A 55,897-nucleotide genomic window follows, 5' to 3' on the forward strand; every position below is an offset into this window, starting at 1 on the left:
ACTGCGACGAGGTCGGGGCGGGTGTCTCGGTCCCAGTCGGTTATGGCGAAGTCGAACGAGGCGTCTGTTTCGTGGAGTGCTGTGCCGGTCTGGAGGGTGAAGCGTTGGAAGTTGCTGGCGCCGGAGAGGATATGGACTTCGGTGCTGTTGGTGCCGGTTCTGTTTTTCTTTACTGCGACGAGGTCGGGGCGGGTGTCTCGGTCCCAGTCGGTTATGGCGAAGTCGAACGAGGCGTCTGTTTCGTGGAGTGCTGTGCCGGTCTGGAGGATGTAGCGTTGGAAGTTGCTGGCGCCGGAGAGGATATGGACTTCGGTGCTGTTGGTGCCCGTTCTGCTCTTCTTCACCGCGACCAGGTCCGGGCGGCCGTCCCGGTCCCAGTCGGTCGTCGCGGTGGCGAAGGTGTCGTCCGTCTCGTGGAGCGCCGTACCGGTTTGCAGGATGAAGTTGCCGAACGCGGGCGCGGTGGCCTGCCGGGTACCGGTCGATGCGTGCTCGTCGCCCGCCGCCACGGCGGCGCCGGGAGCGGCGAGTATCACGCCCAGAACCACGGGGGCGAACGCGGCAATGGCCTTCACGGTGCGCACAGGAATGCCTCCCTGACACTTTCTCCCGAGAAGATCTCGCGAGCTCGCCTGATACTAGAGGCCGGTCTTCACCAACAGAGTTGAAAAGCCGGTCGGTAGGCCGGAAAGGGCGGCTGAAGGACTCATTCCGTAGGCCGCGGATGGTGATCGCCATTGCGCCGCCATCCGCCGTTCGTACTGCTGAAATCGATCGTCGGAGTTCGGAATTTCAAGCCGAGCGCCCGACGGGCCGGGGCGGTCCCTGCCCGCGCCCGGCGGAGGCGTGGCTAGATGCCGAACGGGGCGGCGTAGTGGATGGTGCCGCTCGGCAGGGGGCGGTCGTCGAGGCCGAGGACCATCATGGCCTCGTCCGGGACCTCGATGGTGGGCCGGATCCCGAACCCGGAGGCGGGAGAGAAGCCGAATCGCGGGTAGTAGGCGGGGTGCCCCAGCACGGTGACGATGTGCTCCCCCTTGTCCCTGGCGGCAGCGAGCGCGGCGCGGACGGCAGCCGAACCGGCGCCGGTCTTCTGGTACTCGGGCAGCACGGCGACGGGGGCCAGGCACAGAGCCGGGGTGTCGTCGATGTGGCAGCGCGTCAGCAGCGCGTGGCCGGCAAGGGTGCCCTCCGGGGTCTGGGCGACCACGGACAGACCGGGGATCCACGCGGCGTCGGCGCGCAGGGCGTCGACGAGGTCGGCTTCCAGCGGGGTGTCGAACGCGGCCAGATTGATCTCGCGGATCATCGGAATGTCGGCGTCGGTCTCGGCGCGGCTGATCCAGTCGGTATGCGTGTCCATAAGAGGATGAGTCTCCATTTCATGCGCCTTGTTGTCGATTGATTTCCACACCCCGGCGCCGGGCCCGGCGGAACACCAGCCGAGGCCCTGCCCTAGCGCAGGATCCCCTCCAGGAAGTCGCTGCTGAGCCGGGCGACCACCGTGATGTCGAGCTGGTACATGACGTACCGGCCACGGCGGCGCGTGACGATCAGGCCGGCCTTCTTCAGCACCGCCAGATGACGCGAGACCTCGGGCGCGCTGATGCCGAGGATGACGGCCAGCTCACCCGTCGTGTGCGGGGCCCGGGCCGTGTTGCGGCACAACTGCATCCGTACGGGGTGGGCCAGGGCCTCGAGCCGCAGCTTGAGCAGCTCCACCGAGGCGGGCGCCGGAAGTTCGGGGCCGCCGACGGGGTAATGGACGACCGGACGCCACCCCGGCCGGTGCAGGATCATCAGATGCGGCCAGCCGAAGTGTGACGGCACGAAGGTGAGGCCCGCCCCCACGTCGGGATCCGTCGCCGTCGCCTGCCCCTCCGACAGCTTGTCGGCACGGATCCGCGTGCCGCCGTCCTCCAGGGCCAGGGCGGGCGAAACCGCGGTCAGCGCGTGACCGAGCCCCTTGCGCCGCAGCAGCTGCGTCTTGTGCCGGGCGTCGGCGGCCAGCTTGCCCTGCACCCGGCGCCAGGTGTCCGCGAAGAAGGCGGCGTCGCAGTCCTCGACGAGACGGCGCACCCACACCCGTACCGAATCGGGGTCCTTGAGCAGCCGCGCGGTGAACTCCAACTGCTGCGGGCCGCGGGCCGTGGCCAGTTCCAGCGCCCGTGCGCGGGCCGCGGGATCGCTGAGCGGTGACGTACCGCCCGTGTTGTACGAGTCGAGGCTGCAGAACTCCAGGGCCGTCGAGACGAACTGCTCGTCGTCCAGCAGGTCCAGCAGGTCCAGCTCCTCGGCGAGCGTCGCCCGGGTCCTGCCGTCACCGCCGCGCACCCCGGCGAACGGCATGAAGAGGTCGGAGAACGTATTGCGCCAGAGGAAGTCGGCTTCGCAGAGACGACCCGCGAGATCCGGCTGGAGCGATGCCGCCGTGGCCGTGGCCCAGCCTGCCAGCCCCGGGTGGTGCCCGGGCTCGGACAGGGTGTGCAGGGCGAGGCTCAGCTCGGCGAGCGGGGACAACTCGAAGACGATGTCCGCGGTCGCCAGACCCGCGATGTCGATGAAGACGCTCATACCCACCATGGTGCCTGCCGCCGTGCCGGACCCACGACGCGCGGCCGGGCCGGCCGCGGTGCCGCCCCGGTTTGCGGGTAGGAGTGCCGAAGACGCACGCGACCGGCCTTTTCGACAATGGTGAGGAGATGACGGATGACCGTCGCGAAAACGAGTGTCCTGGTCCTGGACTGCGCGGAGCCCGAGGCGTTGGCGGAGTTCTACGCCACGCTGCTCGACGCGCGGACGCAGCCGGGAGCCGACCCCGACTTCATCGAGGTCGTCGGCCTCGACGGCGCGCACCTGGCGATCCGAAGGGATCACGGTCTGGCGCCGCCCAGTTGGCCGCGACCGGACGACTCCCAGCAGGCGCACCTCCGCCTTCTCGTCGCCCGGCACGACATGGACGAGGCGGAGCGCGAAGCCATCGGACTCGGTGCCCGGCCGCTGGACACCAAGGACAACGGCGGCCCTGGCGATGTGCGGATCTACTCCGACCCCGCCGGGCACCCGTTCTCCCTGGCCGTACGCCGCGACCGGCCCCGGTGCTGAGCCGCGCGGTCGCATAGGGTGCCGGGCATGGTGCCTCTGATCCTCTTCTGCGGTGATCCGCTCGACCCCCGGCGGGTGGACCCGCACTTCGCCGACGAGGCCCGGGCCGCTCGGCGGCTGGGGCTGCGGGTGGCCCTGCTGGATCACGACGCGCTGGTCGCCGGGGACGCGCGGCGTGCCGTGGCGCGTGTGCCGCGCGGAGGCGGAGCGGCGTGGTACCGGGGCTGGATGGTGCCGGCCGCTCGATGGGCCGACCTCGCGCGCTCACTCTCCGCACGTGGCGTCACCACCCTGACGTCGGCTGCGGACTACCGGCGGGCTCACGAGCTGCCTGGCTGGTACGACACCTTCGCCGCGGTCACCCCACGCAGTGTCTGGCTGCCGGCGCCGCACGGACGGGCGCCCGCCGAGCCGGAGCTGGCGGACTGCGCCACGGCGCTGGGCCACGGCCCGGCGATCGTCAAAGACTTCGTGAAGTCACGCAAACACGACTGGCACGAGGCGTGTTACATCCCGGACCTCACCGACACCGCCCGGCTCGCCGCGGTGGTCACCCGGTTCGTTGAGCTGCAGGAGGAGTTCCTCGCGGGCGGTGTGGTGCTCCGGGCCTTCGAGCGCTTCTCGGACGCGGGCGAGGCCCGCGTGTGGTGGGTGGACGGCGTCCCCGCCCTCACGACGGCCCACCCCGACAGCCCGGGCCTGCTGCCCGAGCCGGACCTCGGCGCGGTGGCGCCGCTCGTCGCGGCCTTGGGCTGTCGGTTCGTCACCACCGATCTCGCACTGCGGGAGGACGGGGTGTGGCGGGTGGTGGAGGTGGGGGACGGGCAGGTCAGCGACCGCCCGCGGGGGACGGACCCGACGCCCCTGCTGCGTGCCCTGGCCGGAGTCCTCGACCGAGATCCGGCGCAAGGCGGCCGCGGGCTCGCCGGTCAGGAGTCGAGCACCTCGGTGTTCTGACAGGCGGTCAGGCGCCATTGCCCGTCCTCCTTGGCCATGACGTACAGCGGGCTCCCCTCGTTCCCGATCGGCTGACCGTCGCCTGTCAGGTAGCGCTGACGCACCTTGACGGCGGCCACGTCCGGGCGGATGAACAGCACGTGCACCACCTCGTAGGTGGTGCACGAGTCCGTCATCGCTCCGGGGAGCACCTGGTGGGTGAAGGCCGCGATCTCCTCCCGGCCGGTGAGGCGCCGGCCCTGGTCCGTCGTCCAGATCGCGTCCGGCCGGAACAGGGCGGCGAACTCGTCGGGAAGTCCGTCCCGCTGGGACTGCTCGATGGCGGCGACCACCTGCTTGATCGCCTCGATCTCGGTCCCGCGCGACGGCTCTGTTGCGTTCATGGAGATCATGACGGGATCTCAAGTCGACGTTCTGTCAAGCCACTTCGATGGGCGATGCTTCCCCCGGGCGTGGCCGTGGCGTCCGGCGCACCCAGGGCCTCGCGAGGCAGCTCACCGAGCGGGGTATCCGCGCCAAGGTCCTCAACGCCACCGGTGGCATTCCCCTGCCGTGACGGCAGGGCGCGTCGGCGAGGAGCCACACGAAGAGCGGGTGGCCGGACGAGTCGTCCGGCCACCCGCTTCGTTCCGCGTCCGCGCGGGGTGGGATGTTCATCCACCGCGGCTACCAGCGGTACCAACGGCCGCTCCGGCGGCCGCCACCACCGGCGGTCGGCCGGATGACGAAGCCGAGCAGCCATACGGCGAGCACGATGAGGGCGACCCACCACAGGGCCTTGAGCGCGAAACCCGCACCGAAGAGGAGCAGGGCGAGCAGGAGAACTGCGAGCAGGGGAACCATTGTCATCAACCTCCGAACAGCCGTTTGCCCTGAACGGGCCTCGGTATGCGTGCGGCTCCCGGCCGACGGCCGGAGCCGTCAGGAGGCCGCACCGCCCCTGGCGGGGCCATCGCGTGTGTGGTGGGATGCGAACCGCCGCCCAGAAGCCTGTTCGAGGGAGACGTGACATGGAACGCCCATCCGAGGCCCTGGAACATCGGACGGTCCGTCTGGTCCGCTGGCGTACGGGCGACGCGGAGTGGGCGTTCGACCTGGTCACGCAAGCCCTGGACCATCTTCGTCCGTACATGCCCTGGGCCGACGGCTACAGCGCCGAGCAGAATCTCGCGTTCCTTCGCTCGTGCGAGCAGGACTGGGACGCCGGTACCTCCTTTCAGTACTCCGTGCACCACCAGGGGCGCCCCGTCGGGTCGTGCGGACTCCTCCGACGCCCCGAAACCGAAACGGGAGTCATGGAGATCGGCTATTGGCTTCACCCGGATCACACCGGGAAGGGCCTGGCGACCGACTCCGCCCGCCTCCTCGTCACGGCCGCGTTCGCACTGTCCGACGTCGGCGCCGTGGAGATCGTGCACGACGAGGGGAATCACGCGAGCGGAGCCGTGCCCCGCCGGCTGAACTTCACGCGAATCGGCACGCGAAGATCCCTGCCGCCACTGCCGCCCGCCGATTCCGGCACCGAAGTGATCTGGAGCCTGACGCGGCAGCAGGCTGCGGGCTGAACCGGGTCAGTCGTGCGGGCGCCGCGCGTGCCGCCCGTGCCCCGGCTGGAACATCGACTGCAGCCGCCCGAACAGCCCCTTGTCGGAGCGGCTGCTGTCCGTCTCCCGGACCGGGCCCCCGCTGTGGGGCGGGACGGCGGGGAGTGAGGGCTCGGTCCGGGCGACCGCCGGGGGCTTTTCCAGCTCCCGGCCCGTGGCGCCGGGCGCTGCCGGGCCCGGCAGCGGGCCCAGCAGCGCCCACCCGTATGCCGTGCGAGGCGTCCCTTGCGGGGGAGCCGGTGTGGTGGCCGGAGGCGAGGGCCATACGTTCGGCCACGGCACGTCTGGCTTGCCGAGGCCGTACGGATGGGCGTATTCGAGCGAGTCCACGGGTGAGGAGGCATAGCCGGTGAAGTCGCCGTAGCCGCCGTAGCCGTCGGGATCGTAGGTGACGGTGGAGTCGTATGCCGCGGGGTCGCCCATGGGCCGGAGGTGGCCGGCGGCCGAGGCGACGGTGGCCTCGGCCTCCTTGAGGGTGGCGAGGGCGTGTGCCTGGGAGGTCTCCACCCGGGCGGTCGTGAGCTCGCTCTGCAGCGAGGTGACATGGTCCTGCAGCCGCCGCAGCTGGTCGACGTTGGCATGGAGGTCGGTCCGCAGGCGCTCGGCTTCCCGCTGCGCGGTGGACTCGTGCAGTCTGACGCGCTTCAGCTCGACCTGGAGCCGCTCGGCGTCGCCCTTCCGCCGGAGGGCGAGGGCCGTGCCGCGGGCCGCCTGCTGCCCGGTCTCCCGCAATTCCCTCCGCAGTGCCCGCACTTCGTCCTCGAGCGAGCTCGTGTACGCGTGGCGGGCGGCACGCTCGTCCTCCGCCAGGTACTCCTCGTACCGGGCGGGATCACCGTCACGGAGGGCGGCGAAGTAGGAGCACATCAGGGCCTGTCGGTCCCCAGGGGGGAGGTCCCGGCCGTCCGGCATCAGAGCGAGCAGCTGATCGATCTGATGCCGGTCGGGCACCCGCGCACCCCGGGCGACGGCAGCCAGCGCGGCCGGCGAGACCGTATCGGCCGGTGCGGTGGGGAAGCGCAGCCGCAGCGCGCGGCTGACGGCGTCGAGGTCGGACCCCAGCCGGTCGATGACCAAGTCGCGCACCGTCGAGGCGAATGCCTGTACGGACTTGGGGAGGGGGCGGCGCTTCTCCTGATCCGCCTGCGTCCACAGGGCCTTGATCTCCGACCAGACCTCGCCCTCCGGCCGCTTCCTTCCGGTGCTCATCCGCAGCAACTGCAGGACGACGGCGTGCAGGGTGTCAGATCCTGTCAGACTCCGGCCGGTCAGGATCTCCCCGACCGTGGTGTGCGAGGCGGTCGCGGGCAGGGAGTTGTCCTGATTGATGGCCTGGGAGATCTTGCGGTACGAAGGGGCGCCCGCGGCCTCGCGCAAGGCGCACATCGCGTCGCGTAGACGGAGCAGAGCGCCGTCCGGCCCCCGCCCACCCCGCATCTGTGCGGGCATAGCCGAGGCTCCCTGCTGTCAGATCGTGTCAGAGGAAGCCGATCGTCCCATATCCCGGTGTACCGCCGGGGATTATCTGACAACTCTCTTCACGGCAGATGCGTCAGCCCTGCCGAGCCGAGGTGTCGACTGGAGGGGCCGACGGTGATCGCCGCCGGTTTCGTTACGACCGGGCCGCCGCATACCAGCGGGCAGCAGGACCGGCGGCCCGGTCCCCACCCCGATGAGGGGCGTCATGAACCACCTTAAAGAGCACGACTTCCGCGACCGCCTTCATGGCCAAAGCCGCCACCGTGCGGCGCCGGTGCGCTACCGTGCCCGCCACGCGGTCATCGCGCTGACCTTCCTCGCAGCGGCCCTTCCCGCCGTCCCCGCCGCCCAGGCCGCCGCCCAGGCGTCCCGCGCGGCGGCCGCCGCGCCGGCGCAGCCCACAGCCCGTCCGCCCGCCCGGCCCGACGGTCTGTCCAGGGAAGAGCTGTGGCGCGCCGGCCTGCCCCCGTTCCTCGCTTCCCTGGGGTCGGGCACCGTTCTCGCCGTCACCGGCTGGGGCATCAAGCGGATCACCTCCCGTCGATCCGCCCCGTAGCGGGCGGATCGGCTCCCGTGCCCGGGAGCGGCGTCCGGGACGAGCCGCGACGCACCGCCGGGGAGCCCACGTCGGACTCCCCGGCGGTGCGCCGAACGCGGGAACCCCGGGCCGTGGTCGTCACACCCGCTGCTTGCTCGCGACGGCTTCCGCCGGGGTGGCGCGCGGTGGTCGGACGGACACCGCGAGCACGGGGACGATCGCGAGCGCGAGGACGGCTCCTCCCGCAGCCAGCGCCGGGAATCCGCTTGCCGCCACGACCAGGCCCGAAGCCATCCCGCCGGTGGCACCGGCCATGGCGATGCCCACGTCGACCGTGCCTTGTGTCGCGGCACGCCGGGCGAGCGGAACCGCGTCCGTGACGATGGCGGTGCCGCTGATCAACCCGAAGTTCCACCCCAGGCCCAGAAGGACGAGGGCCGCGGCGAGGGCGGCCACGGAGTGCGGCGGTGCCACGGCGGCGAGGATTCCGGCCGTGAGGAGGGTCAGACCGGACGCGGCGGCGACCCACAGCCGGCCGAGGCGGTCGACGAGCATGCCCGTGAGGGGGGAGGGCATGAACATCGCCGCCACATGGAGGGCGATGACGATCCCGGCCGCCTGTGTGCCGTGCCCGTGGGCCCGCATGTGGACGGGCGTCATCGTCATGATCGCGATCATCACGAGCTGGGTGACGACCATGACCGCCGCGCCCGTGGCCACGGCGCGGGTGTCCGTCCGGGCGGTGGGGTCCTCCCCCTTGCGGCCGGGGTCGCCCGGCGCCCTGCCGGCCGCCGCGAGGTCGCGGGCCAGCAGCAACGGGTCGGGGCGCAGGCAGGTGCCCAGGACGGAGGCGGCCGCCGTGAAGGCGACGACGGCCAGCATGAAGGGGCCGGCGAGGCGGGGGATGCCCCATGCCTCGGCGACCTCTCCCGTGGCGCTCACCAGGAGGGGGCCGACGACCGCGCCGAGCGTGGTGGCGAAGAGCACGGTGCTCACCGCGCGGCCCCGGCGCGAGGGCGAGGCGAGGTCCGCCCCCGCGTACCGGGCCAGCAGATTGGTTGCCGTGCCCGCCCCGTAGACGAAGAGGGAGAGGAAGAGCAGGTACACACTGTCGACGGCGGCCGCGATGACGACGCCGAGACTGCCGAGCGCGCCGACGCCGTAGCCCAGGGCGAGCCCCGGCCGCCGTCCCCAGCGCTGGCAGAGGCGCCCGACCCCCATGGCGCCGAGCGCGGCCCCGGCGGTGAACAGGGCGCTGGGCACCCCGGCGAGGCCGGTGGAGTCGAGCATCTCCTCGGCCAGTAGCGCGCCGACGGTGATGCCGGCGGCGAGCCCCGCGCCACTGAGGATCTGGGAGACGACCAGGACGGTCAGGACCCGCCGCTGCTGGGGGACCTCCGGTTCGCCGTGCGGGGCCGGTATGCCGGACCGAGCGCTCATGATGTCTTTCCCCGTCCCGCGCAGTGAGAAGTCGTCCCGGACAGCACGCCGGGTGGTGGTGCGGGCGCCGTGGTCCCGTCGGTGGTGCGCGCGCAGGCGGCGCGCGTGTCAGGCCGCTCCCAGCGGCTCGAGTGCCGCGATCTCCTCCAGCGGCATGTCCAACTGCTGGTGCAGGAAGCGCACGATCGTCCAGTGCGGCAGAGCGCCCTCGTCGAAGGGGCCGAACTCCCGGCAGTACAGCGGGATCCAGCGCAGAGCTTCCTCGATCGCCTGCTCACGGCCGGGCTCCCGCTGGTAGTCCTCGTAGCCGATGCTCCGGTGGTGGATGAAGAACCGGCCGGGCAACCTCTCCTCGCACAGCTCACGGTACTCGCGCGTCTGCAGGATGAGGTAGTGCCATATCTCGTCGATGTCCTGCTCGACGGGCAGGAAGAGGCCGCCGAGCTGCTCGCGATGGAGTGAGATGAGGTAGAGGTACCGCAGGCACTCGATGACCTGGCGTTCTACGTGGTCCGGAGCCGCTTCGGTCTTGTCGGTGAAGTACTTCACCACCTCGTCGTGAAGTCGGCTGCCGAGGAGGGCCTTGAGGTCCTCGGCGGAAACAGTCGGCTGTGGGGTGGTCACACCATTCTCCCGTCCGGGTGGATCAGAGGTCGTTCACGAGCCAGGCGTACTTGCCGGACTTGCCGATGGCAATGTGCGCGCGGTGCTCGATACGGCACCGGCGACCGGTCAGTTCACCGACACCGTGCTCCAGCGCGGCGGCCTCGGCCGGCTCGAGTGGTCCGCCGTGGAAGGTCGTGTACCGCAGCACGGCCTCCGCGTCACCGGCGGGCCGGAGCTGGTGGAGGAAGACGTGGGACGACGCGCCGCCGACGCAGTCGTCGAGATCTCCCTGCGCGACCGGGCCGTGCGGTGCCGGGAGCAGTTCCTTCTCCCGGCCGCAGAACCGGGAGATCCTGGCCGGGTCCGGTGTGCCGTCCAGGGTGCGTACGCAGTCTCCCGAGCGGTAACGGATCAGCGGCATGTGGGGATTGCGCACACTCGTCACGATGAGATTGAAGAGTTGACTGCCCGGGGCCACCGGAATCAATTCCACATTCATCTGGTCGAGATACGGCCAGTACCGGCCGTCGCGGTCGCTGTAGTAGAGGTAGCCCAGTTCCGTGCTGCCGAACAGGTCGATGATCGGGCACGTGAAGTGCCGCTGGAGGAACCGGCGGACATTCACCGGGGTGTATTCGTAGGCGTGGATGATGCTGGCGGGCTGCGGAAATTGGTCCCACAGGCCCCACTCGTTCACCTTCTGTACGAGGTGCGCCAGGTGGTAGCCGGAGCAGTCGAGGTGGTACCACCCCTGCGGATGTGCCTGCCGCGCCGTCCGGATCTCGGCGAGCATGCGCTCGACCTCGTCGCGCTCCCACAACGCCGGGTCGAGCCGCAGGTTGAGATAGAGAGTGCGGGCGTCCAGCCGCCGTTCCTCGAGGGCGGGTACGGGGTCCGGATCGGCTCCGCGCTTCTTCGCGTTGACCCGTGCGACGTGCTCCGTCGCCAATACCGTGGTGAGGGAGACGCGTTGGCACCCCTGGTCCCAGGTGTGGGCGATGTCGGGATGCTCGCTCCACAGCCGGTAATAGGAGTTGAGCAGGAAGTACGGGGGGCGGATGATCTGCATGCGGGCGTGATTGGTGCCCGTGGAGAGCACGAACTCCGCCTCACCGGCCGCGAGTGCCTCCGCGAGCCGGGGCGTCATCCAGTTGTCCGGGAAATCTCGCGCTATCTCGGGTTTTTCGAGTACAGGGAAGTGTCCCTGCTCGATGGACCTTCGGTAGATCGGTATGTCCCTGATCCGATCGACGACGTCGGCTGTCGGCTGACCGTTCATTCTCACCCTCGGGGTCTGCTCGGAGAACGGGAGCCCCGCGTGAAGCGCCCGGGGCCGTGCGCCGGGGGAGCGGGCCGCGGACGCGCCGAAGCGGCCGGGCCCGTTCCCCCGGGTTCAGCGGACGGGTCGTCAGGAGATGCAACCGGCCTTGGGAGCCGCGCTGATGCAGCCGGACTTGGCCACGCTGATACAACCGTCCTTCGCGGCGTCGCGCGCCGAGTTGGCGGCGACCCAACCCTTCCAGACGTTGTCCTGAGCCATCTTCTTGATGAGCTTGTCCATCTCGACCTCCGAAAACGGTGACGTATGCGACGGGTGACCTGCTCTTTTGTCGCTCCGTCAGACCGTAAAGGAATTCCCAAGAGAGTGTCAACGTTGGGCAAGGTGATGATCGCCAGGATGTTGGCCGGTCGGTGAGTTGACACTCGGGTGTCGCTCAACTCGGCGGAGGAGGAGCGGTGGGCCCCGGGTGTTCGGCGACCGCGGCGAGCCGGGCGCGGAGCCGTGGTGACGCCATGGGGCGGGTGGCCGTGAGGCGGGGGCGTGGCGTGGCGGCGGTGGGGTGAGACGTCCTGGCGATGGCGTGAAGCGGCCCTGGGGGCGTACGCCCCCAGGACGCGCTGCCGACTACGCATCCACCAACCAGTTAAGCGCATTATTGAGCTGCCTAGGCCTGCCGAGCTAAGGTAACGTACAGGCAAAAGACGGCGTGGCCGCAGCGCGGGATCGTACATGTGACCGCCGGTTCCCTTGCTGCGGTGTGGCATTCATGACGCGTGGTCAACGAAACACGTTCTCGGGGGAGTTCGTGTTCACGGGGCAACACGTGTTCAAAGAACAACAGCGAATTTCAACCGGGTGGGGATGCCGGGACCATCGGGCCGCCTCCGGACCGCACGCTCTTCCAGCGCGCCACCCCTGCGGTGGAAACCTGTGCGGCGCTGAAGTCACAGCAGGGAATACCGGTCGAGTTCGGCACAGCACCCCTGAGTCGGCCTGCCCCGGTAAGCCCTCACACGCGAAGTACTCCAATGCTGACCTTGAACACACCGTGCCTGAATGCCTCAGGCGCAGGAGGCGGGCCAACATGAAGTCCCTGATAGCCAACGCGCGATCGTTCGCGACGCACGTGACCGGGTGTGCAGAGGAATTCCGTGCCCTGGAGGCCGGACAGCATCCGGAAGCTCTGTTCATCACCTGCTCCGACTCGCGTGTGGTGCCCTCACTGATCACCGGTGCGCGCCCCGGTGAGCTGTTCGAGCTGCGGACCGCGGGCAACATCGTGCCGGAGTACTGCAGTGACCACCCCGCGGGCGAGACGGCCACCATCGAATACGCGGTGCGCGTGCTGGCCGTCCGCACCCTCATCGTGTGCGGACACTCCCACTGCGGCGCGGTCGGAGCCCTCGTGCGCGGCGACGACCTGTCCGGCGCGCCGGCGGTGCGGGGCTGGCTGGAGCGCGGCGCGTCCGCCGAGCTGAAGGCATTCGCCGACGACCGTGACGACCCGGTCGTCGCCGCCGCCGTGCAGCGCCATGCCCTCGCCCAGCTCGACCGGCTGCGCGCCTACCCCTGCGTCGCCGAGCGGCTGTCCGACGGCCGGATGACGCTGCACGCCTGGTACTACGAAGTCCACACCGGGTCCGTCCTCGCCCACCGCGCCACGGACGGCGAAGCAGCGTTCCTGCCCCTGTGACCTGCGGCTCCTCGCACGCGGTCACACCAGCTCGTCCTTCCCCACCTCACGTGAGGAACCCATGCTCTCCATACCCGCCCCCGTGTCCCTGCGACGGGACTTCACCGCCTCCCTCGTCGTCTTCCTCGTCGCCCTGCCCCTGTGCGTCGGCATTGCCGTCGCCTCGGGCGTGCCCGCCGAACTCGGCCTGATCACCGGCATCGTCGGCGGCCTCGTCGTGGGAGTACTGCCGGGCAGCTCCCTCCAGGTCAGCGGTCCGGCGGCCGGGTTGACCGTCCTCGTCTACGAAGCGGTCCAGGCCCACGGGCTTGCCACCCTCGGCGTCATCGTCCTGGTCGCCGGCGTCACCCAACTCGTCCTCGGTTTCATGAAATTCGGGCGTTGGTTCCGTGCCATCTCGGTCGCCGTCGTCCAAGGGATGCTCGCGGGCATCGGACTCGTTCTGATCTTCGGCCAGTGTTATGCCATGGCCGATCTCAAGGCGCCCAGCGCCGGGATCGACAAGATCGCCGGGCTGCCGGCACTGGCCGCCGACGTCGCCGCGGACCAGCAGTCACTGACCGCGCTCGCCATCGGATCCGGCACCGTGGCCGTCCTCGTCCTCTGGAAGCGCCTGCCGGACCGGATCTCCGGGGCGCTCCCGGCGCCCCTGGCCGCCGTCGCCCTCGCCACCGCCGCGACCGCGGCCTTCTCCCTGCCCATCGCCAAAGTCGAGGTCCAGGGCCTGCTCGAATCGATCCAGCCACCCGCTCTGGACGACTTCACCGGCCTCGGCGAGATCACCCTGCTCGGCACCGTCCTCGCCTTCACCCTCATCGCCTCCGCCGAAAGCCTCTTCAGCGCGGCAGCGGTCGACCGCATGCACGACGGCCCGCGCACCGACTACGACAAGGAACTCATGGCCCAAGGCGCCGGGAACGCCGTATGCGGCTTCCTCGGCGCGCTGCCCATGACCGCGGTCATCGTCCGCAGCGCGGCCAACGTCCAGGCCGGCGCCCGCACCAAAGCCTCCCGAGTCCTGCACGGTGTGTGGCTCCTGCTGTTCGCCGCCCTGCTCCCCGCGGCCCTCGGCGTCATCCCCGTCGCCGCCCTCGCCGCTGTTCTGGTGCACGCCGGCTGCAAACTCGTCCCCGTCCGGGAACTCCTCCCGCTGTGGCGCGAACACCGCGGTGAAGCGGTGGTGCTGGGCGTCACCGCGCTCGCCATCGTCACCACCAACCTGTTCGAGGGCGTCCTGGTCGGCCTGCTGCTGGCCGTCGCCAAGACCGCGTGGGCGATCTCCCACGTCCACATGAACGTCAAGCAGGCCGGCACCGGTCCCATCCACGTGAGCCTGACCGGCAATGCCACCTTCCTGCGCCTGCCACTCATCCTCGACACCCTCGAAGCACTGCCCAAGGACCGGCCCATCGAACTGGACCTGTCCGGGCTCCGCCACCTCGACCACGCCTGCCAGACGGCCCTCACCAACTGGGCCGACCGGCACAACGAAGAAGGCACCGAGCCGGTACGGATGAGCGGCCGCAACCACGGCCACGGGTAGCCGCCCGCCCGATCGGGTCTCCACGGATCGCGGCGCGCCCGGCGTTCACCACGGGCGCGCCCGATCCTGCGGCAGGCTAGAAGTTCCGCCAGCGCACCATCGCCAAGGAGAACAGCCCGAACAGCGCCAGCCCCACCGCGACCACAGCCAGCAGCCACGGGCCGGCCGGGGTGTCGGCGAAGGTGCGAAGCGTGTCGTCCAGCCCCTTGGCGTGATCCGGGTCGTACGTGACCGCCGCCCGGATGGCGAATCCGCCCGCCGCCGCGAAGACGAGCCCCCGGCTGACCCCGCCCCCGACGCCGAGGACATCGACGGTCCTGCGCGTGGCCGGGGACATCTGCGCCGGCTTCAGATGCCGGCGGTACGCGCGCGTGGCCGCCCTGACCGTGATCCAGACCCCCGCCGCCGCCACCCCGGCCCCCGCCGCGGCCACCAGCGCCTGGCCGCCCGGCCAGTCCAGCACGCGGGCCGTCGCGTCCCGCGATTGCTCGTCGGTCGAGCCGGCACCGCTGCTCCGCTCACCGGCCGCGAAGGCGATCACCGAGCCGGCGACGGCGGAGTAGAACACGAACCGCACGGCCGACAGCAGCCGCTTACGGGCCTTCGAGTCGTCAGGGCCGGCCCCGCCGAAGACCGCCTCCGACAACCGCCACAAGGCCATGCCGATCAATCCGATGCCCACCGCCCAGACCAGCACCCGGCCGAAGGGCCGCTCGGCCAGCTCCTGCACCGCTCCACCGCGGTCGGCCTGCTCACTGCCGTCGATGAGGGCGATGCGCAGCGCGAGTGCGGCGATGAGGAGGTAGAGCACCCCCCGCGCCGCCAGCCCCGCACGCGCCGCCGCGGCCACTCCCGTCCCGTGCGCCGCTCGTGCTTCGCTGCGGTCCGGCCACCATCTCATTGTGTCGCCTTTCGCGTCAGGCCCCGCCCACACGGCTCAAGGGATGAACCGTCTGCCCCGCGGCACCCGGGTGGAAACGACTGCGGGCCCTGGGCGGCCCGCGACGCAGAGGACGTCGTCCCGCTGCCCTACGTCCTACCGGTCGAGGACACGGTTGCGGACTTCACCGCGGCTGTTCGCGGGATCGGATCAGCGACCACGCCGACGGTATTCACGGACCAGCACACCCACCGCGGCGGGTACGGAAGGCCGCGCCGCGTCGCGCAGGACGCCCGTGCCCTTGGCCGCGGCCGCGTCAGCGGTGAGTACCTCCAGCGCGATGACCGCCCGGGTGAACGCGCGATGGGCGGGCGGCGCGAGGTCGGGCAGCCGTCGGCTGGTGAGCAGGTCCCGGCGGGCCTGCGCCAAGAGGGCCTCGATCAGGGCGCGAACCTCCGGGGATTCCCGACCCTGCTCGAGGTCGGCCCGGGAGACGCCGTGGTGCGCCAGCGCGTCGTCCGGGAGGGTGAGTCTGCCGTCCCGCAGGTCCTCGGCGAGATCGTTGACGAAGTCGAGTCGCTGGCTGCCGTCGATGTACGCACGGCACAGCCCGTGGCTCAGATCGGCGTCGGCGTCCGGCGACAGGAGCAGGCAGGCGATGAGCATGAACGCGGGCAGCGAGTACGCGTCGACGTACCGCTGGTAGTCCGCCTCGTCGGAGAAGCCCGTGAAGTCGCGGTCCACGGGCGCCCCGGCGAGGAAGTCCTCGACGTGGCCTCGCAGGCGCGGGTGGACCGCGACGGTGTGCAGGAGCGGGCGGAGGACGGGGTCCCCGCTGTTCCCGGTCGCCAGCCCCTCGCGGACGCGCTTTTCCCACACGATGCAGGAATCCTCGGTGTGCGTGCCCCCGGGGCTCGCGTCGAGAAGGGTGTCGGTGTGGTGCATGAACGCGGTGGCGGCGATCACGTGCGGAACGAGCGCCGGCGGTAGCAACAGCCGTACGGCGACATAGGCGTGGCGCCGGTACGCCGAGACACGATCACGCTGCCGGGTGTAGTCGGCGCGCAGCCGGGGGTCGCCGATGCCCGCTGCAGTGAGCGTCCTGTCCCACGTGTGCATGTGGCACGTCTTCCTGCGAGTGATGACGATCAGGGGGCGAGCCTATCGGGCCCCCGGAGGAACCTCTGGCCTTCGCTTGATTCCGGGCCCACCGGAGGAGGCTCTTGCCGACGACTCATACGAAGGATGTAGTGGGGATCTGGTCCGCTGCGGCGATTCATCCCGCATGCTCCTTATCTACCGTTTTACGTATGACGCCATCGAACGCCCGGACCGTGACATCCGAGGCCCCGGCATGGAGAGCGTTGGCCGCCCCGCTCCTGTTCGACGTGGCCCTCCCGCTGACCGTCTACTACGTACTGCGGTCCCAGGGCACAGGGCAGTGGCAGGCGCTGATGCTCAGCGGAACCGTCCCGGTGGGACGGGTCGCCGTCATGCTGGCCGCACGGCGGCACGTCGCCGGCTTCGAAACCTTCATGATCGGCATGCTGGCGGTCCGCGTGGTCACGTCGCTGTTCACGGGCGATCCACGGGTCCTCCTGGTCAAGGACGCCTGCCTGTCGGTGGCCGCCGGCGTCTGGATCCTCGGCTCGCTCCTGACCGCCAGGCCCTTCGCCTTCCAGATGGGCCAGTACTGGTCCGCACCGGCCGCACAACACGGCCGTGACGCGGCCTGGCACCGATCACCGGCCCTGCGCGGCGCACTGACCAGGCTGACGGTCCTGTGGGGCTGCGGTCAGGTACTCGATTGCGTCGTGGGCGTGACGATCGCGACGACCTGCGCCGTCGAGGCGGTACCGGCACTCAACCGGGCCAAGGGGCTGGCCCTGCTCGGCCTCGCCGCGATCGTCACCGTTCTCTACAGCCGCCATTGCGCGCGCCGGCGCGGACTGTCCCTGTTCGGCACGGTGCCGCTGCGTACCCGGCACCCGCGCGTGGCGCCCCGGACATACGACCCCCAGGCACATGACACAGAAGAAAGGACTCCCCATCATGACCGCACATAGGAAAACCCCCGCGTCGGAACCGGGCGCGCTGTCCGCGACCCTGGCCGAACTGCGACGCGTGGCCGCGCTTCCTCTCGAACGGGGCGAGACCCTGCCGCCCGCTGCCTACACCTCACCCGAGATGTACACGCGCGAGACCGAGCGCATCTTCGGCCGGGAGTGGCTCTGCGTGGCACGGGCCGAGGAAATCCCCGAGCCCGGCAGCTATCTGCGGCTGGACGTCCTCGGCGTGCCACTGGTGATCACCCGGGACGAGGAGGGCGAGCTGCACGCGCTCTCCCGCGTCTGCCGACACCGGTTCATGGACGTCCTGCCCCCGGAGACGACCCCCGAACAAGGCAGCCTCAAGCGGTTGACCTGCCCGTACCACACCTGGACCTACCGGCTGAACGGTCAGCACGTGGGCCGGCTCGCCGGAGCTCCGCTGATGCGGGACGTCGAATTCGACAATGCGTCCTGCCGACTCCCGGCTCACCCCGTCGAGGTGTGGAACGGTTTCGTCCTCCTCAATCTCGACCCCGACGCGGAGCCACCGGCACCCGAGCTCGAGGGCCTCGACCGCGTCCTGCGCGGTCACGGGCTGGAGGACTGGGTGAGTGTGGAGACGAAGAACTGGCGGGACATCCCGGCGAACTGGAAAGTGGCGGTCGAGAACGGCTCGGAGAACTACCACCACATGGGCACCCACGCCGCCACCCTGGAGCCCGTCCTGCCGGGTCGCGACACCCGGGTCGACGAGTGCGACGGCCGCTGGTTCACCATGTTCACGCCCTACTCGGCAGAGGCCGTAGCCGCTGCCGCACCCGATGGTGAGCCATCGCGCGGCCGGCCGGACCGGGACGGGGAAACAGGGCCGGCGAACGGACGGGACGGGCAGGACCCGCCGGGAATGCTGATCGCCGGGATCTTCCCCCAGTTCGTCCTGGCGGTCGTGCCCGACAGCGCCGTCTGGATCCGCTGGATGCCCACCGGTCCCACCACCCACGACACGCGGATCACCGTCATGGTTCCGCCCGACGCGCCGCGGACGCCCGACTTCGACAACTACCTGGTCCGCCTCCGCGAGCAGATCACCCTGATCCAGGAGGAGGACCTGGTGGCGATACGGGGCGTACAACGCGGTCTCGCCTCCGACCCGCCCCCCTCGGGCGGCCGGTTCTCCCATCTGGAGCGCCCGCTGTGGCAGTTCCAGCGCTACCTCGCCGAGCGGCTCCTGTGACCACCGGGCGAACGGGTCCGGGCCCGCCACGGCTGAACCCTTGCCTCCGGAGGCGCCGTTGCGGAAGCTGGAGGAACAACCGCCGGGGCGCGCACGCAAGCGCCCGGCACCGGCCCGCACCACGCCCGGCGGACCCGGCGTCGTCGGGCGGGCCTTCACCATCGGACACCGTGCTGAACGGGGAACATGATGACCCACCGCGTCCGCCTGCGCCGCGCCGCAGCCATCGTCCTGACCGTCGTGGCGGGGGCGGCCGCCGCCGTGACCGCGCATCCCGCGGCCGCCGCGGCGGCCGGCCCCGCCTTCCTCGACCCCGCCCAGCTTCCGCCGCACCCGGGATCGGCCTGGTACGGCGGCCCGGTGACCAGTGGGGTACCGGACCCGTTGCCGTTCTGCGTGGGCGCGACCCTGCCCGGGGCCACCTCCCAGTACCGTGACTTCTGGACGGAGTTCGACACCAACGCGGAGCAGATCACGGTGGTCGAACGCGACGAGGCCCGGGCCAAGACCCTGGCCACGCTTCTGAACAACGCGGTCAGGCAATGCGCGGACAAGGCCGAGCAGGAGGATCCGGACGTCACCGCGGAGTGGCGGGACTACGGCCGGATCGACGTGGAGGAAGGCGCCCGGGTCCATGGCGTGCGCACCACGCACGCCTGGACCGGCAACGACGTCCATCTCTTCTCCGTCGGCCGCGACGGAAGGACGGTCACCGTCGTGCACTGGGGCCAGATGGGAACCTTCGACGGCATCCCCCTGCCCGGCTTCAAGAAGACCACGCGCACGGCGGTGAACAAGCTCTACTGACACGGCTCCGCTCCACGCCGTAACCCGCCCGGACAAGAGCCGCGAACCGGAAGCGTGTGGTAGGTGCGGTCCGACAACACTTCATACCAGGTGCGCTCCGTCATGATCGCTGTTTGCGGAGCGTGACGCCTTTCTCACATCACAGCCGGACGAGATGACTTTCGCGTCCCCGTCCGCTGTCCTTGGTGGCGACAGCTGTGAAGTAACTGTGAAGACAGGACTGGTGAGTTGGACAGACAGAAGCGGAACCTGTGGAGCGGTGTGATGATGACGGCCGTCCGTGGCAGGATCGCCGCGGTCGCCGGAGTGGTGGCGCTGATCGCGACCGTCCTCACCGGCACCGCGGCCGGCACGGCCGCCGCGGCGCCCCATGCGGCGAAGCCCCGGGGGCAGTGGTCCTGCTCCGGTGCGCCCGTTCCCAGCGGGTACGTCATCACCGCGTACGACCGCACCGGCTGCAAGGGGGCGGGCTCCTGGTACCAGGAGCCGGTGCAGGACGGCATCTGGACCTGCTCGGGCTCGCCGATCGTGCCCGGCTACGTCATCACCGATTACGACCGCACCGGATGCAACGGCATCGGCCAGTGGCGTCACAAGCTCGCCAAGGACCGCACCTGGACCTGCTCGGGCTCGCCCATCCCACCCGGTTATGTCACCACCGGCTTCAACCGCAGCTACTGCCAGGGCATCGGCGCCTGGTACCACGAGCTCGTCCGCGACGGCATCTGGACCTGCCCCGGCTCGCCCATTCCGCCCGGCTACCGCAGCACCACCTACCGTGCGAGCGGTTGCGACGGCCAGGGCGCGTGGTACACCGAACGCATCTGACCGAGGTGTGAAGACCGAGGCCGCCGCGCATCGCGCGGCGGCCTTCGCCCTTGTGGCCGTTCGACACGCGGCCCGACGCCGCCGTGCGTCCGCGACGCCCGAAGGCGCGCGGAGAATCGACTCCGAGGCGGACGGGCGGCAAGGGGCGCCCCGCGCCGTCGACACCCCAGCATCCGGAGGTTCCATGAACAGGCAGTCACGTCCACAACGTCCTTACGACGTCGTGCTCTTCGGGGCGACCGGGTTCGTCGGTGAGCTCACCGCCGAGTACCTGCTGGCGCACGCACCGCGAGGATGCCGATGGGCGCTCGCCGGGCGCAGCCGGGAGAAGCTGGAGCGGCTGCGGGACCGGCTGGCCGCGCTCGATTCGGCACGGGCCGCGGAGGTGGCCGTGGTGACCGCGGATGCGGGCGACCCGGCCGCGATGCGTGCGCTGGCCGAGTCGACCCACGTCGTCGCCTCGACCGTCGGCCCGTACATCCTGCACGGGCGGGAACTGGTGGCCGTGTGCGCGGAGGCCGGTACCGACTACACGGACCTCACCGGCGAGCCGGAATTCGTGGATCTCATGTGGGTACGCCACGACGCGCGGGCCCGGGAGACCGGCGCGCGGATCGTGCACGCCTGCGGCTTCGACTCGATGCCGCACGACCTCCTCGCGTACTTCACCGTCCGTCAGCTGCCGGAAGGGGTGCCGCTGACGGTCGACGGATTCGTACGGGCGTCGGGGATCATCTCCGGCGGGACACTGGCGACGTCCCTGACGATCGCCGCGCGACAGCGCCAGGCGAAGGCCGCGGCCCGGGAGCGCCGCCGGTACGAGCCGCGGTCGGCCCTGCGCCGGGTGCGGGCTCCGCTGGGGGCGCCGCGGTTCAGCAAGGAGACGGGCACGTGGGCGCTGCCGCTGCCCACCCTCGACCCCCGGATCGTGTGCCGGTCGGCCGCCGCGCTGGAGCGGTACGGCCCCGACTTCCGCTACCGCCACTACGCGTCCGTCAAGACGCTGCCCATGGCCCTGGCCGGGCCGATCGGCGTGGGCGCGCTGGCCGCCGCGGCACAGCTGCCTTTCGTCCGGTCCTGGTTGACGGATCGCTACGCACCGGGGAGAGGCCCGAGCCCGGAGCAGCGTGCCCGCGCCTGGTTCCAGGTGCGGGCCGTGGGTGAAGGGGGCGGCCGTCGGGTGTTCACCGAGGTCTCGGGCGGCGACCCGGGCTACGGCGAGACCGCGAAGATGCTGGCCGAGGCGTCGCTGTGCCTCGCCCTGGACGATCTGCCCACAACATCGGGGCAGGTCACGACGGCTACGGCCATGGGCGACGCCCTGATCGAGCGGCTGCGGGCCGCCGGCATCCCGTTCCGCGTCCGTCATACGGCCGACGAACCGCGGTGACCCGGTGAGCTCCCTCCCACGCTCGCCGAGCGCGCGGCGCGCGAACAGATCAAGGACCTTCCCGGAAGCTGCGCAAGCAGTTCGACACGGAGATCCGGGACGCGCTCGTGGAACGGGCGAAGCAGTACAACGAGGAGTTCATCAAGCGGGAAGTCGACATCGGCCGCTGGACCGAGGAGTCGTGGCGGGCCGCCCTTCACGGCCCCAGCCAGTCCCGGGAGGAACGGCAGCTCTACCTCGACAGGCTGGTCCAGCGGCTCCCTGACACCGACATCCTGCCGCCGGTACCGGATGCGACCGGCCTCGCCGCCGACATCGAGCGAGCGCGCAAAGCCTGGCCCCGCACAGCCAGATGTAGGCGAGCAGGGCACGTTCCTGGCCGGACAGAAGGACTCCTGGATCAGCCGGAGCTCGAACAGGAGCCGGTCAACAGCGGATCAACACGCGTTGAAGGCTCCTGCCGATCCGTGTCACAAACCGGCCTGGACGGTTTAGACCGGCCCGAACCGGTTCCGCGACCGCTGATCGGCCGACGAGGATGGTGCCCACCGGGACGGCGCGGAAGGACCGGCCACCCGACCTGCTTCAGGAGTACCAGCAGCCAGATCAGCTCGATGAGACAAGGCGTTTCCCATGGCAGTCCGCACCCGCATCCCGGCAGTCCGGCCGTCCGGGCCACCGCCGCCCGGCAGGCCCCGACCTCTCAGGTGGTGCGATCGCTGTGATCCGGGACTGACCTACCCCCGACCATGCAACTGACCGTCATCACTCCGGCGCCACCGGGACGGGCTCCCGTCGCGTACTCGACGGAGCACAGGTAGCCGCCGTGTTGTGGGTCGCGGCAGCCGCCGAGGACCAGCTGGAGCACATCAGCGCCCACTGTGCTCCCGGCCGTCTCCATCCGGGGATCTTCACCGCGGCACTCCCCGAGGCCGCCGCCGAGGCCGCCGCCCTCGGCATCTGCCGACGCGCGCCGGCCATGTCCCCGCTCCTGCACGACTGGAGCGTCCGCTCCGTCCGCCCCGCGTAGGGCCGGCCTCCGCCCACCTGTGACACCCGTCGGTCACCGGCACCGCCCTGCCGTGGCGGTGACCGCCCTACCCGGGACCCCTGCCACCCCATCCACGAGAGAGGGAATTCCCCCATGACCAACCCCTTCGATGGCGACGACGGCGAGTACCTGGTCCTGACGAACGAGGAGAACCAGCACTCGCTCTGGCCCGCGGGCATCGACGTGCCCGCCGGGTGGACCGTCGTCCACGGCCAGGACACCCGAGCTGCCTGCCTCGACCACATCGAGCGGAACTGGACCGACATGCGCCCGGCCTCCCTGGTCGCCCTCACCCGCGAGTCCTAGCCCGGCCCTCCCCGCCCCGCCCGCGCAATCCACCCGACCGGAGACCCCCCATGCCCGAACAGCGACGGCCGGCCCGTACGGCCCGGCTCCGGCACTACCTGATGTGCCGTCCGACGTATTTCACCGTCGACTACCGCATCAACCCCTGGATGGATCCCGCCAAGCCGGTCGACACCGCGCTGGCCGTGCTCCAGTGGGAGCGGCTGTACGACCTCTACCAGCAGCTCGGCCACACCGTCGAGCTGATCGAGCCGATACCCGGCCTGCCCGACATGGTCTACTCCGCGAACGGCGCCACCGTCCACGACGGCCGCGTCCTGGTCGCCGACTTCCGGCACGAGCAGCGGGCCGCCGAGGCCCCCGCCTACCGCTCGTGGTTCGAGAACGCCGGCCACACCGAGGTGAAGGCCGCCGAGCACACCAACGAGGGCGAGGGCGACTTCCTGGTGGCCGGCGGCCGGGTGCTGGCCGGCACGGGTTTCCGCACCGAACCCGCCGCGCACGCCGAGGCCCAGGAGCTGTTCGGCGTCCCCGTCATCGGCCTGACGCTCGTCGACCCGCGCTTCTACCACCTCGACACCGCGCTCGCCGTCCTCGATGACGACGAGATCATGTACTACCCGGCCGCCTTCTCGGAGGAGAGCCGGCGGACGCTGCGGGAGATGTTCCCCGACGCGATCCTCGCCGAGGAGGCGGACGCCGAGGTGTTCGGCCTGAACGCCATCTCCGACGGGCTCAACGTTCTCCTCCCGCAGGCTGCGACCGCCCTCGCCGACCAGCTCGCCGCCCGCGGTTTCCGGCCCGTCGGCGTCGACCTGTCCGAACTCCTCAAAGGCGGCGGCAGCGTCAAGTGCTGCACCCTGGAGATCCGCCACCGCGTCTCGGGCGGCCCCCGGTGACCGCCCGCTGGACCGTCGAGCCGGGCGGGCCCGCCACTCTCGTGGCTCCCCACCCGGCCGGCGTCGAGGAGGCGCTCGCCTGGCTGGAGTCCGCGCACACCGAACTGCGCGCCGGCCTGCGGGCGTACGGAGCCGTGTACGTCCGCGGCCTGCCCGTGCACAGCGTGGACACCTTCGCGCGGGTCCGGGACGTCCTCATACCCCAGCGCACCCCGTACCGCGAGAAGGCCACCCCCCGCAGCGACTTCGGCGGCGACGTCTACTCCTCCACGGACCTGCCCGCCGCCCAGCCGATCCGGATGCACAACGAGAACAGCTACACCCTCACCTTCCCCGGGCTGCTGCTCTTCGGCTGCCTCACCGCACCCGAGCAGGGCGGCGCCACCCCCGTCGCCGACTGCCGCAGCGTGCTGCGCAACCTTCCCCCGCACCTGGTGGAGCGGATGCGGACCCACGGCTGGCTGCTCAGGCGCACCTATTCCGACCACCTCTCGGTGGACTGGCAGTCCGCGTTCGCCACCGACTCCCCGGCCGAGGTGGAGCGCTACTGCGCCGGGAACCTCATCTCCTGCGCCTGGGACGAGGACGGCAACCTCCGCACCCGCCAACTGCGCCCCGGCACCGTCCATCACCCGGAGACCGGTGAGGAGGTGTGGTTCAACCACCTGGCGTTCTGGAACGAGTGGTCGCTGGACGAGGAGGTCCGCGAGACCCTCGTCGACGAGCTCGGCCACGACGGCCTGCCCTTCAACACGGGCTTCGGCGACGGCCTGCCCCTCACCCGGGACGAGCTCGACACCATCAACGCCGCCTATGAGGCGGCCACCGTCCGCCGGGCGTGGGAACCGGGCGACCTGCTGCTGGTCGACAACGTCCTGGCCGCCCACGGTCGCGACCCCTTCCGCGGCGACCGGCGCATCGTGGTGGCCATGGGCGCCCCCGTGGCGCTCGCCGACTGCCGCCCCACCGCCCCGCCCGCCGCCGACACGCCCCGCCCGGCACCGGAGGCGGTGCCCTCACATGGCTGATGCCCGCGAACTCCCGCTCCCCGCCGACCCGGTGGACCGGTTCCGGCAGACCGTACGGGCCATGCCGGACCGCACGGCCGTCATCGGCCCGGACGGCACCCTCACCTTCGCCGAACTCGACGCCCGCACCGCCGATCTCGCCGGCCGCCTCCATGCCCTGGGCATCGGGCCGGGCGACCGGGTCGGCGTCGGCCTGCCCCGGGGCGTGGACTGGGCCGCGGCACCGCTCGCGGTGTGGCGCGCGGGTGCCGCGTACGTCCCCCTCGACCCGGCCCACCCCGAAGCCCGGCTCACCCGCGTCGCCGCCGACGCCGGGCTGAGCGCACTGGTGACGGACACCACCCCCGCCTGGCTCACCGGCGTGCCGGTCCTCGCCCCCGGACCCACGGGCGCCACCGCGCCGCCGCGCGGGAAACCGTCCGCCCAGGACCCGGCGTACGTCATCCACACCTCCGGCTCCACCGGCACCCCCAAGGGCGTCGAGATCAGCCGGGGCGGCGTCGCCGCCCTCATCGCCGGCCTGGAACAGCGGGGCGTGTACGCGGACAGCCACCGGGTCGTGGCCTGGAACGCGAGCCTGTCCTTCGACGCCTCCGTCCAGCAGTGGGTCCGCGTGTGCCGGGGCGACACCTTGGTCGTCCTCGGCGACGCGGACCGTACCGACCCCCACCGGCTGGCCGCGCTCCTCGCCGAGCACCGGGTGACCGACCTCGACCTCACCCCCTCCCACTGGGAAGCACTCGCCCCCCAACTGCTGCCGCAGGCGCCCCCCGAGCGGATGCTGCGCCTCCTCATCGGCGGCGAGCCGGTGCCGCCGCGCATGTGGCGCGAGCTGGCCGACACGTGGGCCGAGGGCCGGATCGAGGCGTTCAACCTCTACGGACCCACCGAGACCACCGTCGACGCCACCGCCTGCCGCATCGAGGGCCCGGGCCCGCACCTGGGCAGCCCCCTGCCCCGGGTACGGGCGTACGTCCTCGACACCGCCCTGCGCCCCGCCCCCGTCGGCACGGCCGGTGAGCTCTACCTGGCGGGGCCCGGCCTGGCCAACGGCTACACCGGCCGGCGCGCGCTCACCGCCGAGCGGTTCGTCGCCGACCCCTTCGCCGAGGACGGCACCCGCATGTACCGCAGCGGCGACGAGGTCCGCCAGGGCGCAGACGGCACCCTGGAGTTCCTGGGCCGCACCGACCGGCAGATCAAGGTCCGCGGCTTCCGGGTGGAGCTCGGCGAGGTCGAGGCGGCGCTGCGCTCGCACCCCGGTGTCACCGCCGCGGTGGCGACGGTACGACAGGGGACCGAACTCCTCGCCCACTATGTGCCGGCCGACGGCGCGGGCCTCACCCCCGAGGAACTCCGGGCACACACCACGGCTGCCCTGCCCGGCTACATGGTCCCGGCCGCCTTCGTGGCCCTGGACGCCCTGCCGATGACCGTCAGCGGAAAGGTCGACGTCCGTGCCCTGCCGGCGCCGGAAGCCGGGACGGAACGCTCCGGCCCCGGCCTCGACGGCGAGATCGAGGAGCTGATCGCCGGCGTGTGGTCGGAGGTCCTCGGCCGCGAGGACATCCACCCGGACGACGACTTCTTCGCGCTCGGCGGCCACTCCCTGGTGGCGCTGCGCGTCGTCTCCCGGCTGAAGAAACGGATCGGTGTGGTCATGCCGACGAAGGACGTCTACCGGCACCCGCGCCTGCGCGACCTCGCCGGGCACGCCGAGTCGCTGCGCGCGGGGAGTACGTCATGAGCGCCGTACCGGACACCACGGTGGTCGCCCTGAAGCGGACCGAAGGCGCGGAGCGGACGCTGGTGTGCCTCGGCTTCTGCGGCGGCGGCACGGCCGCCTACCACAAGTGGGCCGCGGCGATGCCGGCCGCCACCGACCTCCTCGCGGTGTGCTACCCGGGCCGTGAGGGGCGCTTCGTCGAGGACTTCGCCGACAGCTGGGGCGCCCTCGCCGAGGACGCCACCGCGGCCGTCCGCGCCGCCACGGCGGCCGGTGGCCCGTACGTCCTCTTCGGGCACAGCATGGGCGGCTGGATGGCCTTCGACGTGACCTGCCGCCTGGCCGCGGCGGGCGACCCCGCGCCGGAGGCGCTGGTGGTGTCGTCGTGCAACGCCCCGGACCGGGGGCTGACCGCACGGGACCGGTTCCCCGCCCAGCGCGACGGGGACGGCGAGCTCCTGACGTGGATGAGCACCCACGGGCTGCTGCCCGCTCATGTCCTCGGTGACGAGGACCTGACGGAGATGGCCGTGGAGCTGATGCGCGCCGACATCCGGGTCCGCGACACCTTCACCTACGGCGGCGCGAAGGTCACCGTCCCCCTCCAGGTCTTCTCCGGTGCCGACGACCCGGTCGTCGGGGATGACGCCGGGACCCGATGGGGCGGCCTCACGACCGCCGCCCACCGGCACGATGTGCTGCCCGGCGGCCACTTCTACACCCCCGAGGTCTGGCGGACCCTCCCGGACCGCATTCCGGCACTCACGGCTCCGGACGGACAGCCGCACACCCTGCCCACCGGGCACACGGACCGAAGAAGGGCGGCCTGAGCGGATGACCGGCGACACCTCCCTGATCCAGGGGCTCGTCGATGCCGCCCGCCGGAACTCCGACGCGGCCGCCGGCGGCACGTCGTCGCTTCGGGTGCCGGGGGCGCACTCGCACGAACCGCCTGCACCGTCGCCGGGAACGTGATCATCGTCAGCTTCCGGCAGTCGTACGGCCGCTCGGAATGCCGGGCCGGGTCGGTTCGAGCCGGATCCACCACCGATCGCATGCCTCCACTTATTCATCCGCCCATTCATCCATCTCTTCATTCAACGAGGGTTCCCTGCGGAACCGTCAATTCCCCTGGGGGACAGGAGTATGACCATGACGCCTTCGGAGCTTTCGAAGAACGGATACGACCGCTGGGACCTGGCCGACCATTTCGGTCTGACCGAGGCGGACGAGAATTACCGGGCGCTTCGAGCCGCTTACGACGACCTCCCCTCCGACCCCTACGCACCCGGTTCCGGCCGACACCGCAGGTATGCCCGGGGCGTCTTCCTCCCGTGGTCGAAGGAGTTCTTCTGGATGCCGGCGACCGAGAGCCAGGCCCGCGAGGGCATGAACGGCTACTACCAGGGTGACAACAACCCCGAGTATGTCGGCGTGGTGCGGGAACTGCCCGCCATCAGCCCGGAGATCTGCGACAACCCGCTGCTCCTGGACCTGATCCGGTTCGACTTCGAGCAGACCCGCTGGAGCCAGGACGACGCCGTCTGGCCGCTGTACGTGGGCGTGCACCTGATCAAACTGCACGTCGCGGACGACGGGGGGCAGGCCGTTTCCTCGCCCAACGAGCTCCACCAGGACGGCGAGCCCTACGTCTTCTGCCACATGATCTACCGGGACAACGCGGAGGGCGGCAACAACGTCATCGCCACGCCCGCCCACCGTGGCAAGCAGCCGCAGGAGGTCCCGGCGCACGACCTCCTGGCCGAGTTCGAGCTCCACAAGCCGCTCGAGTCGTACGCCATCGCTGACGATCTGGTCAGCCACTACGTGGCGCCCATTCGCAACGCCGGCGCGCCGCGGCCGGGCGAGCGAGCGATCCTCCTGGCCGACTGGGTGCCCATGCGGCACCGCGTCTGAGCCCTGTTCAGGTCGTCGAGCGGGCGGGACGCGACCGGCCGGACCGCCTGCGGCGACTGCTCCATACGTGCGACCGGCAGGCATGTCCTGCACCGGTCCCGCCGGCGGTGACGGGCCCAGCACCGAGCACGCACCAACCACTGCAGACAACGCGGCCACGGCCCACCACCGCCTGACCACCCGTCACACCAAGCACGGTTGCAGTACTAGGCCGTCTTGACGGCACCTCCGTCGATGAGGAAGTCCGCCCCGGAGGTGCTCGCCGCCAGGGGAGAGGCGAGGAACGCGACGACCGCCGCGACCTCCGCCGGTTCGACGAGCCGGCCCGTCGTCATGCCCATCGCCGCCGGGATCTGCTCCAGCAACTGCTCCCGCGTCACGCCCATGGACCGGGCGAGCTCCGCCCCGTAACCGTCCGGGCTCTCCCACATCGCGGTGCGGACCGGCCCGGGCGAGACCGTGTTGACACGGACGCCCCGCGGTCCGAACTCCTCGGCCAGCGCCTTGCCGAAGGCGGTCAGCGCGGCTTTCGCGGTGGTGTACGGAACGGGGCCGGCGTGCGGCACCCGGGCGCTGTTCGAGGAGACGCTGACAAGGGCGCCACGCCGCCGGACCAGGCTCGGCAGCGCCGCGCGGCTCGTCCGCACGGCCGCGAGGAAATTCAGGTCGAACGTCTGCTGCCACTGCTCCTCGGTGAAGGCCAGGAAGCCGCCCGTCTGGCCTTCACCGCTGTCGCCGCCACCCACGTTGTTGACGAGGATGTCGAGATCGCCCAGCTCGGCCAGCGCCCGTTCGACCAACCGGGCGGGCCCGTCGGGTGTGGACAGATCCGCGGAGACGGCGATCGCGCCCGTCTCCTTCAACTCCGGTGTGATCGTGCGGGCGGCGGCCACCACGGTGACGCCCTCGCCGATGAGGGCGCCGACCGTCGCGAGCCCTATGCCGCGGCTCGCGCCGGTGACCACGGCTGTCTTGCCCGTCAACTGCAGATCCATGAGCGTTCCCCTCCGATGACGAATAGCCGCTTCTTCAGCGACGCCGTAAAGCTAATACCTGCAACATCGATGTTGCAAGTATCTCCGGAGTGGCGTCCTTCGCGTACGATCTGGCGCATGGAGACGAAGGGGCGGGCGCTGCGCGCCGACGCAGAGCGGACCGTACGGGCGATCCTGGAGGCGGCCGAGCGCGTGCTGAGCTCCGACCCGACGGCGACCATGGAGCAGATCGCCGCGGCGGCGGGGGTCGCCAGGACGACCGTCCACCGCCGGTTCGTCACTCGCGAGGCGCTGGTCGACGCCTTGGCGGCGTGGGCCACCCAGCGGTTCCACGAAGCCGTCGAGGCCGCCCGTCCGCGCACGTCACCGCCTCTGGTCGCCCTGCATCAGGTCACCGTCAACGTCCTCCAGGTGAAGATCGGTTGGGGCTTCGCGATGAGCCGGACGGCGCCGACGGACCCCGAAGTGGCGCGGGCGCACGCCGATGTGCTGGACCAGTGCGACCACCTCTTCCGCCGGGCGCGGGAGGAGGGGCTGCTGCCCCCGGACGTCGATCTGGAGTGGGCCCGCCGCGTCTACTACGCCCTCATCCACGAAGCCGCGGAGGAGGGCCGGGGCGCGGAGGAGGGGGCCGTCGACGCACTTGCCGCGCGCGTCGTGGACACACTCCTGCACGGCGTCGGAACCTCGAAGTAACGCGTCAATTCCCCCGGAAATCGGGTCGGTTGAGGGGCATCGACGAGGGCGGGACGGGCATACGGGACAGTGCCGGACTCCGTCGCAGTGGCCGGGGCCGGACCGGGAGGTGGACGGTGATCTGGTGGGGGTGGCTGATCGTCGCGGCCGTGATGCTGCTCGCGCTGGCGGCCGCGGTGGCGGGCGTGCAGGCGCGCAGGCGGGCCGGCACGGTGATCGCGGTGCAGCGCGGGCGCCGGTTCGGCAAGGGATTCCGTAAAGGGGGCGACCGGTGAACACACTGGTGCTGGCATCCGAGTTGACCAAACGACCGGTGGTCACCCTCGAAGGGGAGGCCGTCGCGCAGATCAAGGACACCGTCTTCGACGGCCCGGCCGGACAGATCACCGGCTTCACCCTCAACGGCCGGGGCCTGCTGTCCGGCCCCCTCAAGCAGAGCTTGCCCTGGCCCGCCGTACACGCGCTGGGCCGCCACGCCGTGATGATCCTCGGCCGGGAGGTGCTGGCCGAGCCCGCGGCGGTCGTCGCCTCCGGTGAGGCGGCAGGGGGCGGGGTCCTGGGGGTGAGGGTGCTGACGGACGAGGGTACCGACGCCGGCACCGTGCTCGACGTGGTCGTCGAAGCCGACGGCCGGGTGGCAGGGTTCCAGGTCGCCGCCATCGAGCCCCCCGAACACCGCCGGCGTACCGTCTTCATCCCCCGCGGCGAGGGCGTGGCGGTCTCCGGTCAGGCCTTGGTCATCCCCGCCGAGGCGTGCCGCTTCGTGGCCGACGACCTGCCGAGCTTCACCGCTCAGGTGGAGATCTTCCGCACCCGGCAGGCCGCCCGGGGAACCGGGGCCGGCCAGGAGGGGAGGGAGCGGACATGGTGATGTTGTTCTCCCAGGCCCGCGGCCTTCCGGTCGTCACCGCGGGCGAGGCCGCCGAACTGGGCACCGTCGACGCACTGACGATCGACGCCTCCGCGCAGTGCATCAGCCACGTACGCCTCTCCGGTACGCGAGCCAAGGGCCATCCGGTCCTGGCCTGGAATCTGGTGCGGACGGTCGGCCAGGACGCGGTCATCGCCCACTCCACTCCCGCCGCCGAAACGACCCCCACCCAGGCCCCGGTGCACCGGGAGGCCCTGGGCAGCCGTGTGCTGACGGACCTCGGTGACGAGCACGGAGCGGTCAAGGACATCGCCTTCGACCCCACGACCGGCCACATCCGCACCATCTACACCACACTGGGACCCATACCGGGACCACGCCTGATCGGGCTCGGCGACTACGCCCTCGTGGTCCGCGCCCACTGACGGACTGCCACCGGCCGAAGGGAGTTCAGATCACTCCGAGGGGAACGGCCTTCCGCACAGCGTCGGACAGACCGGTGAACATCTCGAACTCGCCGGTGCCGACGTACTTCTTCGGCACCGTCACCTCGACCCACGCCTCCCGCTTCGAGGTCGTGCAGCGGAGACTGCCATCCGGCTGCTGTTCGGGCATCCACTCGACACCGTTGATCTCTACGGTGGCCGACCAGGGGTTGTAGTGCTTGTAGCCACGGGTGAGGACCAGAGGGCGCGGCACCCCGCAGCGCAGCGTGATCGGTGTGTCGCCCCAGGCGGCGGTGAAGTCCGAGTCCGGGCGGTCGGTCCGCCGCTTCAATTCGTTGACGGTCGAGGGCAGCTCGTGGCGCAGTGCGCGGCAGTGCGCGGCCTGCTGCCCCGAGGGCGTGGGTGCGGGGAGGGCGCCGGAGGCGTCGTCGGTGGAGGTGCAGCCGGCGACGGTGAGCAGGGTGGCGGCGACAGGCAGGCCGAACAACCGGCGGCATGAAGACTTCACTTGTCGATCATAGAAATGGGCGCTGTGCGGCGGCCGGGTGGGGCCTTACCCGGCATCGGTCCCGGAGGCGAACGGACCGGTCACCGGCGGGAAGGACGCGTGCAGTACCGCTCCGCCGCCCGCGCCGTTGGTGATGTGGAAGTGCCCGCCCAGTTCCGCCGCCCGTTCCCGCATGGACCGCAGGCCCACTCCGCTGCCGGTGCGATGTTCCGGCAGGCCCTGCCCGTCATCGCTGACCTCGACGGTGACGCGGTCCGGCACCACACGCACCATCAGGGTGGCCGTGGCCGCCCCGGAGTGCCGTACGACGTTGTTCAGCGCCTCGCCGCCGATCAGGTACACCGCCACTTCCACGGCCGCCGGCAGCGGCGGCAACGGGTCGGGCGTGAACTCCACGCCCACCCGGAGCCGCCCGTCGAGCCGGCCGGCCACCTCCCGCAGCGCCTTGCTCAGCCCGAGCCGGTCCAATGCCGCCGGGGTGAGGCCGTCCGCGATACGGCGAAGCTCGGAGATGGCCTGTCCGATGCCCTCGGACGCGGTGGCCAGGGGCCTGGCGGCGGCGGAGTCGTCCGGCACCGCGTACCGCGCGGTGTCGACTTGCAGCCGGACCCCCGACAGGGCCGGACCCAGGCCGTCATGGAGGTTGCGCCGCAGCCGGCGGCGCGCGTCCTCCCGGGCCACCACCATCTGTTCCCGGGCCGCGCGCAGGTCTTCGTACAGGCGCAGCGACGCGATCGCCGGTGCCATCTGGTCGGCCAGGAACCGCAGCACCTCTTGGTCCTGCCGGTCCGGCACCCGGTCGCCCGGCCTGGGCGTGACGTCCAGACTGCCGACGGCAGCGCCCTCGTACACCAGCGGGAACCCGGTGCCGCCCGGCCCCGGCTCACCCGCGGCGGCCAGCACGCGGGAACCGCCGCGGGTATCGACCCGTACTTCGGCGCCGGGCATGCGCAGCCCGGCCACGACGGCGTCGCACAGCAGCCGCGGTGCTTCGCCCGGGCCCGCGGCCTGGCTGAGACGCTCGGCGAGTTCGCGTACGACGTGGTACGGGCGGGCGCGGTCGCCGTAGTAGAAGCGGTCCACGCACCGTACGGCCCAGTGCGCGGTGGGGTAGAGCAGACCGCCTGCCACCAGCCCGGCCGCTCCCATCACCAGGGCGCCGCCGCTCAGTCCGCCGGGGAGGGTACGGGAGAGCAGCAGGACCACGGCCGTGCAGCCGACGATCAGCGCGGTGCCGAGGACGAAGGCGGACAACACCCGGCGCGTCGCCCGGTCGAGATGGGCGGAGCGGTCACGGTTGAAGGCATACGCCGCCGCGATCAGCCACGCGGCGGCTCCGACGTAGGTGGCGTACCACCAGTCGCCTCTCAGGAGGTCGGACCGGATGACGTAGACGTCGCCGAGCCACACCAGATAGGCCAGCAGCGCCACGACCTGCCGTCGGTCGGGGGAGTGCCGCCAGCGCACCGTCATGACGGTCAAGTTGGCCAGCACGAAGAGCGACATCGGGTACACGGCCGGGACATGAGCGTCCAGCAGCGTCCGCAGCGGGCTCCAGCCACCGTGGTCCAGTGGGTCGGGAAGCCCGTAGTCGGCGCCCAGCGTGACGTACTCGCCGTACGACTGCACCAGGCTCCATACGGCGAGGACCACCGCGTACGGCCGGAGCAGCCGGTGGCGGGGCAGGCTCCCGTCGGGCAGATACAGCGGGAACATGTACAGGGCGAAGATGAACAGGGCGATGCAGACCGTCGATGCGACGGCCAGCGCCTGGCCGACGCCACCACCGACACCTGCGGCGGACGCCCAGAGCCGGGCCGTCGCCGACAAGGTGCTCGCTGCCCCGGCCGCGATCATCAGCGGCCCGAGGCCGCTGCGGGACCGGTGAGCCGTGAGGAAGGTTCCGAGCAGGACGAACCCGACGACGGCCAGTACCTCGGGCCCGCGGACCTTGACGTAGGGCGCCAGCTCGGCGTCGTCCAGACGGGCGAGGGCGAGGACGACCCACGCGGTGACCGAGACCAGCGTGACCGCGCACGCCCCGTAGGCCAGGACGACTCTCCGCTCCCGCACCACGGCCTCTTCGCGCACAGTGCCATCCTCGCCCGCTCGTTGTCCCGGGCACGTGGGGTCACCGTCCCGGAAACGTCCCATCTTCCTCCTTCAGGACATGGCCCCGGAGCAGTACGGACAGCGCGTCACGGGCTGCGTCGCCGAGGGGCAGCGCGGTGCTCGGCCGTGGTGCCGGGCCACCCGGTGGCGCCCGCCGGGGGCCGACAGCGGGGTGTCGCCCCGGGAGTCACGTGCTGCCATCGGCATTCACGAGCTGCTCAGCGACACGTCGCTTCGTGCAATTCGTGCACCGCGCGGAGCCAGAGGGCGGGCAGCCGTTCGGCGTGCGGAAGCCGGTCGGTGTGGGCGAGGTACAGGTAGGCCGTGTCGTGGTAGCCGGTGAACATGCTGTAGCAGTGATGGCCGGGAGCGATGGGCCCGAGTGCCACCGCGTGGATCACCGGTGCGTCCCGGAAGGACAACGGGTCGGCACTCATCCGCACGTTGCTCGCCGACATCACCCCGCGCTGCGGGCGCAGGCTGCGATGGGCGATCCAGGAGGCAAGGGGGAACGACAGCCGGTCGTACGCCGCCTGGGCGGCGATGCGCCGGCGGTCGGGGCGCAGGAGCGCGGTCTGCCGCGCGACGGCACGCAGACGTCGCCCGGGATCCGGCTCGGCGCAGGGCAGTACCACCCGTTCCGAGATGACCCGGTTGCCGATGACCGGGGACGGCGGTCCGAGGTGCCGGGTCGACACCGGCATCCGTACCGGCAGGTCTTCCGGCCGGCTGTCCGCCGCCGTCCGGGATTCGGCTCGGATCTGCTGCCAGTACCGCAGGGCTCCCGCCCATCCGGCGAGGTAGACGTCGTTGACCGTGGCGCCCGTCGTGTGCCCGGCCGCGCGCAGCAGGGACAGTGGCAGCCGTGCGAAGCCGAAACGGGGTGCGCGGCCGGGTCTGTCGTCGGGGACCGGCCACGTGACCGGGGTGCGGTACCTGCGGAGCACATCGGCGGCGGCGCCGGTGGCGGCGCTCGCGGAGACATCCGCCGCGGGCGGTCGCGCGGACCGGGGTGTCGTGTTCCGGGAGGGGGACTCCGGGCTCGGCGGCCGCAGGCCGAGGAGCTCGGTGACCACCCGCGTGGTCGCGACGCCGTCCAGGAGAGCGTGGTGGACCCGGAAGAGCAACACGTAGCGTGAGCCGGCCTCCTGGCTCCGGACCAGCCACAGGTCCCACTGCGGCCGGCGGTCGGCGGGCAGCGGCTGCGCCCACAGGCGTGCCAGCAGGGCCGACCAGTCCGCGAGCCGGTCCACCGTGGCCTGCCGCACGTGGTGGTGCAACTGCGGGGGGCCGACGTGCTCGAACTCCCGTGCGCTGCGGAAGGGGACCGGCCAGTGCCGTGACAACGCCGTGACGGTCTCGATCCGGGGAGCGAGCCAATCACGGAGCTCCGTCACGTCCGGCGGTCGGTCGGCGACGGTGAGGAGGCAGCCGACCATGGGCGGGAGGCCGCCCGTCACCGAGAGGTAGTGCGCGTCGGCCGGGCGGTACGGCACACCGGTCGGCGCGGAAGCGGTATCGGACAGCAGCACCGGTGTTCTCCCTCGCGAACGGCAATGGCCACGCGGCCGGACCGTTCGGGGCTGCCGCGTCGGCGGTCTGCGGGCGAACGCGGTGTCGACCGACGGCCGCCCGTCCGGCCTTTGTCCGGCGGCGGGGCCGCGACCAGCGGCGGGCCCTTGAAGGAAGCTAACACCGCTGTGCCGGGTCGGAAGGGAGGGAGATCGACCCACGCCGCGCATCCCTCGCGATTCACCCGATCGTCCCTCCTTTCTTCCACCTGAGGGACTGTTATCAGCCACCTCGGTCGCGGCGCGGCCGTGTCGGTGCTGTCGTGGGTACCCCTGACTCGGCACGGCCGAAAGGTAAGTAACCGCAGCACAGCGGACATGAACGCCCTCCTTGGTCGGCATGGGGTGCCCAAGGGGCGCGGAGTCGGGCGGGTGAGCCCGTATCTCTTCAGTGGCGCAAATACGTCGGTGTGCCCTCGGTGTTCTCGACCAACATCATTAAGCGCTGCTTCACTTGCGCGGCGGGAGCTCCTCGTCGCCCGATCGGGCGATTTCAGGGGCTCCCTCTTGACGCATGCGTGCAGAGGGAAGGAACCGGGATGTCGATCGCAGCGCACCGGCAGCAGCCGGAGCAGCCCGCACCGCAAGAGGGCCGGGCGCAGCTCAGCCTGGGGATCGCCGCTGCGCGGAACCTGGCGACCACCACCAAGAGCGTCCCGCAGACGCAGGGCATCAGCTCGAGGTGGCTGCTGCGCATGCTGCCCTGGGTGGAAGTGAAGGGTGGCACCTACCGGGTCAACCGACGCCTGGTGTACGAGGTCGGCGACGGCCGGGTCACCTTCGTCCAGGACGGGGCCACGGTCAGGGTCGTCCCCGCGGAGCTGGGGGAACTGCCGCTGCTGCGCGGGTTCCACGACGACGGGGCGCTGCGGGCGCTGGCCGAGCGGTGCCGGCAGCAGGAGTACGCACCCGGCCAGGTGATAGCCGAGCGGGGCGAGGTCGTCGACCACGTCTATCTCATCGCGCGCGGCAAGGTGGAGAAGGTCGGCACCGGGGCGCACGGCGAGGAGACCCGGAGCGGCGTAATGGCCGACGGCGGGTTCTTCGGCGCGCAGACGGTGGCCGAGGAGCCGGGTGAGTGGGGGTTCACGGCGCGCGCGATGACGGCGTGCACCGTACTGGCCCTGCCCCGGGCCGCGTACGAGGAGGTGGCCGGCCGCAACGAGCGACTGCGGGACCACGTCCGGCGGCGCGAGGCCGAGAAGGCACGGCCGCGGAACAGGAAGGGCGAGGCGAACATCGCCCTCGCGTCCGGCCACATCGGCGAGCCGGTGCTGCCGGGTACCTTCGTGGACTACGAACTCGCCCCCCGCGAATACGAGCTGAGCGTGGCCCAGACGATCCTCCGGGTGCACAGCCGGGTCGCCGATCTCTACAACGACCCGATGGACCAGGTCGAGCAGCAGCTGCGGCTGACCATCGAGGCGCTGCGCGAGCGCCAGGAGTCCGAGCTGGTCAACAACCCCGAGTTCGGCCTGCTGCACAACGCCGACCACAGCCAGCGCATCTCCACCCACTCCGGCCCGCCCACCCCCGACGACATGGACGAGCTGCTGAGCATGCGGCGGGGGACCAAGGCGTTCTTCGCCCACCCCCGGGCCGTCTCCGCCCTCGCCCGCGAGTGCAACAAGCGGGGGCTGTCCTTCGACAGCGCCGACGTCGGCGGCCACTCCGTTCCGGCCTGGCGGGGCGTGCCGATCCTGCCCTGCGGCAAGATCCCCGTCTCGGACGAGGGCACCTCCGCCATCCTCGCCATGCGCCTGGGCGAGGCCGAGCAAGGGGTGATCGGCCTGCGGCAGACCGGGATCCCCGACGAGTACGAGCCCGGCCTGAACGTGCGGTTCATGGGCATCAACGACCAGGCTCTCATCTCCTACCTGGTCAGCACCTACTACTCGGCGGCCGTTCTCGTTCCCGACGCGATCGGCGTCCTCGAGAACGTCGAGGTCTTCCACACCCCGTCCTGACGGGCACCACCCCCCGGAACGGAGAGAAGAACCTGTGTCACTGCTGTCCCGGATCACCGCGCCCACGGCCCGCCACGACACGGCGCGGCTCGTGGCCACGCTGCTCACCCACCACCAGGGCATCCGCCGTTCCGCGCCGACGACGCTGCCCGGAACCGCCCCCCGCCCGGTGGGCACCGTCCTGCCCACCGGGCCGACGGGGCTCGGCACCTCCGCCGCCCGCCTCGCGGCCGGCAGACCAGTCGACACAGCAGTCGGTCGAGCCGTCGGGAAACCGGCCGGCGACACCCCCGCCACCTCGGACGAGCGCGGTGCCGGCGTCCCGGAGCTGTACTGCCCGCCCGCGCTCCGGGACGACCCGGCGCTCGGCCGGGAGGTCAACGACCGCCTGGTGGAGTGGGCCGACGAGGTCGGCATCTACGACGGACGCCTCGACCGCGTCCGCGCGGCCGACTTCGGCCGCCTGATGATGCTGGCCCACCCCGACACCGACGACGGCGACCGGCTGCTGGCGGCGGGGAAGTGCGCGCTGGCGGAGTGGGCGACGGACGACTACTACTGCGACGACGAGACCGTGGGCTCCCGCCCCGACCTCCTCGGCTCGCACCTCGGGCTCGCCTACGCGGCACTCGACCCCGCCCATCTCCCGTCCCGCTACGCGCCCGCGTGGGAAAGGGACCTGCGGGGCGACCCCGTACGGGGCGCCCTGCGCTCGGGCCTGGCGCACCTGGCCCGCTACGCGGAGCCGTCCCAGGTGGCCCGGCTGCGGCACGAGGTCGCCGTCCTCTTCGTCGGCTACGGCCAGGAAGGCTCCTGGCGTTCCCGGGGCCACATGCCCAGCGTCCACGAGTATCTGGCCCACCGTCAGATCAACAGCTTCCTTCCCTGCATCGCCCTGACCGACGTGGTGGGCGGCTACGCGCTGTCCGCCACCGAATACGCCGACCCCCGTGTGCGCCGCGCCGTGACGACGGCCGCCACGGCCGGCACGCTCGTCAACGACCTGTACTCGATGACGAAGGAACACGACTCCTCGGGTGTGGAGTTCAACCTGCCCATCGTGATCGCCGAGGAGGAGCGCTGCTCGACGCGCGAGGCGATCGAGCGGAGCGTGGAGATCCACGACGAGCTGGTGCGCGCCTTCGAGGCGGAGGCCGCCGCTCTCGTCCTCACCGGCTCGCCCCAGCTGCGCCGGTTCCTCGCGGGCGTGTGGGCCTGGCTGGGCGGCAACCGCGAATGGCACAGCGGCAGCCCTCGCTACAACGGCGCGTGAGCCCGCCCCTTTCTTGTCACCACCACACACATCCCCGCTTGCCGTAAGGAGCACCACCCCATGACGACCATGCCCGCCCCCGCCGGCGTCCTGCGCACCGCCTACCAGAAGTCCGTCGCGGAGTACTGGAACAACGAGAAGGACCCGGTCAACCTGCGTCTGGGCGACGTCGACGGCCTCTACCACCACCACTACGGGATCGGTGACTACGACCCCTCCGTCCTGGAGGGCCCGCAGGAGACCCGGGACGAGCGCATCATCGAGGAACTGCACCGGCTGGAGTCGGCGCAGGCCGATGTCCTCCTCGACCACCTGGGCCCCATCACCGCCGACCAGCGCCTGCTGGACGCCGGCTGCGGCCGCGGCGGCACCAGCATCATGGCCAACGCCCGCTTCGGCTGCCGGGCCGACGGCGTCTCCATCTCGCAGGCCCAGGTCGACTTCGCCAACGACCAGGCCCGCAAGCGCGGTGTGGACGACAAGGTCCGCTACCACTTCCGCAACATGCTGGACACCGGCCTGCCCACCGGCGCCTTCCAGGGAATCTGGAACAACGAGTCCACCATGTACGTGGACCTGAACGAGCTCTTCGCCGAGCACGCCCGACAGCTGGCCTACGGCGGCCGGTACGTCACCATCACCGGCTGCTCCAACGACGTGACGGGCCTGCGCTCCAAGGCGGTCAGCCGCATCGACGAGCACTACACCTGCAACATCCACCCGCGCAGCGCCTACTTCAAGGCCATGGCCGCCAACGGCCTCGTGCCCATCAACGTGGTCGACCTCACGGCCGCCACGATCCCGTACTGGGAGCTGCGCGCCAAGTCCTCCCTCGCCACCGGTGTCGAGGACCCGTTCCTGACGGCGTACCGCGAAGGCAGCTTCCACTACCTCCTCATTGCTGCCGACCGCATCTGACCACCCGTATGACACGGGGGGTGTGGCGTGGGCCACATCGTCACTCGGCCGACGGGCCGGAGGCGGAACGGGGCCGGCGTCGCTGACGCCGGCCCCGTTCGCACTGAAGTCGCAGGCCACCGAATGTGTGGCCGAACCATGAAACGATCACATATACGAAAAGCGGAACTTCGTGCGAAGATGCCGTCCCCCGGTCCGTCCGGACGGGGTGACAAGGGGAACATAGTGAATCCATCGACGTTCAGATCCGCGGTCGGTGCGGTCCTGACGGTGGCCGTGTCGGCCGTGCTTCTGCCCGCCTCCGCGGCGAACGCGGCGGCGGGAAACACGCCGGACAGCGATGCGGCAGCCAAGTCCTTCGGCCGCATAGCCGACGCCGTACTGACCGAGCGCACGGCGGCGCTGCTGGACACCCGGTCGGTGCGCCGGGCGCCGCTGCTGCTCGACAGCAACGTGCGCCTGTCGGCCGGCCTCGCACGGGCGGAGGACACCGCGCTGTCCTCGCTCCGCACCCGCAAGTCCCGGCTCGCCGCCCTGGGTGAGGCGTACACCGCCGCCGACACCAAGGTCACCACGGGCACGCCGCGCGTCAAGAACGGGCGGGCCACGGTCCAGGTCACCGAGACCACGACGCTCACGTACAAGAAGATCCGCGGTGACGAGCCGGCGACGACCGGTTTCCAGGCCCACCACGAAATGAACTTCGCCGTCACGTCGGGCGGGAAGTGGGAACTGACGGGCATCAAGCCCAAGGACGACGGCCCCCGGGCGATCAACCAGCCCGTGACGGTTGCCGTGGCGAGCGCGGGATCTCCGCCCAAGGGCACCCCCGCCTCCACGTCATGGACGACGCGGACGGTGCGGAAGACCTCGGGAACCTCCGGCTACAACTACGCGGCCATGGCGGCCTACGCGGAGAAGTACTGGAAGAACTACAACCCCGCGTACCGGAAGTTCAACGACGCCGGTGGTGACTGCACCAACTTCATCAGCCAGGCCCTGAAGGCGGGCGGCTGGAAGGACGACTCCGGCACGTACTCGGACTACCGCAACTGGTGGTACAACTCCTCCAACCAGACCACATCCTGGGTGGGGGCCAACGAGTGGGCGTGGTTCACCCTCTCCGCCAAGCGGGCGACCAACCTGTCGAACGTGTACCAGTTGGACGTCGGTGACATCCTGCAGATGGACTTCGAGCGGGACGGCTCGAAGGACCACTCCATGATGACCACCTACCGGAGCAGGAGCGGTGTCCCGTACCTGACTTACCACTCGACCAACACGTACCGGAAGTCCGTGGCGAGCATCGTGGCCTCCAACCCCGGCTCGGTCTACTTCGCCTACCGCACCTGACAGCCCGCGGAGGAGGGCCCTTAGCACCCGCCTCACGCCTGTGGGCCCCGCTTCCGGCGGGGCCCACATGTGCGTGTGTATGTGTTTATCGGGTGGCGCCGTCGAGGGCTTCGCCCAGGTCCCGGCTGTAGGAGATCCCCGGGTGGCCGCCGAGCAGGACCTCGCCGGTGGGCACGAACCCGGTACGGGCCAGTACGGCCCGTGAGCCGGCGTTGTCGACGGTCGTGGCGGCCCGCAGCGTGGTCAGACCGTAGTGGGTGGCGGCCAGGGCGCATGCCCGCAGGACGGCGGACGTGGCCAGACCCCGACCGGCGGCCTTCTCGGCGATCCGGTATCCGAGTTCGGCGGAACCGTCCGCCACATCGACCAGGTTGATCCGCCCCAGCACCTCCCCACTGTCGTCCACCAGCACATGGAAGTGGATCAGTCCGGCGTCCTGCTCCGCGAGCAGACTGCTGTGCCGTGCGTCGAACTGGGTGAAGTAGTCGTCGCCACGGTCCGGGACCGAGGCGGCGAAATAGGCCCGGTTCTCCTGCTCGAACGCGAGCAGGGCGGGGGCGTGGTCGGGGCGCAGGCGCTGGAGTGAAGGCATGGGGCAACGGTACGTATCCCCACGTCGTCGGTGCTCCTCGGGTGGGCTCAGTGACGTGCTGTCAGCCTGTCACATTCCACCGTGTCGCCGGACCAGCAGACTCCCCAGATCGGTGCGCCGGTGCAGCACCGCCCGCCCGGCGCGCACCGTGGTGATCAGCCCCGCACCACGCAGCGCCGCGGTGTGGGCGGAAACGGTGGCATTGCTGACGCCCAGCCGCCGGGCCAGGTCGCTCGTGGTGTGCTCCTCCGCCAGCAGAAGCAGCAGGTCGAGGCGCGTTCGCCCGAGCACCCCCGCCAGCGCGTCCTGTCGGTCGCCCGCGCCGGTCGGCGGGAGCGGCAGGCCCGGGCCCGCCGGGTAGGTCAGGGCCAAGGAGTGACCGGGCACGTCGGCGGTGATGGGCCGGCCCGTCCAGTGGAAGGTGGGCAGCAGCAGCAAGCCGCGCCCGCGGAGCTCGATGTCCCCCTCGCCGTGGCCGTCGAACTCCCAGACATCCTGGTGCAGTCGGCTGCCGGGGACGAGCGCGCGGAGCGCGGCGCCGACGCCGTGCTCGGCCACGGCCAGGGCGTGGCGGGTGAACTCCGCCTGGTGCAGATCCTGGACCAACGGCCACACCGGACGCAGCACCGTTTCGAAGGCGGCCTGCTGGGCGCGGCGGAGTCGTTGCCAGGCATCGGCACCACCACGGTGCAGATCGCGGATCCATAACGGAGCCGGGGACGGGGACGTGGCGTAGACCCGCTCGATCTCGGAGCGGACCAGGCCGGGCTGCGCGGTCCGGACGGTGTTCAGTCCCTCCTTCAGGTCGTCGCTGAACACGTCGATGAACTTCGGAGCCTCCGCCGCGGGCACCAGGTCCGCCAGTGGCTCGACGGCACCGGGCAGGGAACGGAGCAACCGACGTCTCCAGCGGCCGAAGAGCAGCTCGTCGTCGCGACGACACATCATGGCGAGTGCCGCGTTCAGTTCCTGCAACGGGGCCGGCCGGGGCGCGAGACGGACCCGGGCGAAGTCGGCGGCCGTGAATCGGATCCGGATCACTACTCTCCCTCGCTGCGCTGCGCCATCGTTTCGGCCAGGGCCTCAACCCTCGCCTGCCCTCCCCGCCGACTGCCAGCATCCCAGCCATGCCCCCGGTCATTCCTGCGGGGGCCGCCGCAAGGCGCGAGGACTCGCGCCACAGGGACACAAGGGGAGTGCCATGTTTCGTCAACAGCCCGGCGACAGCGAGCGGGTGGGCCGAGCGGGTCGTGCTGTGACGGCCGCAGTGGACCGGCGGACCGTCGCGAAATCGGTCGTGCTGGCCGCCGGACTGTTGCTCACCGGCACCGGCACCGGCGGCGTCGCACGGGCCCGGACCGCGGACGACGTCACCGTGCGCTTGCCGGCGCCGACCGGCCCGCACCGGATCGGGACCACCACGCTGCACCTGGTCGATCACACCAGGCGAGACCCGTGGGATCCCACCATCCCCGTCCGGGAAGTGATGGTCAGCGTCTTCTACCCCGCCCGCACCGTTCGCGGCTACCCGGTCGCACGGCAGATGACCAAGGACGCCGCGAAACTCTTCGCAGTGATCGACCCCGCCATCCACCCGGGACTGCCGAAGGCCGGGGTGAACTGGGCGGCCACCACGACCCACGCCCACACGGGCGCGCCCGCGCAGTCGGTACGGCGACCGGTGCTGCTCTACAGCCCGGGGGGCGGCGACCCGCGCACCCTCGGCACCGCGACCGCCGAGGAACTGGCGAGCCGGGGCTACGTGGTGGTGACCGTCGATCACCCCGGCGATGCGAGCGAGGTGGACTTCCCGACCGGGACGCCACACAGGGAGAAGGTCCGCCCGACGGTCTTCCGGGGAGATCCCAGGACGGATCCGGGCCTCTTCCGCACCGCGATCGACACCCGGATCACCGACACCCGGTTCGTGCTGGACAAGCTGGAAGCCATGGCAGCCGGACACCTTCCCGACGCGGAGCGACGCGCACTGCCGGAGAACCTCGGCAGTGCGCTGGATCTGCGGCGCGTGGGCATGTACGGCCACTCGGCCGGAGGCACCACCGCGGCCGAGGCGATGTACGAGGACCGTCGCATCAGGGCGGCGGTCAATCTGGAGGGCTATCTGAACCATCCGCCGGGCAAGCCGGGCCGGGCAGGCAAGCTGTTCCCCGTCGCCCGGCACGGGGTGGACCGGCCGCTGCTCCTGCTGGGCACCGATGGCTTCCGCGACGAGGACATCGACCGTTCCTGGTCGGCCATGCTCGCCCACCCGGGGGGACACACCCGCAGACGGCAGCTCGACAACGCCACGCACTGGGTGTTCACCGACTACGCGGCCATGGCACCCCAGTTGCAGGCCGCCGGGCTGATGACCGCCGACAGCCGGATCAAGCTGGTCGGAGCGATCGACCCGGCACAGTCGGTGCCCGCGGTGCGCGACCACGTGCTTTCGTTCTTCGCCCGGCACCTGCCGCCCTCGGGGGCGCCCCTGCCGTAAGTGTGGAAGGGGGCCACCGGCGTCCGGGAACCCGGGCCGGGCCGCCGTGTCGTCGGCCCCCGGGAGACCCCGGAGGCCGACGACATCGCCGCCACCTGTGCTGCTCAGCGGCACCTACTGGCACTTTTGCCCATCGGATCGGCTGCCGCCGACCTGGAACGGCCGGTGCACGCGGTCGTCCGGATCCGGGCAGAAGGCGTGGCCCGGATCTCCGTCACCTGTCCTGGCTGAGGGCGTACAGCTCCTGGAACAGCCCGCCTGCCTTGAGGAGCTGGTCGAAGGATCCGTTCTCCGTGATGCGTCCCTTCTCCATCACGATGATCCGGTCGGCGATCCTGGTGTTCTCGAGACGGTGTGTGACGACGATGGTGATACGGCCGTCGGCGACGTTCTTCAGCTCCTGGAAGATCCTGTGCTCGCCGCGGGCGTCCATCTCGCTGGTCGGCTCGTCGAGCACGAGCACGGCCGGCCGTCGGTACAGCGCACGGGCGCAGGCGATGCGTTGCCATTGGCCGCCGGACAGATCGCTGCCGCCCCACAACTCCCGGGCGAGCAAGGTGTTCAGGCCGTCGGGCAGCTCTTCGACGGCCTCGCGCATACCGACCTCGTCGATCGTCCGCCACACCCGGTCGTCGTCCCAGGTCACCGGCTGGCCGAGGGTGATGTTCTCCCGGACCGAGAGCGGCCAGTGCGCGAAGAACTGCGTCACGACACCCGTGCGCTCCCACACGGTGTCGGGATCGGCCTCGGCCAGGTTCACGCCGTCCCAGCACACCGTGCCCTTCTCCGCGGTGAACAGTCCGGTGAGCAGGCGCGTGAGGGTGGACTTCCCCGACCCGTTCTCGCCGACGACCGCCACGACCTCCCCACGGTTCAAGGTGAGCGACAGCCCGTCGACGGCCGGGCGGGTCTTGCCCGGGTAGGAGTACGACACCTGGTTGATCCGGATCCGCTCCGGGCACACCGGGGCGACGACGCCGCCGCGTTGGGGAGCCAGGGAGCGCGCCTTGTCCACGAAGCGCCGCCAGTCCCCGAGGTACAGAGTCGTCTGGAACAGGCTCGTGGCGTAGTGCACGACGTTCGACAGCGCCATCAGCGCGGTGCGGACCGCGACGACGGCGGTCGCGGAGACGGCCAGGGACACCCGTCCGGTGACGGTCAGCCACACGAGCATGGCCCACGCGCCCAGCAGACACACGCCACCGATCGCGGCGGAGAGGAGATTGATCCGCAGCATGCGCGGCGCGGCGTCCATGACCTTGGCGTCGATGCGGGCCGACATCGTCCGGTACCAGAAGATCAGGTACGAGCGCATGCTGTTGCCGCGCACCTCGTCCGCCAGCCTCGACGTGGTGACGTGCCAGCGCATCATGCCCTTGACGTTGCGGCCCGAGTTCGTCGCGAAGTGCACCTGGTACTCGACCTTGGCCTCGGCCACCGCGCCCACGCCCGCCGGCAGCACCGCGAGGACGAGGACGGGCAGCATCAGGGGATGGAGCATGGTGAGCACCCCGCCGGCGGCGACCAGGCGGATGAGCGAGGACATGAACAACTGCGCGTCGTAGAGCATGCGATCGACGCGCACCGCCCCGGACTCGGCGGCTTCGTGCTCGTCGGCGAACACGGGGTCGTTGAACGCGGACAGCTCGACCGAGCACATCGCCTCCACGAGCGCCACGTCCGCCGAGGTCGCGAGCCTGGGTTTGAGTCGTTGCTCGGCCCACTGCGCCAGCGCGTAGGTGAGGCGGGCGGTGGAGGCCGCGGCCGCGACCACCACGAGCGCCGGCAGGGCGTCCCGGACCCGGTCGGGCACCAGGCCGCCGCCCAGGATCGGCACCATCGCCTGCGCGGTGGCGGCGAGGACCACGGCGGCCGACACCCCCGACACAACCTGGGCGAAGATCATGATCAGCACGGCGCGGGGATCGATCTCCCACGCCATGCGGCCGATCCGTCCCACCAGTTGGGGAATCTTCCCGCACAGACGAAGGAACGACGTCTCCTCGAACGCGTTCCTCGTCCCCGCCCCCTGGTACGCGATCTCCTGCGGCTCCGGCGGCGGTGGGCGGCGCCCAACCTGCCCGCCCTGGGCTGATTTCGGATGGTTCGACATGGTGTCTCCCTCACTCGTTTTCCGTGTCAAGTCGTAGGCACCCGGTGTCCAACCGGTCGAAGTGGGTGAAGGACACGTATTCCCGGCGCCGCTCCTGGCGCGGTGAGAGCCGGGTGGGGGCGCGCGGAGGGGTGAGTGCGCCCGGTTCTGAAGCGTTCCTGACATGGACTGCACGATCGGGCCGGGTTTTCGCTTAGCTGGTCAGTGAGGGCCCAGCGGCCCCTGGGCGCCGAGGGGGTGGCGCTGTCGACCGGTGAAAGGGACACGTCCGTGAAAGACCACATGCCGCCGGACCGGAGGAGGGCCCATCATGGCTGACCAGCCCCGCCCGGTCCTGGGGGAGGACCTGTCAGCCGCGTTACCGGCTGATTTCCTTGCTTTCTTCTCCGTCCATCACCAGGCATATCTGCGGTACGCCCACATCCAGCTCGGAAGCACCGCCGATGCCGAGTGGGTCGTGGAGGAGGTCTTCGGACAACTGGCCCTGATCTGGGGGGAGGTGCTGCGCCGACCGAGCGTCCCCGCCTTCGCCCTGGCCACCCTCCGGGAGGAGATCGCCAAACTGCTGGCGGCCCGGGGACGGGACGTCGCCCTCGTCGAGACGGCGGCCTTCGCCGCGGTGCGGGAGGCGACCCGTGCCCGCCTGGGCGTCCTGGAATCCGCCCTGGGCCTGTACGCGGCGATCACCCGGCTCCCCGACCGGCAGTACGACGTCGTCGTCATGCACTTCGTGCTGGGCTACCCCGTGCGGCGAGTCGCCGGGATCATGGGACTGTCGCCCGCCACGGTCCGCTCCCACGTGCGCGGAGCCCGCCGGCGGCTGGCTCGTGACCTGCGGATCGACTGGGCCACGGAAGAGGAGGACTGAATGATTCACACCCGTCACACGAGCGGCCGCGAGGAACTCGCCTCGATCGGAGAGCTGTTGGCCCGAGCCGACGTCCTCACCGCACAGTTCGACGACTACGACGAGGAGGCCGCCCTGCGCCGCATCGCCGCCCGCGTCGTCCTGGACAGGGCCAACGCCCTCGACCGCCATGCCCGAGCCATCCGCCACGGCCTCGGAGGCGGCCGCTGGACCCCACCCGACGGTCTGCCGCACGGCCAGCGCACGGCGCTCCACGCCCGCGCGGCCGACGAACTGGGTGCGCTGTCGTCCAGGGTCGCGCACGACCGCTCCGCCATCGCCTCCATGGCCCTGCTGGTCGACGACCCGGCGAGGATCGAACCCGTCGGCGCGCTGACCTTCGCCTGCCTGCTCCACCTCGCCGACCGCCAGGAAGGCGCGGTGTTCTGGTGGCAGTTCGCCGCCGGCGCCGAGTCCGCCACCGCCGCCCACTGCCTGTACCTGCACCACCTGCGGCACAGCGAACGGGACGCGGCCCGGCACTGGTTCACCCAGGCCACCGAGCTCCACGGGCAAGGAGGCGACGTGTTCCCCGGCGAAGCCCCCACCCGCGTCAAGGGCGACACCCCACCGAGCCGCTACGGAGCGTCCGACACCGACCCCCGGCCTTCCTGGGGAGAAGGATCCGACCGGCCGGCCGGCGGTACGCAGGTGTACCCGCCCGGTGCGCCGTGGCGGACGAACACCACCCACCTCACCGACGCGGTACGCAGGCTGGAGGCGGGGAGCGACACCGACTTCGGCGCCATCCCGCGCCCCGCCCCGGGGCTGGCCGCCGAACTCAAGGACACCACCCCGCCGATCCGTCCGCGGCCCGCCGCCCTCGACGGACTGCCCACAGGCACGCATTTCTGACCGACGGCCGCCGGACGGCGGTGTCCCAGCGGTCTGGAATCATGTGCGGGTGATACCGAACGTAACCGCCCCTCCGCTGTTCAGCGGGGCCTTCGAGGCCCATGTGACCGTCCGCTCCAGCTCGCCCCAGCCGCTGTCACCGTCCCCGGAGACGGAAGCGCTCGAGCGGTACGCGGCCGCCCATGGCATGGGGTTCGTCGACATCGTGCTGGACCGCGGGCGGACTCCGCACCAGCCCATGCTCACCCTGCGGGAGTCCGGAGCGCTTCCGGCCGTCCGGGAAACCGTCGAGGATGCCGGCCGCCGGCTGCGGGCCGCGGGTTTCGACGTGGCACGGACGAAGATCGAGGCATCCCCGTGGGCCGACGGGGTGCCGGACACCGACGAGGCCGCGGCGGCCCTCGGAGCGCGGTACTACTTCGAGCATCACGTCAAGCTGCTGCTCACGCCGGGCGCGGACACCTCCGCGCTGGCGGAGCTCGCCACAGCCCACACCGCCCACCTCTCGCGCAACGCCCGCCGGCTGCGGGCGGACGGCCGTGCCGAGCGCTTCGTCACACAGCGCTGCCGGCTCGTCGGCCGACGAACGGCGGGACAGCGGCTGGACGCGCTGGTGGCGGAGCTCCGAAGCAGCGGTCACGATGTGGCGTCCGTGGAGCGGGAGTTCGTCGTCCACGACAGCGACGCATCGCTCGACGCGGGCTGGATCACCGAGGAGAGGACAGACGCATGACGGCGACACCATGGGAGCGGTTCTCCCACGGGCCCTGGGACGACACGGCGGTCGTCCCCCAGCTCCCGCCGGAAGAGGCGACCCGAGCGGCCAAGGACTTCCCGCACACCCTGCTCCCGGTACCCGGCCGAGGCGTCCTGCAGCGCCCGGCGTACGATCCCGCGGCCAACCACCACGTGATGGGGATGCGGCTGAGCGAACCGCAGTTCACCGACGCGCGCACCGGCCGGGAGTGGGGCGCGGCCCGGCGCCACGCACTGGACCACGTGCTCGCCGCGGTCGCGGGCTCGCCGTGGGCCGAGCACCTGGTGCTGCGGGGCAGTGTGCTGCTGAAGGCGTGGTTCGGGGAAGCGGCGCGCGAGCCGGGAGACCTGGACTTCGTGGTCGTCCCGGACACCTGGCACCTCGAGGACGACCGCACGGCCGCGATGCTCGACGGCATCGCGCGCAGGGCGGAGGAACTCTCGCGGGAGGCCGGCGGCCCCGTCCGCATCGACGCGGCGGGAGCGGTCAGCGACGAGATATGGACCTACGACCGGGTGCCCGGCCGCCGGCTCGTGCTGCCCTGGACGGCCGCCGAAGACACCCCGCCGGGCACGGTCCAGCTCGACTTCGTCTTCAACGAGACCCTCCCCGCCCAGGCCGTACCCACCACGGTCCCGCGCCGCGGCCCGGGCGCGCCCGCCGTTCTCATGGCGGCGAGCCCGGAACTCTCCCTCGCGTGGAAGATCCTCTGGCTGGTGACGGACCGGCACCCCGAGGCGAAGGACCTCTACGACGCCGTGCTCCTCGCGGAGAACACCCGCCTCCCTTACGAGCTCCTCCAGCGCGTCCTGGTGGCGGCGGGCGAGTACCCCGAAGGCTCGCCCCTCTTCCTGAGCCACATCCTCCACCAGGCGGCCGAGGCCGACTGGTACGAGTTCCGCAAGGACCACCCGGACTTCCCCGACGACGACGCCGCCTTCCTGACCCGCTTCGCCCTCGCCCTCGCCCCTGCCTTCGCCCCGGCGGAGGAAGGGGTGTACGCGCAACTCGCCGCTTCCTTCCTGTATCTGACGGAGACGCTGTACGAACAGCGGGAAGGAGGAGGGATGGAGGCGGTCGAAGAGTGGCTCGTCCTGCGCAGCGTGCACAGTGTCGAAGCCGTCGTCGCCGTCCGCGAGCTCCTCGGCCGCACGCAGTGCACCCTTCGTGAGGCAGCCGACGTCCTCACCTCTTTCCGCGCCACGCGCTTCGGCCGTGACCAGCCGCTGTACGCGGGTGGCTGGTGCGGTGACGCGCACCGGATCGCCGAGCAACTGGAGGCAGCCGACGCGCGCACCCGTTCCGTCTGACGGCTGTGACCCACATCGCCCGGCGCGCTGTGGTGACGCGCGGACCTGACCTGGCATTCTGCGGGCATGAGCGTGGGCCTCGCCGCAGAGTTCGAGTCATACCGACCCCGGCTGTTCTCACTCGCCTACCGCCTGCTCGGAGCGGCGAGCGAAGCCGAGGACGCCGTACAGGACACCTTTCTGCGGTGGAACGCCGCCGACCGGGAGGCGATCCGTACACCGGCCGCCTGGCTGACCACCGTCCTGACCCACCTCTGCCTGAACCACCTCGCCTCGGCGCGCGTCCGGCGCGAGCAGTACCTCGGGCCGTGGCTGCCGGAGCCCGTGCTGACGCACGGCGGCCGGACGGCGCTCGGTCCCCTGGAGACCACCTTGCAACGGGAGTCGGTGTCGATGGCGCTGCTCACGTTGATGGAGCGGCTCACTCCCGCCGAGCGTGCGGTGTTCGTCCTGCGTGAGGCGTTCGAGCACAGTCACCGGGAGATCGCCGCCGTCCTCGGCGTCGACGAGGCCCACTCGCGAAAGCTGCACAGCCGGGCACGGGAGCAACTCGGACGCCCGCGCCGACAGCTGCCGGTCGACGCCGAACAGCGCAGCCGGATCGTGGAGCGGTTCTTCGCCGCCACCGTCGAAGGGGACGTGGCCGGACTCGAACGGCTCCTCGCCGAGGATGTGGTCGCCTGGGCCGACGGCGGAGGCCGGGTGTCCGCGGCGCGGCGGCCGATCAGCGGGCGCGAGAAGGTGCTCCGCTACCTGCTCGGGCTGTCCGCACGGCCGGAGGCGGCACTGGTCCGGCTGGAGTCCACCGAGGTGAACGGCGAGCCCGGCGTGCTCGTCCTCGTGGACCGGACCCTGATCGCCGTCGTCGTGCCGGACATCGAGGACGGCCGGGTCACCGCCGTCCGTACGGTCCTCAACCCCGGCAAGCTCGCCTTCGCGACCTCTCAGCTCATGTGACCCACCTCATATCCGTCATCGTCACGCATCCACCCGCTCACCGGTTCAAGGAGGACACGACCGCCGCTGAACGGGAGGATCGATGAAGCACCACATCGTGGTTCTGGGAGCCGGTTACGCCGGACTCGGCGCCGCCCAACGCATGGCACGGCAACTGCGCCGCACCGGCGCACGGATCACGCTGGTCAATGAGGCGGACCGGTTCGTCGAGCGCGTCCGGCTGCATCAGCTGGCAGCCGGTCGGCCGCTGCGGGAACTGCCCCTCCGGCCGCTCCTGGCCGGCACGGGCATCGAATTGGTCGTCGCCCGGGTGACCGCGGTCGACACGAAGAACCGGGCCGTACGGCTCGACGGGGCCCCGTACGGGGTCGGGTACGACACGCTCGTCTACGCCTTGGGAAGCGCGACCGACACCGCCACGGTTCCCGGCGCCACCGCCTACGCCTCGTCGGTGGCCGCCTTCGACGAGGCGGTCCGGCTGCGCGGCCGGATGAGGGATGCCCGGGGCACGCTGGCAGTCGTCGGCGCGGGACTGACCGGCATCGAGGTGGCCACCGAGCTGGCCGAGAGCCATCCGGGGCTCTCGGTGCACCTGGTCACCGGCGGTGCGTTCGGCGCCGGGTTCTCGGACCGGGGCGGACGCTATCTGCGCGACGCGCTCGACCGTCGCGGCATCACCCTGCGTGAACACACCCGGGTCTCCGAGGTCGCCGCGCACGGTCTCGCCCTGGCCGACGGTACGGAGATCCCGGCGGACACCGTCGTCTGGGCGGCCGGCGTCCGCGTCCCCGGCCTGGCCCGCGACGCCGGTATCGCCGTCGACGCGCGCGGAGTGATCCGCGTCGACGCGGCATTGCGGTCGGTCTCCCACCCCGAGGTGTTCGCGGCGGGTGACGCCGCGGGAGCGCACGGGCCCGACGGCAGTGCGTCCCGCATGTCCTGCCAGACCGGAATTCCCATGGGAAGGCACGTCGCGGACACCGTCACCGCGATCCTGACCGGCCGTGCCCCCGCGCCCCTGCGGCTGCGCTACGCCGGGCAGAACATCAGCCTCGGCCGCCGGGACGGGCTCATCCAATTCACGCGCCCCGACGACAGCCCGGTCGCCGCCGTCCTCACCGGACGCGCGTCGGCACGCGTCAAAGAGGCGGTCATCCGGGGTGCGTTCTGGGCCACGCGGCGCCCGGGGCCGTATCTGCCCGGAGCAGGCGGTAGCTAGCCGCGTCCGGCGGATCTCCGGCAGGCGCCCTCCGGCGTGGCCCGCGGCAGCGGGGATCCGCGGACGCGGCCCAGGGGCTGCAACGGGGCTTGGCCCTGGCGGAAGCCAGGGCCAAGCGGGGTGTGGAGTCGGGGCTTCGCGCCCCTGGCGTCGGATCCTCAGTGTGCCGAGGCGGTCCGTTGCCGCAGGTAGCCGGTGACGGCCAGGGCCAGTGCCAGGCCACCGGTGAAGTACACCTGCACCCGGGTGTCCGCGTCGAGGGCCATGAGGACCAGCACCCCGGCGACACCGGCCAGCGTCACCCACGTCAGATACGGGAAGCCCCACATCCGGACCACCAGCTTCTCGGGCGCTTCGCGCTCCAGCCGACGGCGCAGCAGCAACTGCGAGGCCGCGATGAAGCCCCACACGACCAGCACGACCCCGCCGACCATGTTCAGCAGCCAGGCGAAGACGGTGGTGGGCCACCAGAGGGACAGCAGGACGGCGAAGAAGCCGAACGCGGACGACGCGAGCACCGCGCGGCGCGGCACCCCGCCGCTGACCTTGCCCAGGGCCTTGGGGCCCTGGCCGCGCGCGACCAGCGAGTAGGCCATGCGGGAAGAGCCGTAGATGTTGGCGTTCATCGCGGACAGCAGGGCGATCAGGATGACCACGTTCATGATCTCGCCGCCGGCCGGGACACCGAGGCGGTCGAGCACGGCCGCGTACGGGCCCTGTTCCGTGACGGCCTTGTCGTTCCACGGGATCAGCGTGACGATCACCAGCATCGAGCCGACGTACACGATGCCGATCCGCCACATCGTCGTGCGCACGGCCTTGGCCACACCGCGCACCGGGTCCTGGGACTCGGCGGCCGCGATGGTGACCGTCTCCAGGCCGCCGTAGGCGACGACGGAGGCCAGCAGTCCGGCGAGCAGCCCGTCCGCGCCGTTGGGCAGGAAGCCGCCGTCGTGGAGGAGGTGCGCGCTGCCGGGGGAGTCGCTGCCGGGCAGGAGGCCCAGGATCGCGAGCGTGGCGAGGCCCAGGAAGAGCACGATGGCGCCGATCTTCAGGGCGGCGAACCAGAACTCGAACTCACCGAAGTTCGCGACCGCGCCCAGATTGGTTCCGCAGAAGAGCGCCATGAAGATCAGCACCCACATCCAGGACGGCGTGCCCGGGAACCAGCCCTGCATGATGTGGGCCGCGCCGATCGCCTCGACCGCCACCCCCACGACCAGCAGGGTCCAGAACATCCAGCCGGCGGTGAAACCGGCCCACGGGCCGATCGCGCGCTCCGCGTGGACGGAGAAGGAGCCGGAGGCGGGATTGGCGGCGGACATCTCGCCGAGCATCCGCATCACGAACATCACGAGGAGACCGGACGCGGCGTACGCGAGCACGATCGACGGGCCGGCCGCGGCGATGCCCGCGCCGGAGCCCACGAAGAGGCCGGCACCGATGACGCCGCCGAGGGCGATCATCGAAAGGTGCCGCTGCTTGAGTCCGTTCGACAGCGGGGAACCCTGCTGCGGGGAGGCCTCGGCCTGCGGGGGAGGAGAGTGAAGTGTCCGGCTCATGGTCGTGCCTGTCCATTATGCGAGATCTGGAAGCCACGAGTATGAGCAAGCGGGCGACGGTCCGGTCTGCTCGTCCGGTATTCGGACACTTGATTCACGGAACGTGATCGCCGTGCGGCACAGCCGCCGGGCCCGGCCGCCCGGACAGGCGGCTCAGGGCGTACAGCAGCAGGGGCCGTCGGGCCGCACTCCGGGTGCGGCCCGACGGCCCCGGGTGTCGCGCTGGGTCACCAGGTGTGCGCGACGTCCACGATCAGCCGGTCGCCGGACTGCAGCACCCGGAAGGGCAGCTTGGCGCGGACGCCCAGGCCCACCTGGGTCTGTCCTTCGAAGCTCGCCCCGAACCGGGTGTCCTTGAACGTCTTGTATCCGGCGATGTTCACACCCGGCAGCGGCTGTCCGGCCTTGCCGGGATAGGTCGGCTTGCCGGTCGCCGGGGAGTAGCTCGGAGCGTTCACGTACACCTGCAGGATGGCGCCGCCGCCGACGGGGATCAGGTCACCGGATCCGTCCTGGTGGAACGCGCTGACGTAACCGACGTGATAGCCGAGCTTGCCCGTCGCACCGCCGATGTCGAAGACCATGCGGTCGTAGCATGCGTGCCGGCCGGTCGTGATGTTCTTCAGCGGCTTGGAGCCGGAGTCCCTGGCCGTCTTGTCGCCGCTGCCCCAGACGGTCGAGCAGGCGGTGGCCGTGGGAGCCTTCCCTGCCTGGCCGGTCGTGGCGCCGGCCGTACCGGCCGTGCCCGCGAGCCCCGCGCCCGCCAGCACGAGTGTCGCGGCCGCTGTTGTCAGCCGTCGCATGACGTACCTCCAATATGATCTGAATACAGATACATGTGAGAGAACGTTCCGGGCGGCGGCGGAGTTGCACACGAGGCGGCTTTCGGCCAACGCCGGGGCGAAGTTGTCGCGAAGGCGGGCAGACGCCAGGACCACCGGCCGACGGCAGTCATGACCGGGATCCGCGAGACGCCGCAGCGTCGGGTCGAGGCCCGCGAGTCGGCCGGCGGCGGCTGCTAGCAGCCGGACCGCGCGACGGCGCGTTCCGGGTGCCGGCCCACCCGCGCACCCCGCCTCGGGATGCCCGTCCGGGTGGCGGCCTCAGACGACCCAGTGCGGTCGGCGGCTGGTGGGCGAAGGCGGGAGGCCGTCCGCGAGGACGGCGGCCATGCGGTGTACGGCCTCGCGCAGCGTGTCCGGAGGCATCGTGTAGGGGATGCGGAGCCGTTGCTCGAAGATGCCCGGGTCGGTGGCGAAGTAGGCACCGCTCTCGATCCGGACCCCCTTGTCCAGCGCCCGCTCGGCCAGCGCCGAGGCGACCGGCGCGCCCAGGTCGACCCACAGCGACAGGCCGCCGGGCGGCAGTTGCCAGGTCCACTGCGGGATGTGCGCGGACAGGGCCGCGGCGAGGGCGGCGCGCTGCCGGCGCAGCTGTTCCAGCCGGGACGGCAGGAGTTCCCCGCCCCGGTCCAGCAGGGTGAGGGCCAGGAGTTGATCCAGGACCGAGCCGCCCATGTCGGTGGCGACGCGCTGTCCGGCGAGCTCGGTGACGAGGCGCGCGGGCGCGCGCAGCCAGCCGATGCGCAGACCGCCCCAGTGGGTCTTGCTCATCGACCCGATGGTGATGACCTGGCCGGTTCCACCGGGCGTGGGGTGGGAGGCGAAGGGCTGCGGGGCGGGGATGTCGAGGGCGAGGTCCGCCAGGGTCTCGTCGATGACCAGCCAGGTGCCGGAGCGGCTCACGGCGCGCAGGACGCGCTCGCGCGCGTCCTCGGGCATGAGGCAGCCGGTCGGATTGTGGAAGTCGGGGATCAGATAGGCCAGTTGGGGCACCATCTGGCGCAGGGTGGATCCGATGATCTCGACATCCCAGCCGGTGTCGGTCACAGGGACCGACACGGTGCGAAGCCGGGCCCGGCGCATGGCCTCCAGAGCGTTCGGGTAGGACGGATTCTCGACCATGACCCGGTCGCCGGGGCGACAGAGCAGCCCCAGGACGAGCGTGAGCGCGTGCTGGGCGCCGGAGGTCACCAGGATCTGCTCGGGCACGGT

The 55,897-nt window shown here is 71.3% G+C and carries 57 protein-coding genes (1 of these 57 running past the window's edge); 35 read left to right on the forward strand and 22 right to left on the reverse strand.

Annotation, left to right across the window (positions count from 1 at the left end; genetic code table 11):
* The 3 genes from FHS38_RS36190 to FHS38_RS28125 all read right to left on the reverse strand — a co-directional run.
* A partial coding sequence (locus FHS38_RS36190; protein ID WP_221495445.1) for an FG-GAP-like repeat-containing protein occupies positions 1–584 on the reverse strand: 584 nt, incomplete at its 3' end.
* 266 nt (positions 585–850) lie between these two features.
* Entirely contained in the window at positions 851–1,363 is a 513-nt protein-coding gene (locus FHS38_RS28120; protein WP_184738235.1) for a GNAT family N-acetyltransferase, read from the reverse strand.
* 92 nt (positions 1,364–1,455) lie between these two features.
* Positions 1,456–2,574, reverse strand: coding sequence for a DUF5937 family protein (locus FHS38_RS28125; RefSeq protein ID WP_184738237.1), 1,119 nt, complete (start codon positions 2,572–2,574; stop codon positions 1,456–1,458).
* A gap of 135 nt (positions 2,575–2,709) precedes the next feature.
* On the opposite strand from FHS38_RS28125, the gene FHS38_RS28130 reads away from it, so the two are divergent.
* Together FHS38_RS28130 and FHS38_RS28135 are read left to right on the forward strand one after the other, a co-directional pair.
* Positions 2,710–3,105: a VOC family protein gene (locus FHS38_RS28130; protein ID WP_184738239.1), complete on the forward strand. Its 396-nt coding sequence runs from the start codon at positions 2,710–2,712 to the stop codon at positions 3,103–3,105.
* Between the two features lie 27 nt (positions 3,106–3,132).
* A complete protein-coding gene (locus FHS38_RS28135) occupies positions 3,133–4,062 on the forward strand; it encodes an ATP-grasp domain-containing protein (protein WP_184738240.1) in 930 nt (309 codons plus the stop codon).
* Here FHS38_RS28135 and FHS38_RS28140 read toward each other — a convergent pair.
* A complete protein-coding gene (locus tag FHS38_RS28140) occupies positions 4,035–4,445 on the reverse strand; it encodes an SgcJ/EcaC family oxidoreductase (protein WP_184738243.1) in 411 nt (136 codons plus the stop codon). The two genes, FHS38_RS28135 and FHS38_RS28140, sit on opposite strands and share 28 nt — an antisense overlap.
* A 47-nt stretch (positions 4,446–4,492) precedes the next feature.
* Between FHS38_RS28140 and FHS38_RS35730 the strand changes: the two genes are divergently transcribed.
* The gene (locus FHS38_RS35730) at positions 4,493–4,618 is read left to right on the forward strand and encodes a hypothetical protein (protein WP_260420985.1); all 126 of its coding nucleotides are present in this window, start codon (positions 4,493–4,495) and stop codon (positions 4,616–4,618) included.
* Between the two features lie 110 nt (positions 4,619–4,728).
* Here FHS38_RS35730 and FHS38_RS28145 read toward each other — a convergent pair whose 3' ends face one another.
* Positions 4,729–4,905, reverse strand: coding sequence for a hydrophobic protein (locus tag FHS38_RS28145; protein ID WP_184738435.1), 177 nt, complete (start codon positions 4,903–4,905; stop codon positions 4,729–4,731).
* A gap of 167 nt (positions 4,906–5,072) precedes the next feature.
* Here FHS38_RS28145 and FHS38_RS28150 point away from each other — a divergent pair, with 167 nt between their 5' ends.
* Positions 5,073–5,627, forward strand: coding sequence for a GNAT family N-acetyltransferase (locus FHS38_RS28150; RefSeq protein WP_184738245.1), 555 nt, complete (start codon positions 5,073–5,075; stop codon positions 5,625–5,627).
* Between the two features lie 6 nt (positions 5,628–5,633).
* On the opposite strand, the gene FHS38_RS28155 is transcribed toward FHS38_RS28150, so the two are convergent.
* The gene (locus FHS38_RS28155) at positions 5,634–7,115 is read right to left on the reverse strand and encodes a hypothetical protein (RefSeq protein ID WP_184738247.1); all 1,482 of its coding nucleotides are present in this window, start codon (positions 7,113–7,115) and stop codon (positions 5,634–5,636) included.
* 304 nt (positions 7,116–7,419) lie between these two features.
* Here FHS38_RS28155 and FHS38_RS28160 point away from each other — a divergent pair, with 304 nt between their 5' ends.
* Positions 7,420–7,701, forward strand: a complete 282-nt coding sequence (locus FHS38_RS28160; protein WP_184738249.1) for a hypothetical protein — start codon at positions 7,420–7,422, stop codon at positions 7,699–7,701.
* Positions 7,702–7,821: 120 nt separating this feature from the next.
* Here the strand turns inward: FHS38_RS28160 and FHS38_RS28165 are convergent, their stop codons facing one another.
* The 4 genes from FHS38_RS28165 to FHS38_RS28180 all read right to left on the reverse strand — a co-directional run bounded on the left by FHS38_RS28165 (position 7,822) and on the right by FHS38_RS28180 (position 11,290).
* On the reverse strand, positions 7,822–9,123 hold the full coding sequence (locus tag FHS38_RS28165) for an MFS transporter (RefSeq protein ID WP_184738251.1): 1,302 nt from the start codon (positions 9,121–9,123) through the stop codon (positions 7,822–7,824).
* 108 nt (positions 9,124–9,231) lie between these two features.
* Complete coding sequence (locus FHS38_RS28170; RefSeq protein WP_184738252.1) at positions 9,232–9,747, reverse strand: glycine-rich domain-containing protein; 516 nt, start codon at positions 9,745–9,747, stop codon at positions 9,232–9,234.
* 22 nt (positions 9,748–9,769) lie between these two features.
* Positions 9,770–11,008, reverse strand: a complete 1,239-nt coding sequence (locus tag FHS38_RS28175) for a phenylacetate--CoA ligase family protein (protein ID WP_184738254.1) — start codon at positions 11,006–11,008, stop codon at positions 9,770–9,772.
* A gap of 129 nt (positions 11,009–11,137) precedes the next feature.
* Entirely contained in the window at positions 11,138–11,290 is a 153-nt protein-coding gene (locus FHS38_RS28180; protein ID WP_184738256.1) for a hypothetical protein, read from the reverse strand.
* Positions 11,291–12,095: 805 nt separating this feature from the next.
* Between FHS38_RS28180 and FHS38_RS28185 the strand changes: the two genes are divergently transcribed.
* Both FHS38_RS28185 and FHS38_RS28190 read left to right on the forward strand, forming a co-directional pair.
* Positions 12,096–12,704, forward strand: a complete 609-nt coding sequence (locus FHS38_RS28185; RefSeq protein ID WP_184738258.1) for a carbonic anhydrase — start codon at positions 12,096–12,098, stop codon at positions 12,702–12,704.
* A gap of 61 nt (positions 12,705–12,765) precedes the next feature.
* The gene (locus FHS38_RS28190; protein ID WP_184738259.1) at positions 12,766–14,247 is read left to right on the forward strand and encodes a SulP family inorganic anion transporter; all 1,482 of its coding nucleotides are present in this window, start codon (positions 12,766–12,768) and stop codon (positions 14,245–14,247) included.
* Positions 14,248–14,323: 76 nt separating this feature from the next.
* Here FHS38_RS28190 and FHS38_RS28195 read toward each other — a convergent pair whose 3' ends face one another.
* Together FHS38_RS28195 and FHS38_RS28200 are read right to left on the reverse strand one after the other, a co-directional pair.
* Positions 14,324–15,148: a DUF1206 domain-containing protein gene (locus FHS38_RS28195; protein WP_184738261.1), complete on the reverse strand. Its 825-nt coding sequence runs from the start codon at positions 15,146–15,148 to the stop codon at positions 14,324–14,326.
* A gap of 189 nt (positions 15,149–15,337) precedes the next feature.
* Entirely contained in the window at positions 15,338–16,246 is a 909-nt protein-coding gene (locus FHS38_RS28200; protein ID WP_184738262.1) for a phytoene/squalene synthase family protein, read from the reverse strand.
* Positions 16,247–16,437: 191 nt separating this feature from the next.
* Between FHS38_RS28200 and FHS38_RS28205 the strand changes: the two genes are divergently transcribed.
* From FHS38_RS28205 to FHS38_RS28260, 13 genes are all read left to right on the forward strand, one after another.
* Entirely contained in the window at positions 16,438–17,193 is a 756-nt protein-coding gene (locus tag FHS38_RS28205) for a VC0807 family protein (RefSeq protein WP_184738264.1), read from the forward strand.
* Complete coding sequence (locus FHS38_RS28210) at positions 17,180–18,412, forward strand: aromatic ring-hydroxylating oxygenase subunit alpha (RefSeq protein ID WP_184738266.1); 1,233 nt, start codon at positions 17,180–17,182, stop codon at positions 18,410–18,412. The genes FHS38_RS28205 and FHS38_RS28210 overlap by 14 nt, the downstream gene beginning before the upstream one ends.
* 186 nt (positions 18,413–18,598) lie before the next feature.
* Positions 18,599–19,219 (forward strand): hypothetical protein, encoded by a 621-nt coding sequence (locus tag FHS38_RS28215; protein WP_260420986.1) that lies wholly within the window; start codon positions 18,599–18,601, stop codon positions 19,217–19,219.
* Positions 19,220–19,447: 228 nt separating this feature from the next.
* Entirely contained in the window at positions 19,448–20,047 is a 600-nt protein-coding gene (locus FHS38_RS28220) for a hypothetical protein (protein WP_260420987.1), read from the forward strand.
* Positions 20,048–20,231: 184 nt separating this feature from the next.
* The gene (locus tag FHS38_RS28225; RefSeq protein WP_184738270.1) at positions 20,232–21,437 is read left to right on the forward strand and encodes a saccharopine dehydrogenase family protein; all 1,206 of its coding nucleotides are present in this window, start codon (positions 20,232–20,234) and stop codon (positions 21,435–21,437) included.
* Between the two features lie 107 nt (positions 21,438–21,544).
* Positions 21,545–22,162 carry a hypothetical protein gene (locus tag FHS38_RS34910; protein ID WP_221495446.1) on the forward strand — a complete coding sequence of 206 codons (618 nt, stop codon included), beginning with the start codon at positions 21,545–21,547 and terminating at the stop codon, positions 22,160–22,162.
* 101 nt (positions 22,163–22,263) lie between these two features.
* On the forward strand, positions 22,264–22,467 hold the full coding sequence (locus FHS38_RS28230; RefSeq protein WP_184738272.1) for a hypothetical protein: 204 nt from the start codon (positions 22,264–22,266) through the stop codon (positions 22,465–22,467).
* A 114-nt stretch (positions 22,468–22,581) separates the two neighbouring features.
* On the forward strand, positions 22,582–22,794 hold the full coding sequence (locus tag FHS38_RS28235) for an MbtH family protein (protein ID WP_184738274.1): 213 nt from the start codon (positions 22,582–22,584) through the stop codon (positions 22,792–22,794).
* A 50-nt stretch (positions 22,795–22,844) separates the two neighbouring features.
* The gene (ddaH, locus tag FHS38_RS28240; protein WP_184738276.1) at positions 22,845–23,693 is read left to right on the forward strand and encodes a dimethylargininase; all 849 of its coding nucleotides are present in this window, start codon (positions 22,845–22,847) and stop codon (positions 23,691–23,693) included.
* Complete coding sequence (locus tag FHS38_RS28245; RefSeq protein WP_184738278.1) at positions 23,690–24,721, forward strand: TauD/TfdA family dioxygenase; 1,032 nt, start codon at positions 23,690–23,692, stop codon at positions 24,719–24,721. Before ddaH ends, FHS38_RS28245 begins: the two co-directional genes overlap by 4 nt.
* Positions 24,714–26,468 (forward strand): non-ribosomal peptide synthetase, encoded by a 1,755-nt coding sequence (locus FHS38_RS28250; protein ID WP_184738280.1) that lies wholly within the window; start codon positions 24,714–24,716, stop codon positions 26,466–26,468. The genes FHS38_RS28245 and FHS38_RS28250 overlap by 8 nt, the downstream gene beginning before the upstream one ends.
* Complete coding sequence (locus FHS38_RS28255; protein ID WP_184738282.1) at positions 26,465–27,277, forward strand: thioesterase II family protein; 813 nt, start codon at positions 26,465–26,467, stop codon at positions 27,275–27,277. Before FHS38_RS28250 ends, FHS38_RS28255 begins: the two co-directional genes overlap by 4 nt.
* Positions 27,278–27,599: 322 nt before the next feature.
* Positions 27,600–28,364, forward strand: coding sequence for a 2OG-Fe dioxygenase family protein (locus FHS38_RS28260; protein WP_260420988.1), 765 nt, complete (start codon positions 27,600–27,602; stop codon positions 28,362–28,364).
* A 206-nt stretch (positions 28,365–28,570) separates the two neighbouring features.
* Here the strand turns inward: FHS38_RS28260 and FHS38_RS28265 are convergent, their stop codons facing one another.
* Positions 28,571–29,359, reverse strand: a complete 789-nt coding sequence (locus FHS38_RS28265) for an oxidoreductase (RefSeq protein ID WP_184738286.1) — start codon at positions 29,357–29,359, stop codon at positions 28,571–28,573.
* A 117-nt stretch (positions 29,360–29,476) separates the two neighbouring features.
* On the opposite strand from FHS38_RS28265, the gene FHS38_RS28270 reads away from it, so the two are divergent.
* From FHS38_RS28270 to FHS38_RS28285, 4 genes are all read left to right on the forward strand, one after another.
* Entirely contained in the window at positions 29,477–30,055 is a 579-nt protein-coding gene (locus FHS38_RS28270; protein ID WP_184738288.1) for a TetR/AcrR family transcriptional regulator, read from the forward strand.
* A 116-nt stretch (positions 30,056–30,171) separates the two neighbouring features.
* On the forward strand, positions 30,172–30,330 hold the full coding sequence (locus FHS38_RS28275) for a hypothetical protein (RefSeq protein WP_184738289.1): 159 nt from the start codon (positions 30,172–30,174) through the stop codon (positions 30,328–30,330).
* Entirely contained in the window at positions 30,327–30,926 is a 600-nt protein-coding gene (locus tag FHS38_RS28280) for a PRC-barrel domain-containing protein (RefSeq protein ID WP_184738291.1), read from the forward strand. The genes FHS38_RS28275 and FHS38_RS28280 overlap by 4 nt, the downstream gene beginning before the upstream one ends.
* The gene (locus FHS38_RS28285; protein ID WP_221495447.1) at positions 30,920–31,351 is read left to right on the forward strand and encodes a hypothetical protein; all 432 of its coding nucleotides are present in this window, start codon (positions 30,920–30,922) and stop codon (positions 31,349–31,351) included. Before FHS38_RS28280 ends, FHS38_RS28285 begins: the two co-directional genes overlap by 7 nt.
* A 25-nt stretch (positions 31,352–31,376) precedes the next feature.
* Here the strand turns inward: FHS38_RS28285 and FHS38_RS28290 are convergent, their stop codons facing one another.
* The 3 genes from FHS38_RS28290 to FHS38_RS28300 all read right to left on the reverse strand — a co-directional run bounded on the left by FHS38_RS28290 (position 31,377) and on the right by FHS38_RS28300 (position 35,524).
* Positions 31,377–31,880 (reverse strand): DUF3515 domain-containing protein, encoded by a 504-nt coding sequence (locus FHS38_RS28290; RefSeq protein WP_184738293.1) that lies wholly within the window; start codon positions 31,878–31,880, stop codon positions 31,377–31,379.
* 45 nt (positions 31,881–31,925) lie between these two features.
* Complete coding sequence (locus tag FHS38_RS36195; RefSeq protein ID WP_184738295.1) at positions 31,926–33,971, reverse strand: GAF domain-containing sensor histidine kinase; 2,046 nt, start codon at positions 33,969–33,971, stop codon at positions 31,926–31,928.
* Between the two features lie 239 nt (positions 33,972–34,210).
* Entirely contained in the window at positions 34,211–35,524 is a 1,314-nt protein-coding gene (locus FHS38_RS28300) for a wax ester/triacylglycerol synthase domain-containing protein (protein WP_184738297.1), read from the reverse strand.
* Positions 35,525–36,102: 578 nt separating this feature from the next.
* On the opposite strand from FHS38_RS28300, the gene FHS38_RS28305 reads away from it, so the two are divergent.
* The 4 genes from FHS38_RS28305 (at position 36,103) to FHS38_RS28320 (ending at position 41,074) form a co-directional block, all read left to right on the forward strand.
* A complete protein-coding gene (locus FHS38_RS28305) occupies positions 36,103–37,530 on the forward strand; it encodes a family 2B encapsulin nanocompartment shell protein (RefSeq protein ID WP_184738299.1) in 1,428 nt (475 codons plus the stop codon).
* 34 nt (positions 37,531–37,564) lie between these two features.
* Entirely contained in the window at positions 37,565–38,803 is a 1,239-nt protein-coding gene (locus FHS38_RS28310; RefSeq protein WP_184738300.1) for a family 2 encapsulin nanocompartment cargo protein terpene cyclase, read from the forward strand.
* A gap of 60 nt (positions 38,804–38,863) precedes the next feature.
* Complete coding sequence (locus FHS38_RS28315; RefSeq protein WP_184738302.1) at positions 38,864–39,721, forward strand: geranyl diphosphate 2-C-methyltransferase; 858 nt, start codon at positions 38,864–38,866, stop codon at positions 39,719–39,721.
* A 225-nt stretch (positions 39,722–39,946) separates the two neighbouring features.
* Complete coding sequence (locus FHS38_RS28320; protein WP_311775292.1) at positions 39,947–41,074, forward strand: amidase domain-containing protein; 1,128 nt, start codon at positions 39,947–39,949, stop codon at positions 41,072–41,074.
* Positions 41,075–41,159: 85 nt separating this feature from the next.
* On the opposite strand, the gene FHS38_RS28325 is transcribed toward FHS38_RS28320, so the two are convergent.
* Together FHS38_RS28325 and FHS38_RS28330 are read right to left on the reverse strand one after the other, a co-directional pair.
* Positions 41,160–41,666 (reverse strand): GNAT family N-acetyltransferase, encoded by a 507-nt coding sequence (locus tag FHS38_RS28325; RefSeq protein WP_184738306.1) that lies wholly within the window; start codon positions 41,664–41,666, stop codon positions 41,160–41,162.
* Positions 41,667–41,735: 69 nt separating this feature from the next.
* Positions 41,736–42,707 carry an ArsR/SmtB family transcription factor gene (locus FHS38_RS28330; protein ID WP_184738308.1) on the reverse strand — a complete coding sequence of 324 codons (972 nt, stop codon included), beginning with the start codon at positions 42,705–42,707 and terminating at the stop codon, positions 41,736–41,738.
* A gap of 160 nt (positions 42,708–42,867) precedes the next feature.
* Here FHS38_RS28330 and FHS38_RS28335 point away from each other — a divergent pair, with 160 nt between their 5' ends.
* On the forward strand, positions 42,868–44,163 hold the full coding sequence (locus tag FHS38_RS28335; protein WP_184738310.1) for an alpha/beta hydrolase family protein: 1,296 nt from the start codon (positions 42,868–42,870) through the stop codon (positions 44,161–44,163).
* Positions 44,164–44,377: 214 nt separating this feature from the next.
* Here the strand turns inward: FHS38_RS28335 and FHS38_RS28340 are convergent, their stop codons facing one another.
* Positions 44,378–46,276, reverse strand: coding sequence for an ABC transporter ATP-binding protein (locus tag FHS38_RS28340; RefSeq protein WP_184738312.1), 1,899 nt, complete (start codon positions 46,274–46,276; stop codon positions 44,378–44,380).
* Between the two features lie 310 nt (positions 46,277–46,586).
* Here FHS38_RS28340 and FHS38_RS28345 point away from each other — a divergent pair, with 310 nt between their 5' ends.
* The 6 genes from FHS38_RS28345 (at position 46,587) to FHS38_RS28370 (ending at position 52,281) form a co-directional block, all read left to right on the forward strand.
* Positions 46,587–47,144, forward strand: a complete 558-nt coding sequence (locus FHS38_RS28345; RefSeq protein ID WP_130880559.1) for an RNA polymerase sigma factor — start codon at positions 46,587–46,589, stop codon at positions 47,142–47,144.
* Complete coding sequence (locus FHS38_RS28350) at positions 47,145–48,038, forward strand: hypothetical protein (RefSeq protein WP_184738314.1); 894 nt, start codon at positions 47,145–47,147, stop codon at positions 48,036–48,038. It abuts the gene before it with no gap.
* Positions 48,039–48,087: 49 nt separating this feature from the next.
* On the forward strand, positions 48,088–48,771 hold the full coding sequence (locus FHS38_RS28355) for a hypothetical protein (RefSeq protein ID WP_311775293.1): 684 nt from the start codon (positions 48,088–48,090) through the stop codon (positions 48,769–48,771).
* Positions 48,768–50,105: a nucleotidyl transferase AbiEii/AbiGii toxin family protein gene (locus FHS38_RS28360; RefSeq protein WP_184738316.1), complete on the forward strand. Its 1,338-nt coding sequence runs from the start codon at positions 48,768–48,770 to the stop codon at positions 50,103–50,105. The genes FHS38_RS28355 and FHS38_RS28360 overlap by 4 nt, the downstream gene beginning before the upstream one ends.
* A gap of 66 nt (positions 50,106–50,171) precedes the next feature.
* Positions 50,172–51,062, forward strand: coding sequence for an RNA polymerase sigma-70 factor (locus FHS38_RS28365; RefSeq protein ID WP_184738318.1), 891 nt, complete (start codon positions 50,172–50,174; stop codon positions 51,060–51,062).
* Between the two features lie 82 nt (positions 51,063–51,144).
* Positions 51,145–52,281, forward strand: a complete 1,137-nt coding sequence (locus FHS38_RS28370) for an NAD(P)/FAD-dependent oxidoreductase (RefSeq protein WP_184738320.1) — start codon at positions 51,145–51,147, stop codon at positions 52,279–52,281.
* A 158-nt stretch (positions 52,282–52,439) separates the two neighbouring features.
* Here FHS38_RS28370 and FHS38_RS28375 read toward each other — a convergent pair whose 3' ends face one another.
* The 3 genes from FHS38_RS28375 to yczR form a co-directional block, all read right to left on the reverse strand.
* Positions 52,440–53,843, reverse strand: coding sequence for an amino acid permease (locus FHS38_RS28375; protein WP_184738322.1), 1,404 nt, complete (start codon positions 53,841–53,843; stop codon positions 52,440–52,442).
* A 227-nt stretch (positions 53,844–54,070) separates the two neighbouring features.
* On the reverse strand, positions 54,071–54,646 hold the full coding sequence (locus tag FHS38_RS28380; protein ID WP_184738324.1) for an AMIN-like domain-containing (lipo)protein: 576 nt from the start codon (positions 54,644–54,646) through the stop codon (positions 54,071–54,073).
* 300 nt (positions 54,647–54,946) lie between these two features.
* On the reverse strand, positions 54,947–55,897 hold the 3' portion of the coding sequence (gene yczR, locus FHS38_RS28385; RefSeq protein ID WP_184738326.1) for a MocR-like transcription factor YczR. Its footprint extends 537 nt past the window's final position; only the last 951 of its 1,488 coding nucleotides appear in the window; its start codon lies beyond the right edge, outside the window — the gene reads right to left on this strand; its stop codon occupies positions 54,947–54,949.

It is taken from the genome of Streptomyces netropsis (genome assembly GCF_014203545.1).
GTDB classification, from domain to species: Bacteria; Actinomycetota; Actinomycetes; order Streptomycetales; family Streptomycetaceae; genus Streptomyces; species Streptomyces netropsis.

Coding starts and splice junctions, on each gene's coding strand:
- FHS38_RS28120 (WP_184738235.1), bottom strand. CDS start 1,363: ATGGACACGCATACCGACTGGATCAGCCGCGCCGAGACCGACGCCGAC.
- FHS38_RS28125 (WP_184738237.1), bottom strand. CDS start 2,574: ATGAGCGTCTTCATCGACATCGCGGGTCTGGCGACCGCGGACATCGTC.
- FHS38_RS28130 (WP_184738239.1), top strand. CDS start 2,710: ATGACCGTCGCGAAAACGAGTGTCCTGGTCCTGGACTGCGCGGAGCCC.
- FHS38_RS28135 (WP_184738240.1), top strand. CDS start 3,133: ATGGTGCCTCTGATCCTCTTCTGCGGTGATCCGCTCGACCCCCGGCGG.
- FHS38_RS28140 (WP_184738243.1), bottom strand. CDS start 4,445: ATGAACGCAACAGAGCCGTCGCGCGGGACCGAGATCGAGGCGATCAAG.
- FHS38_RS35730 (WP_260420985.1), top strand. CDS start 4,493: ATGGGCGATGCTTCCCCCGGGCGTGGCCGTGGCGTCCGGCGCACCCAG.
- FHS38_RS28145 (WP_184738435.1), bottom strand. CDS start 4,905: ATGGTTCCCCTGCTCGCAGTTCTCCTGCTCGCCCTGCTCCTCTTCGGT.
- FHS38_RS28150 (WP_184738245.1), top strand. CDS start 5,073: ATGGAACGCCCATCCGAGGCCCTGGAACATCGGACGGTCCGTCTGGTC.
- FHS38_RS28155 (WP_184738247.1), bottom strand. CDS start 7,115: ATGCCCGCACAGATGCGGGGTGGGCGGGGGCCGGACGGCGCTCTGCTC.
- FHS38_RS28165 (WP_184738251.1), bottom strand. CDS start 9,123: ATGAGCGCTCGGTCCGGCATACCGGCCCCGCACGGCGAACCGGAGGTC.
- FHS38_RS28175 (WP_184738254.1), bottom strand. CDS start 11,008: ATGAACGGTCAGCCGACAGCCGACGTCGTCGATCGGATCAGGGACATA.
- FHS38_RS28180 (WP_184738256.1), bottom strand. CDS start 11,290: ATGGACAAGCTCATCAAGAAGATGGCTCAGGACAACGTCTGGAAGGGT.
- FHS38_RS28185 (WP_184738258.1), top strand. CDS start 12,096: ATGAAGTCCCTGATAGCCAACGCGCGATCGTTCGCGACGCACGTGACC.
- FHS38_RS28190 (WP_184738259.1), top strand. CDS start 12,766: ATGCTCTCCATACCCGCCCCCGTGTCCCTGCGACGGGACTTCACCGCC.
- FHS38_RS28195 (WP_184738261.1), bottom strand. CDS start 15,148: ATGAGATGGTGGCCGGACCGCAGCGAAGCACGAGCGGCGCACGGGACG.
- FHS38_RS28200 (WP_184738262.1), bottom strand. CDS start 16,246: ATGCACACGTGGGACAGGACGCTCACTGCAGCGGGCATCGGCGACCCC.
- FHS38_RS28205 (WP_184738264.1), top strand. CDS start 16,438: ATGACGCCATCGAACGCCCGGACCGTGACATCCGAGGCCCCGGCATGG.
- FHS38_RS28210 (WP_184738266.1), top strand. CDS start 17,180: ATGACCGCACATAGGAAAACCCCCGCGTCGGAACCGGGCGCGCTGTCC.
- FHS38_RS28215 (WP_260420986.1), top strand. CDS start 18,599: ATGATGACCCACCGCGTCCGCCTGCGCCGCGCCGCAGCCATCGTCCTG.
- FHS38_RS28225 (WP_184738270.1), top strand. CDS start 20,232: ATGAACAGGCAGTCACGTCCACAACGTCCTTACGACGTCGTGCTCTTC.
- FHS38_RS28235 (WP_184738274.1), top strand. CDS start 22,582: ATGACCAACCCCTTCGATGGCGACGACGGCGAGTACCTGGTCCTGACG.
- ddaH (WP_184738276.1), top strand. CDS start 22,845: ATGCCCGAACAGCGACGGCCGGCCCGTACGGCCCGGCTCCGGCACTAC.
- FHS38_RS28250 (WP_184738280.1), top strand. CDS start 24,714: ATGGCTGATGCCCGCGAACTCCCGCTCCCCGCCGACCCGGTGGACCGG.
- FHS38_RS28255 (WP_184738282.1), top strand. CDS start 26,465: ATGAGCGCCGTACCGGACACCACGGTGGTCGCCCTGAAGCGGACCGAA.
- FHS38_RS28260 (WP_260420988.1), top strand. CDS start 27,600: ATGACGCCTTCGGAGCTTTCGAAGAACGGATACGACCGCTGGGACCTG.
- FHS38_RS28265 (WP_184738286.1), bottom strand. CDS start 29,359: ATGGATCTGCAGTTGACGGGCAAGACAGCCGTGGTCACCGGCGCGAGC.
- FHS38_RS28270 (WP_184738288.1), top strand. CDS start 29,477: ATGGAGACGAAGGGGCGGGCGCTGCGCGCCGACGCAGAGCGGACCGTA.
- FHS38_RS28285 (WP_221495447.1), top strand. CDS start 30,920: ATGGTGATGTTGTTCTCCCAGGCCCGCGGCCTTCCGGTCGTCACCGCG.
- FHS38_RS28305 (WP_184738299.1), top strand. CDS start 36,103: ATGTCGATCGCAGCGCACCGGCAGCAGCCGGAGCAGCCCGCACCGCAA.
- FHS38_RS28315 (WP_184738302.1), top strand. CDS start 38,864: ATGACGACCATGCCCGCCCCCGCCGGCGTCCTGCGCACCGCCTACCAG.
- FHS38_RS28325 (WP_184738306.1), bottom strand. CDS start 41,666: ATGCCTTCACTCCAGCGCCTGCGCCCCGACCACGCCCCCGCCCTGCTC.
- FHS38_RS28335 (WP_184738310.1), top strand. CDS start 42,868: ATGTTTCGTCAACAGCCCGGCGACAGCGAGCGGGTGGGCCGAGCGGGT.
- FHS38_RS28340 (WP_184738312.1), bottom strand. CDS start 46,276: ATGTCGAACCATCCGAAATCAGCCCAGGGCGGGCAGGTTGGGCGCCGC.
- FHS38_RS28345 (WP_130880559.1), top strand. CDS start 46,587: ATGGCTGACCAGCCCCGCCCGGTCCTGGGGGAGGACCTGTCAGCCGCG.
- FHS38_RS28350 (WP_184738314.1), top strand. CDS start 47,145: ATGATTCACACCCGTCACACGAGCGGCCGCGAGGAACTCGCCTCGATC.
- FHS38_RS28360 (WP_184738316.1), top strand. CDS start 48,768: ATGACGGCGACACCATGGGAGCGGTTCTCCCACGGGCCCTGGGACGAC.
- FHS38_RS28365 (WP_184738318.1), top strand. CDS start 50,172: ATGAGCGTGGGCCTCGCCGCAGAGTTCGAGTCATACCGACCCCGGCTG.
- FHS38_RS28370 (WP_184738320.1), top strand. CDS start 51,145: ATGAAGCACCACATCGTGGTTCTGGGAGCCGGTTACGCCGGACTCGGC.
- FHS38_RS28375 (WP_184738322.1), bottom strand. CDS start 53,843: ATGAGCCGGACACTTCACTCTCCTCCCCCGCAGGCCGAGGCCTCCCCG.
- FHS38_RS28380 (WP_184738324.1), bottom strand. CDS start 54,646: ATGCGACGGCTGACAACAGCGGCCGCGACACTCGTGCTGGCGGGCGCG.